The organism is uncultured Jatrophihabitans sp. (genome assembly GCF_964244045.1).
Lineage (GTDB): Bacteria > Actinomycetota > Actinomycetes > Mycobacteriales > Jatrophihabitantaceae > Jatrophihabitans.
In genome coordinates, this window is sequence record NZ_CAXTHK010000004.1 from 186,240 (window position 1) to 240,786 (window position 54,547).

Annotated in this window: 53 protein-coding genes, 1 tRNA gene, 1 other RNA gene and 3 pseudogenes (1 of these 58 running past the window's edge); 28 read left to right on the forward strand and 30 right to left on the reverse strand. The window is 69.5% G+C overall.

What is annotated here, in order from left to right:
* Positions 1-389 carry the beginning of a CocE/NonD family hydrolase gene (locus tag ACFFC4_RS05330; RefSeq protein ID WP_375498511.1) on the reverse strand. The gene continues 1,210 nt to the left of window position 1, outside the view, so the window shows 389 of its 1,599 coding nt (coding positions 1-389); the start codon lies at positions 387-389; its stop codon lies beyond the left edge, outside the window.
* 86 nt (positions 390-475) lie between these two features.
* Between ACFFC4_RS05330 and ACFFC4_RS05335 the strand changes: the two genes are divergently transcribed.
* Both ACFFC4_RS05335 and panB read left to right on the forward strand, forming a co-directional pair.
* Positions 476-2,194, forward strand: coding sequence for an NAD+ synthase (locus tag ACFFC4_RS05335; protein ID WP_375498513.1), 1,719 nt, complete (start codon positions 476-478; stop codon positions 2,192-2,194).
* 125 nt (positions 2,195-2,319) lie between these two features.
* Positions 2,320-3,153 carry a 3-methyl-2-oxobutanoate hydroxymethyltransferase gene (gene panB, locus ACFFC4_RS05340; RefSeq protein ID WP_375498515.1) on the forward strand — a complete coding sequence of 278 codons (834 nt, stop codon included), beginning with the start codon at positions 2,320-2,322 and terminating at the stop codon, positions 3,151-3,153.
* A gap of 130 nt (positions 3,154-3,283) precedes the next feature.
* Here the strand turns inward: panB and ACFFC4_RS05345 are convergent, their stop codons facing one another.
* On the reverse strand, positions 3,284-4,645 hold the full coding sequence (locus ACFFC4_RS05345) for an RNB domain-containing ribonuclease (protein ID WP_375498517.1): 1,362 nt from the start codon (positions 4,643-4,645) through the stop codon (positions 3,284-3,286).
* A 50-nt stretch (positions 4,646-4,695) separates the two neighbouring features.
* Entirely contained in the window at positions 4,696-5,412 is a 717-nt protein-coding gene (locus ACFFC4_RS05350) for a histone H1-like repetitive region-containing protein (RefSeq protein WP_375498519.1), read from the reverse strand.
* Positions 5,413-5,493: 81 nt separating this feature from the next.
* Here ACFFC4_RS05350 and ACFFC4_RS05355 point away from each other — a divergent pair, with 81 nt between their 5' ends.
* Positions 5,494-5,790, forward strand: coding sequence for a putative quinol monooxygenase (locus tag ACFFC4_RS05355; protein WP_375498521.1), 297 nt, complete (start codon positions 5,494-5,496; stop codon positions 5,788-5,790).
* A 24-nt stretch (positions 5,791-5,814) separates the two neighbouring features.
* Here ACFFC4_RS05355 and ACFFC4_RS05360 read toward each other — a convergent pair whose 3' ends face one another.
* The 4 genes from ACFFC4_RS05360 to rnpB form a co-directional block, all read right to left on the reverse strand.
* A complete protein-coding gene (locus ACFFC4_RS05360; protein ID WP_375498523.1) occupies positions 5,815-6,735 on the reverse strand; it encodes a LysR family transcriptional regulator in 921 nt (306 codons plus the stop codon).
* A 13-nt stretch (positions 6,736-6,748) separates the two neighbouring features.
* Positions 6,749-7,072 carry an STAS domain-containing protein gene (locus ACFFC4_RS05365; protein ID WP_375498525.1) on the reverse strand — a complete coding sequence of 108 codons (324 nt, stop codon included), beginning with the start codon at positions 7,070-7,072 and terminating at the stop codon, positions 6,749-6,751.
* Between the two features lie 24 nt (positions 7,073-7,096).
* A complete protein-coding gene (locus tag ACFFC4_RS05370) occupies positions 7,097-8,392 on the reverse strand; it encodes a saccharopine dehydrogenase family protein (RefSeq protein WP_375498527.1) in 1,296 nt (431 codons plus the stop codon).
* Positions 8,393-8,425: 33 nt separating this feature from the next.
* An RNA gene (gene rnpB / locus ACFFC4_RS05375) (RNase P RNA component class A) lies at positions 8,426-8,823 on the reverse strand.
* Between the two features lie 42 nt (positions 8,824-8,865).
* On the opposite strand from rnpB, the gene ACFFC4_RS05380 reads away from it, so the two are divergent.
* Positions 8,866-9,381: a VOC family protein gene (locus tag ACFFC4_RS05380; protein WP_375498529.1), complete on the forward strand. Its 516-nt coding sequence runs from the start codon at positions 8,866-8,868 to the stop codon at positions 9,379-9,381.
* A gap of 31 nt (positions 9,382-9,412) precedes the next feature.
* Positions 9,413-10,651 (forward strand): SLC13 family permease, encoded by a 1,239-nt coding sequence (locus tag ACFFC4_RS05385; RefSeq protein ID WP_375498531.1) that lies wholly within the window; start codon positions 9,413-9,415, stop codon positions 10,649-10,651.
* A gap of 3 nt (positions 10,652-10,654) precedes the next feature.
* Here the strand turns inward: ACFFC4_RS05385 and ACFFC4_RS05390 are convergent, their stop codons facing one another.
* From ACFFC4_RS05390 to ACFFC4_RS05400, 3 genes are read right to left on the reverse strand one after another with little or no spacing between them, the layout of a single operon-like run.
* Positions 10,655-11,725 carry a histidine phosphatase family protein gene (locus ACFFC4_RS05390; protein WP_375498627.1) on the reverse strand — a complete coding sequence of 357 codons (1,071 nt, stop codon included), beginning with the start codon at positions 11,723-11,725 and terminating at the stop codon, positions 10,655-10,657.
* The gene (locus ACFFC4_RS05395; RefSeq protein WP_375498533.1) at positions 11,722-12,459 is read right to left on the reverse strand and encodes a zinc ribbon domain-containing protein; all 738 of its coding nucleotides are present in this window, start codon (positions 12,457-12,459) and stop codon (positions 11,722-11,724) included. Before ACFFC4_RS05395 ends, ACFFC4_RS05390 begins: the two co-directional genes overlap by 4 nt.
* Before the next feature lie 30 nt (positions 12,460-12,489).
* Positions 12,490-13,653 carry a Nif3-like dinuclear metal center hexameric protein gene (locus ACFFC4_RS05400; RefSeq protein ID WP_375498535.1) on the reverse strand — a complete coding sequence of 388 codons (1,164 nt, stop codon included), beginning with the start codon at positions 13,651-13,653 and terminating at the stop codon, positions 12,490-12,492.
* A 114-nt stretch (positions 13,654-13,767) separates the two neighbouring features.
* On the opposite strand from ACFFC4_RS05400, the gene ACFFC4_RS05405 reads away from it, so the two are divergent.
* Positions 13,768-14,103: a PLD nuclease N-terminal domain-containing protein gene (locus ACFFC4_RS05405; protein WP_375498537.1), complete on the forward strand. Its 336-nt coding sequence runs from the start codon at positions 13,768-13,770 to the stop codon at positions 14,101-14,103.
* Positions 14,104-14,110: 7 nt separating this feature from the next.
* On the opposite strand, the gene ACFFC4_RS05410 is transcribed toward ACFFC4_RS05405, so the two are convergent.
* The 4 genes from ACFFC4_RS05410 to ACFFC4_RS05425 all read right to left on the reverse strand — a co-directional run bounded on the left by ACFFC4_RS05410 (position 14,111) and on the right by ACFFC4_RS05425 (position 17,183).
* Entirely contained in the window at positions 14,111-14,602 is a 492-nt protein-coding gene (locus tag ACFFC4_RS05410) for a MaoC family dehydratase (RefSeq protein WP_375498539.1), read from the reverse strand.
* Positions 14,603-14,697: 95 nt separating this feature from the next.
* Positions 14,698-15,435 carry a transglycosylase family protein gene (locus ACFFC4_RS05415; RefSeq protein WP_375498541.1) on the reverse strand — a complete coding sequence of 246 codons (738 nt, stop codon included), beginning with the start codon at positions 15,433-15,435 and terminating at the stop codon, positions 14,698-14,700.
* Positions 15,436-15,799: 364 nt separating this feature from the next.
* A tRNA-Val gene (locus ACFFC4_RS05420) sits at positions 15,800-15,871 on the reverse strand.
* Between the two features lie 61 nt (positions 15,872-15,932).
* Positions 15,933-17,183 carry an SURF1 family protein gene (locus tag ACFFC4_RS05425; protein ID WP_375498543.1) on the reverse strand — a complete coding sequence of 417 codons (1,251 nt, stop codon included), beginning with the start codon at positions 17,181-17,183 and terminating at the stop codon, positions 15,933-15,935.
* A 32-nt stretch (positions 17,184-17,215) separates the two neighbouring features.
* Between ACFFC4_RS05425 and ACFFC4_RS05430 the strand changes: the two genes are divergently transcribed.
* Positions 17,216-17,821 carry a class I SAM-dependent methyltransferase gene (locus tag ACFFC4_RS05430; RefSeq protein WP_375498545.1) on the forward strand — a complete coding sequence of 202 codons (606 nt, stop codon included), beginning with the start codon at positions 17,216-17,218 and terminating at the stop codon, positions 17,819-17,821.
* A 10-nt stretch (positions 17,822-17,831) separates the two neighbouring features.
* Here the strand turns inward: ACFFC4_RS05430 and ACFFC4_RS05435 are convergent, their stop codons facing one another.
* On the reverse strand, positions 17,832-18,293 hold the full coding sequence (locus tag ACFFC4_RS05435; protein ID WP_375498547.1) for a peroxiredoxin: 462 nt from the start codon (positions 18,291-18,293) through the stop codon (positions 17,832-17,834).
* Positions 18,294-18,306: 13 nt separating this feature from the next.
* Positions 18,307-18,741: a DUF3052 domain-containing protein gene (locus tag ACFFC4_RS05440; protein WP_375498549.1), complete on the reverse strand. Its 435-nt coding sequence runs from the start codon at positions 18,739-18,741 to the stop codon at positions 18,307-18,309.
* A gap of 170 nt (positions 18,742-18,911) precedes the next feature.
* Here ACFFC4_RS05440 and aceE point away from each other — a divergent pair, with 170 nt between their 5' ends.
* Entirely contained in the window at positions 18,912-21,665 is a 2,754-nt protein-coding gene (gene aceE / locus ACFFC4_RS05445) for a pyruvate dehydrogenase (acetyl-transferring), homodimeric type (RefSeq protein WP_375498551.1), read from the forward strand.
* A 100-nt stretch (positions 21,666-21,765) separates the two neighbouring features.
* Here the strand turns inward: aceE and ACFFC4_RS05450 are convergent, their stop codons facing one another.
* Entirely contained in the window at positions 21,766-22,626 is an 861-nt protein-coding gene (locus tag ACFFC4_RS05450; protein ID WP_375498553.1) for a hypothetical protein, read from the reverse strand.
* 447 nt (positions 22,627-23,073) lie between these two features.
* Between ACFFC4_RS05450 and ACFFC4_RS05455 the strand changes: the two genes are divergently transcribed.
* Positions 23,074-23,394 carry an antibiotic biosynthesis monooxygenase family protein gene (locus ACFFC4_RS05455; protein WP_375498555.1) on the forward strand — a complete coding sequence of 107 codons (321 nt, stop codon included), beginning with the start codon at positions 23,074-23,076 and terminating at the stop codon, positions 23,392-23,394.
* Between the two features lie 8 nt (positions 23,395-23,402).
* Here ACFFC4_RS05455 and ACFFC4_RS05460 read toward each other — a convergent pair whose 3' ends face one another.
* From ACFFC4_RS05460 to ACFFC4_RS05475, 4 genes and pseudogenes are all read right to left on the reverse strand, one after another.
* A complete protein-coding gene (locus tag ACFFC4_RS05460; RefSeq protein ID WP_375498557.1) occupies positions 23,403-24,629 on the reverse strand; it encodes an FAD-binding domain-containing protein in 1,227 nt (408 codons plus the stop codon).
* Positions 24,629-25,582, reverse strand: coding sequence for an aldo/keto reductase (locus ACFFC4_RS05465; protein WP_375498629.1), 954 nt, complete (start codon positions 25,580-25,582; stop codon positions 24,629-24,631). Before ACFFC4_RS05465 ends, ACFFC4_RS05460 begins: the two co-directional genes overlap by 1 nt.
* Before the next feature lie 135 nt (positions 25,583-25,717).
* Positions 25,718-26,044: pseudogene (locus tag ACFFC4_RS05470) on the reverse strand (pirin family protein); the annotation flags it as partial.
* Positions 26,041-27,123, reverse strand: coding sequence for a PHP domain-containing protein (locus ACFFC4_RS05475; protein ID WP_375498559.1), 1,083 nt, complete (start codon positions 27,121-27,123; stop codon positions 26,041-26,043). The pseudogene ACFFC4_RS05470 and the gene ACFFC4_RS05475, both read right to left, overlap by 4 nt.
* Before the next feature lie 35 nt (positions 27,124-27,158).
* Between ACFFC4_RS05475 and ACFFC4_RS05480 the strand changes: the two genes are divergently transcribed.
* The 6 genes from ACFFC4_RS05480 to ACFFC4_RS05505 all read left to right on the forward strand — a co-directional run bounded on the left by ACFFC4_RS05480 (position 27,159) and on the right by ACFFC4_RS05505 (position 33,656).
* Positions 27,159-28,367 carry a PucR family transcriptional regulator gene (locus tag ACFFC4_RS05480; RefSeq protein WP_375498561.1) on the forward strand — a complete coding sequence of 403 codons (1,209 nt, stop codon included), beginning with the start codon at positions 27,159-27,161 and terminating at the stop codon, positions 28,365-28,367.
* 162 nt (positions 28,368-28,529) lie between these two features.
* Positions 28,530-29,723 carry an acyltransferase domain-containing protein gene (locus ACFFC4_RS05485; protein ID WP_375498563.1) on the forward strand — a complete coding sequence of 398 codons (1,194 nt, stop codon included), beginning with the start codon at positions 28,530-28,532 and terminating at the stop codon, positions 29,721-29,723.
* Positions 29,720-30,685: a beta-ketoacyl-ACP synthase III gene (locus tag ACFFC4_RS05490; RefSeq protein WP_375498565.1), complete on the forward strand. Its 966-nt coding sequence runs from the start codon at positions 29,720-29,722 to the stop codon at positions 30,683-30,685. Before ACFFC4_RS05485 ends, ACFFC4_RS05490 begins: the two co-directional genes overlap by 4 nt.
* 63 nt (positions 30,686-30,748) lie before the next feature.
* A complete protein-coding gene (locus tag ACFFC4_RS05495) occupies positions 30,749-30,991 on the forward strand; it encodes an acyl carrier protein (protein ID WP_375498567.1) in 243 nt (80 codons plus the stop codon).
* 2 nt (positions 30,992-30,993) lie between these two features.
* Complete coding sequence (locus ACFFC4_RS05500) at positions 30,994-32,223, forward strand: beta-ketoacyl-[acyl-carrier-protein] synthase family protein (RefSeq protein WP_375498569.1); 1,230 nt, start codon at positions 30,994-30,996, stop codon at positions 32,221-32,223.
* Positions 32,224-32,240: 17 nt separating this feature from the next.
* A complete protein-coding gene (locus tag ACFFC4_RS05505; RefSeq protein WP_375498571.1) occupies positions 32,241-33,656 on the forward strand; it encodes an acyl-CoA carboxylase subunit beta in 1,416 nt (471 codons plus the stop codon).
* Positions 33,657-33,722: 66 nt separating this feature from the next.
* On the opposite strand, the gene ACFFC4_RS05510 is transcribed toward ACFFC4_RS05505, so the two are convergent.
* Together ACFFC4_RS05510 and ACFFC4_RS05515 are read right to left on the reverse strand one after the other, a co-directional pair.
* Positions 33,723-34,232: a DUF3145 family protein gene (locus ACFFC4_RS05510; RefSeq protein ID WP_375498631.1), complete on the reverse strand. Its 510-nt coding sequence runs from the start codon at positions 34,230-34,232 to the stop codon at positions 33,723-33,725.
* Between the two features lie 152 nt (positions 34,233-34,384).
* Complete coding sequence (locus ACFFC4_RS05515) at positions 34,385-34,996, reverse strand: LysE family translocator (RefSeq protein ID WP_375498573.1); 612 nt, start codon at positions 34,994-34,996, stop codon at positions 34,385-34,387.
* A gap of 73 nt (positions 34,997-35,069) precedes the next feature.
* On the opposite strand from ACFFC4_RS05515, the gene ACFFC4_RS05520 reads away from it, so the two are divergent.
* A complete protein-coding gene (locus ACFFC4_RS05520) occupies positions 35,070-35,573 on the forward strand; it encodes a SigE family RNA polymerase sigma factor (RefSeq protein WP_375498575.1) in 504 nt (167 codons plus the stop codon).
* Entirely contained in the window at positions 35,570-36,805 is a 1,236-nt protein-coding gene (locus ACFFC4_RS05525; RefSeq protein WP_375498577.1) for a YncE family protein, read from the forward strand. Before ACFFC4_RS05520 ends, ACFFC4_RS05525 begins: the two co-directional genes overlap by 4 nt.
* Here ACFFC4_RS05525 and ACFFC4_RS05530 read toward each other — a convergent pair.
* Together ACFFC4_RS05530 and ACFFC4_RS05535 are read right to left on the reverse strand one after the other, a co-directional pair.
* Positions 36,798-37,637, reverse strand: coding sequence for an NAD-dependent protein deacetylase (locus tag ACFFC4_RS05530; protein ID WP_375498579.1), 840 nt, complete (start codon positions 37,635-37,637; stop codon positions 36,798-36,800). The genes ACFFC4_RS05525 and ACFFC4_RS05530 overlap by 8 nt on opposite strands.
* A 28-nt stretch (positions 37,638-37,665) precedes the next feature.
* Positions 37,666-38,694, reverse strand: a complete 1,029-nt coding sequence (locus ACFFC4_RS05535) for a cation diffusion facilitator family transporter (protein ID WP_375498581.1) — start codon at positions 38,692-38,694, stop codon at positions 37,666-37,668.
* A 134-nt stretch (positions 38,695-38,828) separates the two neighbouring features.
* Here ACFFC4_RS05535 and cysD point away from each other — a divergent pair, with 134 nt between their 5' ends.
* The 7 genes from cysD to ACFFC4_RS05570 all read left to right on the forward strand — a co-directional run bounded on the left by cysD (position 38,829) and on the right by ACFFC4_RS05570 (position 46,325).
* Complete coding sequence (gene cysD / locus ACFFC4_RS05540; protein WP_375498583.1) at positions 38,829-39,740, forward strand: sulfate adenylyltransferase subunit CysD; 912 nt, start codon at positions 38,829-38,831, stop codon at positions 39,738-39,740.
* A 2-nt stretch (positions 39,741-39,742) separates the two neighbouring features.
* Positions 39,743-41,596, forward strand: coding sequence for a sulfate adenylyltransferase subunit CysN (cysN, locus tag ACFFC4_RS05545; protein WP_375498585.1), 1,854 nt, complete (start codon positions 39,743-39,745; stop codon positions 41,594-41,596).
* 76 nt (positions 41,597-41,672) lie between these two features.
* Positions 41,673-42,452, forward strand: a complete 780-nt coding sequence (locus tag ACFFC4_RS05550; protein ID WP_375498587.1) for a 3'(2'),5'-bisphosphate nucleotidase CysQ — start codon at positions 41,673-41,675, stop codon at positions 42,450-42,452.
* A gap of 109 nt (positions 42,453-42,561) precedes the next feature.
* Entirely contained in the window at positions 42,562-43,008 is a 447-nt protein-coding gene (locus ACFFC4_RS05555; protein WP_375498589.1) for an STAS domain-containing protein, read from the forward strand.
* Between the two features lie 245 nt (positions 43,009-43,253).
* A complete protein-coding gene (locus ACFFC4_RS05560) occupies positions 43,254-43,589 on the forward strand; it encodes a hypothetical protein (RefSeq protein ID WP_375498591.1) in 336 nt (111 codons plus the stop codon).
* Between the two features lie 78 nt (positions 43,590-43,667).
* Complete coding sequence (locus tag ACFFC4_RS05565; protein ID WP_375498593.1) at positions 43,668-44,342, forward strand: hypothetical protein; 675 nt, start codon at positions 43,668-43,670, stop codon at positions 44,340-44,342.
* A 75-nt stretch (positions 44,343-44,417) separates the two neighbouring features.
* On the forward strand, positions 44,418-46,325 hold the full coding sequence (locus ACFFC4_RS05570; RefSeq protein WP_375498633.1) for a potassium transporter Kup: 1,908 nt from the start codon (positions 44,418-44,420) through the stop codon (positions 46,323-46,325).
* Between the two features lie 18 nt (positions 46,326-46,343).
* Here the strand turns inward: ACFFC4_RS05570 and ACFFC4_RS05575 are convergent, their stop codons facing one another.
* The 3 genes from ACFFC4_RS05575 to ACFFC4_RS05585 are packed head-to-tail and all read right to left on the reverse strand — an operon-like array spanning position 46,344 to position 49,262.
* Positions 46,344-47,840, reverse strand: coding sequence for a CoA-acylating methylmalonate-semialdehyde dehydrogenase (locus tag ACFFC4_RS05575; protein WP_375498595.1), 1,497 nt, complete (start codon positions 47,838-47,840; stop codon positions 46,344-46,346).
* A 46-nt stretch (positions 47,841-47,886) separates the two neighbouring features.
* Complete coding sequence (locus ACFFC4_RS05580; RefSeq protein WP_375498597.1) at positions 47,887-48,141, reverse strand: Smr/MutS family protein; 255 nt, start codon at positions 48,139-48,141, stop codon at positions 47,887-47,889.
* 20 nt (positions 48,142-48,161) lie between these two features.
* Complete coding sequence (locus ACFFC4_RS05585; protein WP_375498599.1) at positions 48,162-49,262, reverse strand: DNA topoisomerase IB; 1,101 nt, start codon at positions 49,260-49,262, stop codon at positions 48,162-48,164.
* A 111-nt stretch (positions 49,263-49,373) separates the two neighbouring features.
* Between ACFFC4_RS05585 and ACFFC4_RS05590 the strand changes: the two genes are divergently transcribed.
* Positions 49,374-49,886, forward strand: coding sequence for an SRPBCC family protein (locus ACFFC4_RS05590; protein ID WP_375498601.1), 513 nt, complete (start codon positions 49,374-49,376; stop codon positions 49,884-49,886).
* Positions 49,886-50,926: an LLM class flavin-dependent oxidoreductase gene (locus ACFFC4_RS05595; protein WP_375498603.1), complete on the forward strand. Its 1,041-nt coding sequence runs from the start codon at positions 49,886-49,888 to the stop codon at positions 50,924-50,926. The genes ACFFC4_RS05590 and ACFFC4_RS05595 overlap by 1 nt, the downstream gene beginning before the upstream one ends.
* Here the strand turns inward: ACFFC4_RS05595 and phoU are convergent, their stop codons facing one another.
* Entirely contained in the window at positions 50,927-51,580 is a 654-nt protein-coding gene (phoU, locus tag ACFFC4_RS05600) for a phosphate signaling complex protein PhoU (protein ID WP_375498605.1), read from the reverse strand.
* Between the two features lie 177 nt (positions 51,581-51,757).
* Here phoU and ACFFC4_RS05605 point away from each other — a divergent pair.
* Positions 51,758-52,328, forward strand: a pseudogene (locus tag ACFFC4_RS05605) (VOC family protein).
* Between the two features lie 523 nt (positions 52,329-52,851).
* The gene (locus ACFFC4_RS05610) at positions 52,852-53,898 is read left to right on the forward strand and encodes an EAL domain-containing protein (protein WP_375498607.1); all 1,047 of its coding nucleotides are present in this window, start codon (positions 52,852-52,854) and stop codon (positions 53,896-53,898) included.
* 431 nt (positions 53,899-54,329) lie between these two features.
* On the opposite strand, the pseudogene ACFFC4_RS05615 reads toward ACFFC4_RS05610, so the two are convergent.
* Positions 54,330-54,547 (reverse strand): annotated as a pseudogene (locus tag ACFFC4_RS05615) (hypothetical protein); the annotation flags it as partial.

Genomic DNA, 54,547 nt, shown 5'->3' on the forward strand with positions numbered 1-54,547 from the left:
GGATCATCCAGGGTGATCTTGCAGCCCGAGCCGCCGAAACCGAGGCCGCCGTAGGACAGCACCGCATAACCCTTGGTCGCCTCTTGCTCGGCGAACGGCGCCTGGTCAGCGGCCGAGCCACCGAAGCCGTTGGTGGTCAGGATGGCCGGCACGCGGTGGCTGGCCGACGCCGTCGCCGGCAGGTACAGGTCGCCGACGATGTCGCAGGCCTGGCTGCGGGTCGGGCCCACGGTTACCGCGAAGTGCAGTGCGGTCACGGAGTACCCCGGGCCGGCCGCGCCGGCAGCAGGTGCCCCGGCCAGCGAGCCGGTGAGCGACCCGGCGACGGCCAGGGCGGCGAGCGACAGGGCCGCGAGGGATGTGGTCGGCGAGCGACGGTGCAGCGACATGACTCTCCCCATTGAGTGCGTTGCTGGTCACAACGAGCTAAGCGGCGAGGGGTTACCCATCGGGACAGGTGCGCCACACTGGACGCGTGATCGCGCTGCGCCTCGCCCTGGCCCAGGTCAACTACACCGTCGGCGATCTGAGCGGCAACGCCGAGACCGTCGTCGCCCGCACCGCCGAGGCGGCAGCCGCCGGGGCGCACATCGTGCTGTTCCCCGAGATGATGCTGACCGGCTACCCGGTCGAGGATCTTGTGCTGCGCCCCGGGTTCCGGGCCGCGTCGCGCGCTGCGGTCGAGAAGCTGGCCATCACGCTCGGCGATACCGGGTTGGGCGAAACGGCCGTGGTGGTCGGCTTCGTCGACGACGACGGCGCCCCGCGCAACGCGTCGGCGTTCCTGCTCGGCGGAGAGGTGGTGGCCCGTTACTACAAGCATCACCTGCCCAACTACGGAGTGTTCGACGAACGCCGCTACTTCGTCCCCGGCACCTCGCTGACGGTGGTGCGGCACCTGGGCGTCGACATCGCGCTCACCATCTGCGAAGACGTCTGGCAGGACGGCGGCCCGTTCACGGTGGCCGGCCGGGCCGGCATCGGCCTCGTGTTAAACATCAATTCCTCGCCCTACGAGCGCAACAAGGACGACGTCCGGCTGCCGCTGCTGCAGCGTCGCGCGGCCGAGGCCGGCGCCCCCATTGCCTACGTCAACGCCGTGGCCGGGCAGGACGAACTCGTCTTCGACGGTGATTCGATGGTGGTCGCTCCGGACGGCACCCTCGTCACCCGCGTCCAGCAGTTCGTAGAAGGCGTCTTCGTCGTCGACGTGCCCGTGGCGGAGGCATCCGACTCCCCCGCCGAGGTCGTCGGCGAATCGCTGACCGTCACGCGCGTCGCGACGTCGGTCGCGCCCGCCCCTGCCCATGAGGCCGAGCCGGCGCCCGTGGCTCCGCGGTTGTCCGACGAGGCCGAGGTCTGGAACGCGCTCGTCGTCGGGTTGCGCGACTACGTGCGCAAGAACGGGTTCAGCTCGGTGGTGCTCGGCGTCTCGGGCGGGATCGACTCGGCTGTCGTCGCCGCGATCGCCGCCGACGCGATCGGCGGCGAGAACGTGCACGGCGTCTCGATGCCGAGCGCGTACTCGACCGAGCACTCCAAGAGCGACGCCGAGGACCTGATGACCCGGCTGGGCGCGCACTTCCGGTCGGTGCCCATGAAGACCGTCATCGACGACTTCGTCGGGATGCTGTCGTTGACCGGCGTCGCCGAGGAGAACGTGCAGGCCCGGGTCCGCGGCACCACGCTGATGGCGCTGTCCAACACCGAGGGTCACCTGGTGCTCGCCACCGGCAACAAGAGTGAGCTCGCGGTCGGCTACGCGACGATCTACGACGCCGGGTCGATCGGCGGCTTCTCCCCGCTGAAGGACGTTCCCAAGACGTTCGTGTGGGCGCTGGCCCGATGGCGCAACGCGCAGGCGGAGGCCGTAGGTGCGACGCCGCCCATCCCGCCGAACTCGATCACCAAGCCGCCGTCGGCCGAGCTGCGCCCCGACCAGCTCGACAGCGACTCGTTGCCGGACTACGAGGTGCTCGACGCGATCCTGGCCCGCTACGTCGACGGCGACCGTGGCGTTCGGGAGATCATCGCTGACGGCTTCGACCCCGACCTCGTGCGCAAGATCTCGCGCATGGTCGACACCGCGGAGTGGAAGCGTCGTCAATATCCGCCGGGCACCAAGATCAGTTACAAGGCCTTCGGCCGCGACCGCCGGCTGCCAATTACGAACCGGTGGCGCGAGAACGGCTGATCACAATTGTGCGTCGCGTGTCACTAGGCCGAGACTTACCGACAAGTACGTTGCACCATTGTTTCGTCCGCATGACAAACCCGGGGACCGCTGCGACGGCCTCGAGGAAGAAGATGAGGCGAACCATGGCTGAGACTGCCCTCTACGGCGGCATCACCTCCCGACGGATCACGATCCGCGACCTGCAGGCGGCCAAGCAGCGTGGTGAGCGCTGGCCAATGCTGACGGCGTACGACTACTCCACCGCCCGGGTCTTCGACGAGGCCGGCATCCCCGTCCTGCTTGTCGGCGACTCGGCCGCCAACGTGGTCTACGGCTACGACACGACCGTGCCAGTGAGCGTCGACGAGCTGTTGCCGTTGGTTCGCGGTGTCGTCCGCGGCACCTCGCGCGCGCTGGTTGTCGCCGACCTGCCCTTCGGCTCCTACCAGGCCTCGCGCACCCAAGCGCTCGAGACCGCCGCCCGCTTCATGAAGGAGGGCGGGGCGCAGGCCGTGAAGCTCGAGGGCGGCCAGCGCGTCGCCCGCCAGGTCGAGGCGCTGGTCTCGGCCGGCATCCCGGTGATGGCGCACATCGGCCTTACCCCGCAGTCGGTCAACGCCTTCGGCGGTTACCGGGTGCAGGGTCGCGGCGACGAGGGTGCCCACCGCCTGCTGCAGGACGCCAAGGCGCTGCAGCACGCCGGCGCGTTCGCGGTCGTCATGGAGGTCGTGCCCTCCGAGGTAGCCGCGCAGGTCACGGCCACCCTCGACATCCCGACGATCGGCATCGGCGCGGGACCGTCGTGCGACGCGCAGGTGCTCGTGTGGCAGGACATGGCCGGGCTGCGCACCGGCAAGCCGCCCAAGTTCGTCAAGGAGTTCGCGAACGTCGGGGGGGTGCTGCACGACGCGGCCAGCTCCTTCGCCGCCGAGGTTCGTGGCGGCAGCTACCCCGCGCCGGAGCACGAGTACAACTGACCAGCGGCGCGCATTGTTCTGCCATCGCAGGTGATGGCAGCCTGATGTGGCTGTGCCACTGCAGTCGGTGGCAGAACGCGACGCGCGCACATCGGTCCTGTGCCGGGGTCGAGCTCGGACTGCTCGTGCGCTACGGGTGCGACCCATCCACTCTCTCGAACCGGACGGTGCGCGCGGTCACGTCTGCGCTGGTCAACCGCACCCGGACCCGCTCCCCTACCGGGAGATTCGCGCCGACGCAGCGTGCGCGCACTGCTAGGTCGTCGAGGACGACGGTGCCGGCCTTGCCGTCAGCGGCGATGACCACGGCCTCGAACACGCTGCCTACCTGATCACGCAGCACGAAGGCCTCGGTGGCATCGACGACCGCACGGTCGATCTCGTGGGCGCGCCGGTCGGCCCCAGCCATCTCGGCGGGCAGCGTCGGCAACGCGGAGCGCACCCACGCAGGCACCGGCGTACCTGCGTGCAGGTGTAGACAGATCTCCGCTGCGTAGCGATCGACCAGGCGGCGCAGCGGCGCGGTCACGTGCGTGTACGCGGCGCCGATGCCACTGTGCAGCGGCTGCGCGGGCGGCGGGCCATCGAAGACCGTGTAGGCCGCGCCGCGCAGCAGCGACACCGCGTGCTCGATCACCGCGGCTTGATGCGGGTCCGTGCGGTCGACGGTGGCCAGGACGTCACCGGGAGCGGCGCCGTCCGGCCAGTCGACTCCGAGCGCAGCCGCGGCGCGACGCAGGTCGGCGACGGCCCCTTCCTCAGGTGGCGGCACCGTGCGCAGGATCCCGTAGCCGCCGTCGATCATGATCCTCGCCGCGCACATGCCGGTGAGCAACGAGATCTCGGCGTTGTACCGCTCGACGTCGAGATCGGCGCGCAGGCTGAGCGTCCAGCCCAGCGGACCCCCGGGTGCGACGACCTGTTCGGGAAGGTCGAGGTTGATCGAGTGCCGGGCGCGGGCGAGCGCCAGCCGCGCCTGACCTACGGCGGGCAGGGCGGCGATCGGCCCGGGCAGCCGGCCGGCCTCGAGCGCGGCCTGAACGCCGGGGTAGTCGAGCTGAGCGATGCTGCGCACCTTCGCCCGGACGACGTCGACCGCGCGCACCGCGCCGTCGGCGCCCAGGGTCATCGTCCAGAGCACGGCCGGACGGATCTGACCGGGCAGCAGGCTCGCGGCGCCCTCGCTCAGCAGCGGTGGGTGCAGAGGCACACGGGCATCGGGGAAGTAGAGGGTTTCCCCACGGCGGTGCGTTTCGGCGTCCAACGCGCCGCCCGGACGGACGAAGGACCCGACGTCGGCGATCGCGTAGCGGACCACGAAGCCGTCACCGTCCGGCGTGAGGTGCACCGCCTGGTCAAGATCGGTACTGCCCGGCGGGTCGACGGTGACGAACGGGATGTCTGTTGCGTCGACGCCGGTCAGCTGCGGATGGCTCGCGCTCTGCTGCGCCTCGGCCAGGACGTCCGACGCGAAGTCGCTGGGTACCCCCAACTCCGACCGCAGAGCGGCGAAGTCGAGGGGTACACCGGCGACGCGTTGGATTAGCTGGTCGCTTTCCTGGCCGGCGCCTTGCGGGCCGGCGCCTTCTTGGCCGCGGTCTTGGTGGCCGCGGTCTTGGTGGCCACCTTCTTCGCCGGCGCCGTCTTGGCTGCCGTCTTGGCCGGCGTCTTCTTGGCGACCGTCTTCTTGACTGGCGCCTTCTTGGCCGGCGCCTTGGCCACTGTCTTCTTCGCCGCGACGGACTTCTTCGCGATTGCCTTCTTGGCCGGCGCCTTGGCCACTGTCTTCTTCACCGCCACGGTCTTCTTCGCAACCGCCTTGCTCGCGGGCGCCTTCTTCGCGGGCGACTTCTTCGCAGGCGCCGTCTTGGCCACCGTCTTCTTCGCGATCGACGTCGCCTTGCGAGCAACGGTCTTGGTGGCAGCTGCGGCCTTCTTGGCCGGAGCCTTCTTGGCTGCGGCCTTCTTCGCCGGTGCCTTCTTGGCTGCGGTCATGCGGTGTGCCTCCTCGGCAACGTTCGTTGACGTGCTTCGTTGTTGCGACCAAGTGGACGATGACCAGACGTCGTCGTCAACACGGCGCGCCGTCTGTTTGCGACGCACCGTGCGCACCACAAACAATGCGCCCGTCGTCGCGGAGAGCAGGACGAGACCAAATCCCTTGCGCAGCAGGGCTTTCACCCTCGCGATGATGTCGGACGCGGCAAAGCCGGGCAAGCGGTACGCCACCGGATATTTCTCGACGCCAAGAACATACATCAAGGTATGTAGACGTGTGGACGCGCAGGGAGCATCGTTCGCAGGGGGTCGATCGTCGGTCCCTTTCGGAAAGGATCATCGATGTCTGAGCTGCCCGTCGTTGCCGTCATCACCGCGAAGGAGGGTTCGGCCGACTTGGTCCGCGATGCGCTGAGTGCGCTGGTCCCGCCGACCCGTGCCGAGGAGGGTTGTCTGTCCTACGAGCTGTACGAGTCGAACACGACGCCTGGAGTGTTCGTCACCGTGGAGTCGTGGCGCGGGCAGGACGACCTCGACGCGCACATGAAGTCCGAGCACATTGCCCAGACGTTCGCCGTGGCCGGCGACGGGTTGGCCGGTGCTCCGGTGATCCACGCGCTCACCCGAATCGACACCTGACCGATCGACACCTGACCGATCGACTCAGGCCCCGGCCATAGCAGCCGACGCCGCCGTGCGCAGCAGGTCGAGCACCACGCGCACCGCCGGCGTCGGTTCGTTGCGTGAGCGGCGATAGACCACCCCGATGCGGCGGGCGCCGAGCCCGGGCACGGACACGATGCGGACGTCGGCCGGCGCGGACGCCGCGACCGCGAGCCCCGGGATCAACGCTCCGGCCAGCCCGGCCGCGACCATGGCCAGCGCCGCGGTGAACTCACGGCACAGATGCGGCGCCGGCAGAGCCAGTCCGGTGGTCGCACGGACGCGGGCCATCGCCTGGCCGGTGGCGCTGTCGGCAGGGCCGTCGATCCATTGCCGATCAGCGACCGCTTCGAGGTCGTCGAACTCGGGCCAGCCGACCGGTACGGCGACGCGGAACGGATCGTCGGCGAGCGCCTCGTAATGCAGGCCACGGGGGGCGATGCGTCGACGTTGGGCGTCATCCTCGACGAGCGCGAGATCGACGCGGCCTGCCTGTACGTCGTCGACGGCCGTCCGGTCGTCGATGTTGGACACCCGCGGCTGCAGTGCCGGGTACGTCCGGCCAAGTTCGACGAGCGCAGTGCCGGCGAACCCACGCAGCACGGTGAAGAACGCCGCGATGCGCACCTCACCGGTGATGTCGTCGGCCAACGACCCCAGTTCGGCTTCCGCGTTCTCGAGCACCTGTACGAGCTCGTAGGCGTGCGCCACGAGACGTCGACCAGCAGGGGTGAACTCGAGTGGACGCTGACCACCGCGGCGCGAGCGATCGACGAGCACGAAGCCGGATTCGCGTTCGAGCATGGCCAACTGCTGCGAGACGGCCGACGGGGAGACGTGCAACGCCGCGGCGGCCCCGACCACGCCACCGTGCCGGTCGATCGCGCGCAGGACAACGAGCCGGCGCGGGTCGAGGTCCATAGGCGGACGAACCTCAGGAGTCGGTGGACGGCGCCCAGACGTCGGTGAGGCCGACGAGTTCGACGAGCCGCTGCACGCGCGGCGACGGGTTGCGGATCGCGAAGCTGGCCTCGCGGTCCTCGGCGTCGCGGGACAACTCGACGAAGGCCCCGATGCCGGTCGAGTCCATGAACGTGACGCCGGCGAGGTCGAGGATCAAGCCGTCGACGTCGTCACGGCCGAGCGATTCACGCCCGGCGGCCAGGAGCTTCTCGCGGCTGTCGAGGTCGATGGAGCCAGAGATCAGCAATACGGCACGCTCGTCGACGTCGGCGTCCTCGATGATGTCCAGGTCCATAGCTGGCGAGGGTACTGGTCACCCTCACTCGGCCGCGCGGGCGGGCGGGTCGGGCGTGGTCACCACCGACCGGCTACGGGTGGGCAGGCGCTCGACCGACAGCACGAAACCCTGGCGACGCAGCCGGTCGGGCAACGTCGCGCCGACAGCCACCGCCGGGGTCAGCACCCCGCCCGGCGCACTCGGTGCGTCCACGGCCAGGGCCAGCGCGCTCTGGGCGAACATGACAGCCGTCGCCGCGTAACCCGGGTCGCCGTGGGCCGACACGACGGCCAGGTACTCGGCGCCGGTGGTCGTGCGCGCTGTGATCTCCATGCGGAAGAACCCTCGGCGCTGCGTGCGGGCCGAGGGACCTTGGCCGGGGCCAGGCAGCAGCGGGCTGACGAGCGCACGGGGCAGCGGCGAGGACAGCACGGCCCTGGCGGCGCTCAGCCCGGCAGCGAGGCCGGTCGCGAGCAGCGGAGCGACCGGGGTGGTGCTGGCGCCGAGGTACTCGTGGTAGTCGAAGCCCTGCCCGTACCCGTGCTCGTCGCCGTCGACTGCGTCGAGCAGGGTGGCGCTGCGGCGCACGATGCGTTCGTTGAACGGCCCGAACAGCGACGGCGCGACCCAACGGCCGGTCAGCGCATCCCGAGTGGGCCACACGTTGTCCGTGCGTGCCGGCCGTTGCGCGCCGGGCTGCGTCGACAACGCCCACGGGTCGTCGGCGATGGCCCGCATTGCCGGATCGGACCTGGCCGCGGCGCGATCGCCGAGCAGCGAGTCGAGCGTGCCGCGGCTGATGCCGCCCCACGCCGAAGTCAGCACGTTGATGGTGCGGGTCAGCGTGCCTTCCCCGTCCGCGGTGACACGCTGGTGCAGCAGCAGGACGGCAAGATCCGAGGGCACCGAGTCGAAGCCGCAGGCGTGCGTGATGCGCGCGCCGGTGTCGGCGGCCTGCTGGTGCGCCGCCGCGATGCTCGAGTGCACGAACAGCGTTTCGCCGGACAGGTCGCAGTAGGACGTGCCCGCCCGGGCGCACGCCAGGACGAGCGGCAGCCCGCGCCGCAGGTAGGGGCCGACCGTCGTGGCCACCACCGCCGTCGACGCGGCGAGCTTGGCGAGTTGCCGCTCATCGGTCGCGTCGCCGACGATCAAGGGCCAGTCGACGTCCAGCTCGTCTGCCAGCGCTTGCAACCGCGCCTGGGACCGGCCGGCCAGCGCTATCCGCGCCCGCCCACCCTGCTCGGCTCGCAGCTGATCAGCCAGGTGCCGTGCGATCAGCCGGCCGACGAACCCCGTCGCGCCCCACAGCACGAGGTCGTACCGGCGGTCGTCCACAGGCCGAGCGTAGGCGGTGCGACGGACAGGCGGCGGACGAGTCGACCTGTAAGCCGGATCCTGTGCCGCCGCCCGAGGGCGACGGTGACGGCCATCCATCTAGGCCTGCCGTTGCCGGCAGGCTCGAGCGGTCTACCCGCAGGCTCGGGCGGGCCGCCCTCGAACGCCTGCGCCGGCCGGCGAACCGGCCGTTCTTGACCTTGCTCCGGGTGGGGTTTACCAAGCCGCTCCGGTCACCCGGAACGCTGGTGGTCTCTTACACCGCCGTTTCACCCTTACCGGCGACTGGCGAACCAGCACGCCGGCGGTCTGTTTTCTGTGGCACTGTCCCGCGGGTCGCCCCGGGTTGCTGTTGGCAACCACCCTGCCCTGTGGAGTCCGGACTTTCCTCGGCTGCCCGTCAGGGCAGACGCGGCCGTCCGGTCGGCTCGTCCGCCGCGCCGACGACACTACCTGCGAACTACGCTCGGCTCATGCCCGAACCCACCGGAGACGAGCTGACGGCGGTGCGCGAGCGGCGCCGTCAATTGCGCTCGAGCTACCTGCGCCCGCTCGGCGAGCGACCGGCACCCACCACGCGCGGCATCCACCACGCGGCGTTCGTCTGCCGCGACGTCGAGGAGACCATCCGCTTCTACCAGGAGTTCCTCGGGTTCCCGCTCGTCGAGCTGGTCGAGAACCGCGACTACGCCGGATCGAGTCACTTCTTCTTCGACCTCGGCAACCACACCCTGCTCGGCTTCTTCGACTTCCCCGGCCTCGAGCAGGAGCCGTACAAGGAGACGATCGGCGCCCTGCAGCACCTGGCGCTCTCGGTGTCGGCCGAGCAGTTCGACACGGCGTTGGCCAAGCTCGATGCCTCGGGGATCGACTACGTCGGGCCCGACCGCGGCGCCGACGACAGCCTCTACATCCGCGACCCGAACGGCATGGGCATCGAGCTCTACCGCGAGGAGCTCGGCCGCTTCGACGGTCTCGAGCTGCTCTGACCGCCGGACAGCGGTGACCTAGGCTCGCGCCGTGCATGGCGTCGCAGCGGAGGTCGTGGCGCTGCTGCTGCTGGCCGCTGCGCTGGCCTTCGCTGTACTGCGGCCGCGTGGACTCAGCGAGGCCGTCGTCGCGGTGCCCGCCGCCGTCCTCGTCGTGGCCCTTCGCATCGTGCCGTGGTCGGCCGCCACGCATGCGCTGCGCGAGATCGGCCCGACCGTTGCGTTCCTCGCCGCCATCCTGGTCTTCGGCCACCTGTGCGCCGAGGACGGCGTCTTCGCCTACCTCGGTGCGATCGCTGCGTCCGCGTCGCGAGGTAGTCCGCGCCGGCTGCTCAGGCTGGTGGTGCTGCTGGCCGCCGGCGTCACGGCCACGCTGACCCTGGACGCCACCGTGGTGCTGCTGACACCGGTCGTACTGACCACGACGTCCCGGCTCGGTGTGCCGGCCAGGCCGCACGTCTATGCCTGCACGCGGTTGGCCAACAGCGGCTCGCTGCTGCTGCCGGTCTCGAACCTGACCAATCTGCTCGCGTTCACCGCGTCCGGACTGTCGTTCGGGCGATTCACCGCATTGATGGTGCTGCCCTGGGTGCTGGTCTGCGTCGCCGAATGGGGCGGGCTGCGCGCGTTCTTCCGCGACGACCTGCGCGGGGCTGGTGCACAAGCGCCGCCGGCACCCGCGCCGCCGCGCTACGCCCTGACCGTCCTGCTGATCACCGTCGCCCTGTTCGTGGCGACGTCGTCGATCGACGTCGCGCCGGCCTGGGCCGCCCTCGCCGGTTGCGTGGCGCTGCTCGTCCCACGGTGGCGGACGATCCGTCCATTGCCGCTCGTGTGGGCAGCGTCGCCGGGGTTCTGCGCGTTCGTCCTCGCGCTGGCGGTCGTTGTCGACGGCGTGACCCGGCACGGGCTGTCGAACGCGCTGGAGCACCTCGTGCCGTCGAGTACCTCCTGGCTTGCGCTGCTCGGGCTCGCCGCAGTCGCCGCGGTGCTGGCCAACCTGGTGAACAATCTGCCGGCCACCCTCGCGCTGATCCCGATCGTCAGCGGCAACCCGGCGTGGGTGCTGGCCGTGCTGCTCGGCGTGAACATCGGACCGAATGCGACCTACCCGGGTTCGTTGGCGACGCTGCTCTGGCGCCGGCTGCTGCCCGCGGCCGAGAAACCGAACGCGTCCCAGTTCCATCGCCTCGGCCTGCTAAGCGTCCCGCTGCTCGTCGTGCTCGCCACCACCGCGCTGTGGGTCGGCGTCCGGACGATCGGCGTGTGACGCTCAGGACGGTAGGTGACTCGTGTCGTTGAACAGTCGCAGCGACGCGGCATCGCCGGTGTAGTCGATCCGCGAGACCGATGCGGTGTCGAGGTGCGTGCGGAACAGCGCCGACGGCGGGGCGTCAAGGGCCAGCCGAACGAGGGTCTTGATCGGCGTGACGTGGGAGACGAGGACGATCGTGCGGCCGGCGTGCTCGGCCACGATGGCATCGCGGGCCCGGCGCACCCGACGGGCGAGCGCGGCGAAGGACTCGCCGCCCGGTGGGGCGACGTCGACCGAAGCCAGCCACGCCGCGGCGGCGTCGGGATGCGCCGCCTTGGCCTCGGTCATGGTCAGGCCTTCGAAGGCGCCGAAGTCGACCTCGGCCAGGTCGTCGACGAATTGGACGTCCAACCCGCGCGGCCCGGCGATCGCCTCAGCAGTCTCGCGCGCCCGGCGCAGCGGCGAGCTGACGATCGCGTCGACGGCGCCGAAGTCGCGGCCGGCGAGCGCGGCGGCCTGCCCGAGGCCGACGTCGTTGAGCGGCAGGTCGTTGCGCCCGGACAGCCGCCGCTCGGCCGAGTGGGCGGTCGAGCCGTGCCGCACGATCAGCAGCCGGGTGGCCGGGCCGGTGGGCGGTGTCCACGATCCAGTCGTCGGCCGGGCCGGTCGGGGTTCGACGCCGGCGGCGCGGTCCATGGCCTCGTTGGCCAACCGGTCAGCGTGGCTGTTGAGCGCGCGCGGGATCCACTCGAAGGTGACGGCGTCGAAGGCCCGACGTAACTCGCCGGCCTCGCGGTGCAGAGGACGCATGGCCGGGTGCTTTACCTGCCAGCGTCCCGACATCTGTTCGACGACGAGCTTGGAGTCCATTCGCACCACGACATGCATCGCCCCGAGCTCACGCGCCGCCTGCAGGCCCGCAATCAGACCGCGGTACTCAGCCACATTGTTCGTCTCGGTGCCGATCGACTCGGCGCGCTCGGCCAGGACGGCGTGGGTGGCGGCGTCGAACACGACGGCGCCGTAGCCGGCCGGGCCCGGGTTACCGCGCGAGCCGCCGTCGGCCTCGACGACGACGGAGGCGCTCAGAGCCCCGACTCCGTGGTGCGCACGAGGATTGCGCGGCAGTTCTCGCAGCGGACCACGGCGTCGGGTGCGGCCGAGCGCAGCGCCGACACCTCGCTGCCGGACAGCTCGATGCGGCATCCCTCGCACCGCCGTTGACGCAGCATTGCCGCACCGTGGCCGCCGGCCGCGCGGGACTTCTCGTACAGGGCCAGCAGGTCGCCGGGCAGGGCCGTGGCGATCGCGGCTCGCTGCGGCTCGCGCTGACCGACGGTGTTGTCGATCTCGGCGAACGAGGCGTCCCGGCGGGTTTCCAGCTCGCTGATCTCCGAGCGCACGGATTCCTCGTGCGTACGCGCCGCCGCGAGATCGGATTCGGCCTGCTCGCCGCGCTCCATGACCTCGAGCAGGTCGTCCTCGAGTGACGACTGGCGGCGCGCAAGGCTGACGATCTCGTGTTGCAGGCCCTCGAGCTCGCGGGCCGGCAGGCCACCGGCCTGCAGGCGGGACTCGTCCTTCGCCGCGCGGGTGCGCACGGTGTCGACGTCGTTCTCGAGCCGGCGTTGCTCGAGCTCGATGTCGGCAACGAGGGTCTGCGCGTCGATCAACCGGTTCGTCGCCTCGGCCGCTGTCGTCGCGCGCGCGGTCAGCTCGGCGAGTTCGGGCAGCGTGCGCCGCTTGTGCGTCAGTTGCGCGAGCGCGGTGTCGACCGCCTGCAGGTCGAGCAGGCGGAGCTGGTCGGCGGGATCGGCGTTCACGTGCGGTTCGGGCTCCTTGCGAGGTCGTTGTCAGCGGGCGCGGACGGACGGCGCGTGCACCGTCCAGGGATCGGTGACGAGCTGCGACACCCGGACCTCCACCGTAGTGCCGAAGAACGTGCGCAGCGCGGCCGCCAGGGCGTCGAGCCAGGGTGCCTCGGTTGCCCAGTGGGCGGCGTCGATCAGCGCCATGGCCCCCGGCCCGAGTTCGGTGACGCCCTCGACGGCCGGGTGATGGCGCAGGTCGGCGGTCACGTAGGCATCGGCGCCTCGGCGACGTGCCTCGTCGGCCAGCGAGCCGCCCGCGCCGCCGCAGACCGCCACCGTGCGGACCGGCCGGTCCGGGTCGCCCGCTGCGCGCACCCCCCACACGGTTGCCGGCAGGACGGCGGCGACGTGGCGGGTGAACGCGGCCAGGCTGGTGGTTGCGGCCAGTTCGCCGATGCGTCCCGTACCGCGACGCGAGGGCAGCGGCGCCTGGGCGAGCAGGTCGAACGCCGGTTCCTCGTACGGGTGGACGGTGCGTAGTGCGGCCACGACGTCGGCACGTGCGGGTCGGGGCACGACCATCTCGACGCGCGTCTCGGGCACCCGCTCGAGTTCGCCAACCAATCCGATCGCCGGGTGCGCGCCGGGCTGCGGGCGGAAGCGGCCCTCGCCCGACGTCGTCCATGCGCAGTGGTCGTAGTCGCCCAGCCGCCCGGCGCCGGCAGCAGCAAGCGCCGCGATCAACGCCTCGGCGTCGGCATGTGGCACGAAGACGACGAGCTTGTCGAGCACCTCACCGTCCTGGGCGTCCAGCGGCCGCAGGTCGGTGAGGCCGAGCCGCTCGGCCAGCGCGTCCGAGACGCCGGGGTCGGCGACGTCGGCGTTGGTGTGCGCGACCAGGTGGGCGACGCCGCCGCGGATCATCCGGTGCACCAGCGCGCCCTTGGGCTCGTCGACCGGGATGCCGTGCACCCCGGTCAGCAGCAGCGGGTGGTGGGTGATCAGCAATTGCGCGCCGAACTCGAGCGCCTCGGCCACGGTCGCCGCCACGGCATCGACGGCGAGCACAATGCGTCGCACGGGCTCGTCGGGGTCGCCGCACACGAGACCGACGGCGTCCCAGGGCTCGGCCCAGCGCGGGTCGAACCAGCCGTCCAGCGCGGCCCGGACGTCGTCTAGGGTCGGTGCGCTGCCGGGATCGGACACGACGGCGAACCTACTCCGGGCCGCGCCGCAGCTCGATCGCGATCAGCCGCTCAGAACTGATCCTGTGATTCGTCGCGTAACGTCGCGAACGTCCGGCGTGACGGGAGGTCGCTCATGGTGCTGTTCGACGGGATCCTCGGCGTCGTCGCGTTCGGGCTGTGGATGTTCTGCATCATCGACGTCATCACCACCGGCCGGGATCAGGTGCGCAACCTGCCCAAGCTGGGGTGGCTGGCCATCGTCATCCTCTTCGCTGCGATCGGCGCCGTTGCCTGGCTCGTGTTCGGTCGGCCCTGGGTGCGGGAGCCCGCGCTCGTCGGCGCTGCCCGGCCCAAGACCGTGCGGGCCAGCTCGCCCGACGACGACGACGAGTTCCTGGCCGCGTTGGACGCGCACGTGCAGGAGCAGCGCCGGGCCCGTGACCGCGACGAGCGCCCGGACGACACCTGACGCGCGGTCAGTCCTCGAAGTAGATCCGCGCCACGGTCTCGGCGACGCACGCCGGCTTGCCGGCGCCGTCGATCGCCACGCTGATCTGCGTGACGACCTGCGCCGACGCGGCGTCCAGACGCTTGACCGACAGCACAGAGCTGGTGGCTCGCAGCCGACTGCCCACCGGCACGGGCGCGGGAAAGCGCACCTTGTTCAAGCCGTAGTTCACCGCCATCCGGACGTTCTGCAGCTCGCGGAGCTCGTTACCGAAGTAGGGCAGCAGGGACAGGGTCAGGAACCCGTGAGCGATCGTGGTGCCGAAGGGCCCGTCCTTCGCCCGTTCGACGTCGAGGTGGATCCACTGATGGTCATCGGTGGCGTCGGCGAAGCCGTTCACGCGCTCCTGCGTCACCTCCAGCCACTCGCCGGGGCCGGTCTCGACGCCGATCGCCGCTTCCAGGTCCTCGATGCTGCGGTACGTCGCGAGTGCCACGGTGCTCCTCTCGTCCGGGCCCATCGTTGGGTCGGATCTCGACCGTAGCGCTGACGAGCAACGGCCCGGGCGGAAGGCCCGGGCCGTTGTGCGTGGCGCTGAGTGCGTCCTGCTGCTCGTTAAGGCAGGACCAACTTCTGGCCGACGTGCAGCACGTTGGGGTTGTGCAGGCGCTTCTTATTGGCCCGGTAGAGCGTGTGCCAGCCGCCGTGCACGTGGTGCTTGCTGGCCAGCCCACTGAGCGTGTCGCCGCGGTGCACGGTGATGGTGGCGCCATGGGTGGTGCGCGACTTGGCCTTCGTCGTCGCAGCCTTGGCAGCCTTAGCAGCCTTAGCAGCCTTGTGCTTGGTCACCTTGCTCTTCGTGGCCTGGTGCTTGACCGCGCTGACCGGGCCGGCGGTCATGCCGTCACCGGCATCCGTGGGCAGGGCGTCGCTGGTGGCGTGACCGCTGGACTTGGACAGCCCGGCGCGGGCACCGCATGTCGGCCAGGCCCCGGCGCCCTGCTTGTTCAGGACGCGGCGGGCCACCTGGATCTGCTCGGCGCGGGTCGCCTTGTCGGCACGGCTCGCATACTTCCCGCCGTTATAGGCGTGCCAGGTGCCCGAGTCGAACTGCAGGCCGCCGTAGTAACCGTTGCCGGTGTTGATGTCCCAGTTCTGGGTGCTCTCGCAATGGGCGACGCGGTCCCAGACCGTGTCGTGGCCGGACTTCGCCTCGGCGGTGCCGGCGAATGTGGTGCTGGCCACCGCCGCGACCCCTACGGACGCCGCGAGCACCGTGGCCGAACGGCGAACTGCACCGCTGGACGGCTCCGGGATGACGGCGTGCCGGGGCACATAAGAACGTGATGCCATGTGTGTCGTTGCCTTTCCCGACGGCGCTGCCGTCACTTCGGATCGTTCCCCCGTCGCCGTGGGGCCCTGGGTCGTCTGACGACCGAGCCGGCCAGTGGCGAGCAGTCGCCGTACCCTGCGGGTTGTCGTGGCGACCTGTGTTCAGCTATCGGGGATCCCGGGTCGGCCCCGCCTCGGCGTCCCGCGCGGGACACCGGCACGTCGCACCATCCCTGCCCGGTGCGGCGAATGCCCCGACTGGGGCGGTTTCGCGGCCTCGGGAGACGGTGACATATCGACAACGATTAAACAAACACCGTTGTCGGTTGCTGTGGACGGGTGTAAGGGACCTTTGGCTCTGGGTTCGACAGCAACCTCACACCGGTGGGCGTTACTGGGATCGAACCAGTGACCGCTCGGGTGTAAACCGAGTGCTCTCCCGCTGAGCTAAACGCCCGTATACACGGCTCTGGCGATGCTGCCGCGCCCGCCGAGGGTACAGGCCGCAGCCGATCGCCTCACCGATCGCGCTCGCAGCGATCGGCACCCTCGGCAGCGTCGATCGAACCGTCCGTGTTGTGCTCCGTGGGGTCCGTCACACGGTGGACGGGGGTGTCCGGGACAACCTCGGGAAGATTGCCGTCGGCCATGGCCAGCGACCACAGGTAATCGTTGTAGGTGCCGTGGTAGCTGTCGCTGCTGCGGTGCGGGGCGTGCGCGCTGTCCGGGCCGGCCGGCTCGCGGAGGGCGGGAGCGCGGCGTAGCGCTGGGTTGGCGTCCGGTCGTGGGCCGAGTGAGCGGCCGTAGCGGTCGGCGAGACGCTCCGCCGCTTGCCACCGGACATCGGCTCCTGCGCGGGCCAGCTCGGCGCTCGCCCGCACCGCGGGCGCGAGATCGTGTGCGTCGTCGCCCGCGTCGAGAGCGGCCACCGGCCGACGGGCCGCGAGATCGAATTCGACGTCATCGTCATCCAGCCCCAGGAAGCGGCGCCGCGCCTCTCTCGCGTCGGCCCGGGCAAAGGCGAACGGCGCGAGTAGCGCCAGCAGGGCGAAGACATACCACTGCACCACGTAGGACAGCAGCTGCAGCTCGCCCGCTCCCCCGGTCGGGTTGTCGAGGCTGGGGCCAGGCAGCGCGTCGAGCCCGAGTGTGCCGGACTGGTAGGCCTCGAGCGCAGCGTAGGCCTGGTAGACCGGCAGGCCGAGCCGGGCGGCCTGCCGCGTCGCGTTGACGGCGGTGATTTCCTCGTCCGGCAGCTGCCCGGAACCGTCGTTGCTGCTCGACGTGGGGTACAGCCGGCCGCGGACCGTGACGGTGCCCAACGGCGGCGCCGGCGCGTCCTTCGGCCTTGCTCCGCTCGAGGTGGCGGCCAAGAAGCCGCGCGCGACGAGCAGGGTCCCGGTCGAGGTCCGCAGCGGGGTGAGCACGATGAAACCCTGTTCGTCGCCCCGGGACTCGTTGCCGAGGTACTGCTGCCCGCTCGCGTCCCACGATCCGCGGGCGGTGACCGTACGCCAGCGGATGGCCAGCGTGTCGGGTGCCGCGCCGGCTCCGGTGAGCGGCACCAGGTCGGTCGTCAGCGGCACCGCCGCGGAGTGGTAGTTGGCCTTGAGGGCACGGTTGTCGTGGCGCTTCTCGTGGAAGCGGTGCAACTCGAACGTCCCCGCTCCCACACACCCGACGGCGAGTAACACCATGATCGCGGCCAACGTCGCGTACCGCGGCTGACGCAGCGTCCAGACCCACCCGGATCTAGCGGCGCGCAGCACGAGATCAGCGTACGTCCGGGTAGCGTCGCGGCATGTCCAACGGGTGGGACGCCGACGAGTGGGACGCCCGCTACGCCGCGTCGACAAGCGTGTGGGGCGGCGCACCGAACCGTTGGGTCGAACAGGAGGTCCGCGACCTGCCACCGGCACGCGCCTTGGACCTCGCGTGCGGCGAGGGACGCAACGCGATCTGGCTTGCAACGCGGGGGTGGCACGTAGTCGCCGTGGACTTCTCGGCAGTCGCCCTCGACAAGGGCCGGGCCGCCGAGCCGCCCGATGCGGGTATCGAGTGGATCTCAGCCGACGCCACGACCTACGAGGTCGACCAACCTGTCGATCTCGCGCTGCTGTGCTACCTGCAGCTGCCCGCTCCGCTCCGCGCCGCGGCGGTGCAGCACGCGGCGCGGGCGCTGGACCCGGGTGGCGTGCTGCTCGTCATCGCGCACGACTCGCGCAACCTTGTCGACGGCACGGGCGGCCCGCAGGACCCGGCGGTGCTCTACACCGCTGCGGAGGTCATGAACGACCTGGCGGGTACGGATCTCGAGCTCGAGAAGGCCGAGGAGGTACTCCGGCCGGTCGAGAACGCGGAACGGCCGGCGATCGACGCGCTGCTGCGCGTCCGCCGGCCGTCCTAAGCTGTGCTGGCTACAGAGCTTTGATGGCCGCCTGCCAGGCCGATGCGTCGCGTCCCTCGCCTGGGCCGTTGAGCTCGCGGAAGCGGATGACGCCCTCCTTGTCGACGAGGAACGTGCCGCGGATGGCCATCCCACCGCCGTCGTGGAACGAGCCGTAGGCCTGCGCGACGGCGCCGTGCGGCCAGAAGTCCGACAGCAGCGGGAACTCGAAGCCCTCGCGCTCGCTGAAGACCTTGTGCGTGTACGCAGAGTCGACGCTGATGGTCAGCACCTGGACGTCGTCGTTCTGGAAGGTGTCGAGCTCGTCGCGGACGCGGGTGAGTTCGCCGGTGCAGATGCCGGTGAATGCGAACGGGTAGAAGACGATCAGCACGGCCTTGTCGCCGCGGAACGACGAGAGCGTCACCTCCTCGTTGTTCTGGTCCTTCAGCGTGAAGTCGGGGGCTTCGTCGCCGATGTCGGGAGCAGTCATTTTTTTCCTCCGGTCATTTCTTCGAACTCGGGGACTTGCGTCCGACCAGCCGGGCGGCGGACCAGCCGTCGCCCACGGTGGCGATGGACGTCTGCGAGAGGCCGGCGATGGACGCAGCCTCGGCGATGTCGGACGGCTCGACGTAGTTGTCGCGGCCGCGCTTGGGGGTGAGCAGCCAGATGTAGCCATCGTCGGCGAGTGGGGAGATCGAATCGACGAGTACGTCGGTCAGATCGTCGTCACCGTCGCGGTACCAGAGCAGCACGACGTCGACGACCTCGTCGGTGCCCTCGTCCTCCATGTCAGCGCCGATCAGCTCGGCGATGCTGTCTCGGACGTCCTCGTCGACGTCGTCGTCGTAGCCGGATTCCATAACGATCATGCCGGGCTTGAGTCCCAGGTGCTCGGCGATTCCCGGTCCGTTGCCGGACGGGGCGGTCGGGCTCACAACGACGTCCTCCTCGAGTACGTGGATGGCGGTGCTCGGTGCACTACCTACGAGTAACTCCCTAGCCGACCCTAGCGGCTCGGGAAGGTGTTGACTGGAAGGCGACCGCAATGCACTCGGCGTACCCCGCCGACCGTGCACTGCGCGCCCGAGACGTGAGGAGAACGCGCGTGACCCGCGACCGTTTCAGCATCATCACCGATGGCTTACCCAACCAGCTACCGGACATAGACCGCGAAGAAACGCGGGAATGGCTCGAGTCGCTCGACGCCGCAATCGACTCCGACGGCCCACAGCGCGCCCGCTACCTGATGCTGAAACTGCTGGAGCGTGCGCGTGAGCGGCAGGTCGGCGTGCCCGGCCTGCGCAGTACGGACTACATCAACTCGATCCCGCCCGAGCGCGAACCCTGGTTCCCCGGTGACGAGGACATCGAACGGCGCATTCGGGCCTACATCCGCTGGAACGCCGCTATTGCGGTGACGCGCGCGAACAAGACCGTCGGGGTGGGCGGGCACATCGCCACGTACGCCTCAGCCGCGTCGCTCTACGAGGTCGGTTTCAACCACTTCTTCCGTGGCAAGGACCTCGCCTCCGGCATGGGCGACCAGGTCTACTTCCAGGGCCACGCCGCACCTGGCATCTACGCCCGCGCCTACCTCGAGGGACGCCTCACCGAGCAGCACCTCGACGGCTTCCGCCAGGAGGTCTCGGCCGCGCCGTACGGCCTGTCCTCCTACCCGCACCCGCGGTTGATGTCGGAGTTCTGGGAGTTCCCTACCGTGTCGATGGGCCTGGGGCCGATCGGGGCGATCTACCAGGCACGGTTCAACCGCTACCTGCACGCCCGCAGCCTCGCGGACACGTCCAACTCGCACGTCTGGGCGTTCCTCGGCGACGGCGAGATGGACGAGGTCGAGTCGATCGGCGCGATCGGCGTCGCGGCCCGCGAGGAGCTCGACAACCTCACGTTCGTCATCAACTGCAACCTGCAACGTCTCGACGGCCCGGTGCGCGGCAACGGCAAGATCATCCAGGAATTGGAGACGTACTTCCGCGGCGCCGGTTGGAACGTCCTGAAGGTGGTGTGGGGCCGCGACTGGGACCCGCTGCTCGCGCGCGACGGCGACGGCGCGCTCGTCAACCAGATGAATCAGACGCCGGATGGGCAGTTCCAGACCTACACGGTCGAGAGCGGCGCGTACATCCGCGAGCATTTCTTCGGCACCGACCCGCGGCTGCGCAGGATGGTCGAGAGCATGTCCGACGACGAGCTGCGCAAGCTGTCGCGCGGCGGGCACGACTACCGCAAGGTCTACGCCGCCTTCGAGGCCGCGCGGGCGCACACCGGTCAGCCGACGGTGATCCTGGCGCACACGGTGAAGGGTTGGACGCTCGAATCGTTCGAGGGCCGCAACGCTACGCACCAGATGAAGAAGCTGACCGCCGCCGACCTGAAGGCCTTCCGCGACCGGCTGTACCTGCCGATTTCCGACAAGGAGCTCGAGGCCGACCTGCCGCCGTACTACCACCCGGGCGAAAAGTCCGACGAGATCCAGTACATGAAGGAGCGACGTGCCGCGCTGGGTGGCGCCCTGCCCAAGCGCGTCGTGCGGGCGAAGCCACTCACGCTGCCCGGTGAGAAGGTCTACTCCGAGTTCCGCGGCGGGTCGGGCAAGCAGCAGGTGGCGACGACGATGGCCACCGTCCGGCTCTTCAAAGACTTGATGAAGGACAAGGAGATCGGCTCGCGCTTCGTGCCGATCATCCCGGACGAGGCGCGCACGTTCGGTCTCGACGCGATCTTCCCGACGGCCAAGATCTACTCGCCGCACGGCCAGGAGTACGAGGCCGTCGACCGCGACATGCTGCTGTCCTACAAGGAGTCCACCACCGGGCAGATCCTGCACGAGGGCATCTCCGAGGCCGGCTCGATGGCCTCGCTGATCGCGGCGTCGACGTCCTACGCCACGCACGCCACGCCGATGATCCCGTTCTACATCTTCTATTCGATGTTCGGCTTCCAGCGCACCGGCGACCAGTTCTGGCAGCTGGCCGATCAGCTCGGTCGCGGGTTCGTGCTCGGTGCCACGGCGGGTCGCACGACGCTGACCGGCGAGGGGCTGCAGCACGCCGACGGGCACTCGCCGTTGCTGGCGTCGTCCAACCCGGCGTGCGTCGCCTACGACCCGGCCTTCGCCTTCGAGATCGCGCACATCATCCGGGCCGGCCTGGCCCGCATGTACGGCGTCGGCGCGTTCTCCTCCGCCGAGGTGAGCGAGCACGACATCTTCTACTACCTGACGATCTACAACGAGCCGATCATCCAGCCGGCCGAGCCGGAGGATCTCGACGTGTCCGCGCTGCTCAAGGGCATGTACCTGTTCTCCCGCGGACTCACCGACACCGGCCGGCCGAGGGCGCAGCTGCTCGCGTCGGGCGTCGCCGCGCCGTGGGCCCTCGAGGCGCAGCGGATGCTCGGCGAGGAGTGGGGCGTCGACGCCGACGTCTGGTCGGTGACGTCGTGGAACGAGCTGCGCCGCGACGCGGTCTCCTGCGAGCAGGAAGCGCTGATGAACCCGGGCGAGGAGGCCCCGGTGCCGTTCGTGACCTCGTCCTTGGCCGACTCCGCTGGACCGGTGGTCGCGGTGTCGGACTTCATGCGGGCGGTGCCGGACCAGATCTCGCGGTGGGTGCCGGGTGATTACACGTCGTTGGGCACGGACGGTTTCGGCTTCGCCGACACCCGCGGCGCGGCCCGCCGGTTCTTCCACGTCGACGCCCAATCGATCGTGATGGCCACCCTCGAGCAGCTCGCCCGCCGCGGCGAGGTCAAGCGCGAGGCCCCCCGCGAGGCGTTCGACAAGTATCAGCTGGGTTCGGTGACGGCGGCAGGCCCCGGCAACACCGAAGGCGCCGCCTAGGAATCTCGATTCCCCTTGCCGCTTCACGCCTGCTGTGGTCACGGATCGTGCGGCTGCAACGACCACAGCAGGCGCCAAGACGTCGCCCCGGCCACCCGCTTCACGCCTGCAGTGGCCACCGGCCCGGTTCGTCCAGCGGCCACAACAGGCGCCAAGGCGTTCGGGGTGGGAGCGGTCCGAGTCGTTGCAGGGCCCGCCACAACCGGTCACTCGTCATCGGCCAGCTGGTCGTCACGTCACCCCAGATGACGCGCTCCATCCACCAACCAGGCCGTCGGACTGCCTGCTCGCGCAATTTCTCCTGCCACAGCGCATCGTCGGAGGACGCGTCGGTCGGGGTGCGGTACTTGACCCGTCCGTCTGCTTCGATCAACAGGCGGTGGTCGGGCAGCGCGAGATCGATTCGTCGACCGCCTATGTAGTACTGCAGTTGCGGCTCGGGAAAGTCGTCGTCGTACATGGCGAGGCGGGTGATGGACTCGAGCGGGGATTCGGCCAGGGACGACGCAAGCGCCAACACCGCGCGAGCCTGTCGAACGCCCGGCCATCCTCGCGACCGGGCGAGCGACTCCTCGATCTGCTGGACGTCGATGAGCTCCTGCCACAGCGCTGCGTCGGCGGCCATGATCCCGTCCCGACGATTGTGTCGCGCAAGATCCACGATCGTTCGCTCGACGGTCGCAAGCGGCACTCCGAACCACGTTGCGACCTCAGCGTCGACGATCGACGCAGAAAAGACGTGGCTGCTGTTGCGACGGCCATTGCCCGAGGGGTTACGGGCGGTCAGCTCCGGTCGGGGCGGCACGGCGAGGGTCGGCAAACCATGCAGGATCGCGGCGCTACGGCCGCTCACCACGTGATCGGGACGGAGCCGCGCGGCCGCTGCCGCGGCGAGCGCATGGCGCCGCCGCGCGAGTACGAAGTCGTCTTGCGACTCTTCTGGGTCGCAGACCGAAACCATGCCAACTACGCCTCGGCCCGCGGCGGTGAGACGACCGGTCCGCACGGCGTAGCGCGCAGCGGATCTGGTCACGCCGGCCGCCGGTAGCTGTCCTGTGGCAAGGACAAATCCTTGGCCGCGGGCCACCGGGTCAACCTCGCGAGAGAGCCACCACCCGCGCCACTGGGCGGCCGGTCCAACGTCACGCGGCGAAGGCGGGACGGGCGGGTTCCACGGATCGATCGACATGAACGGAAATCATGCGATGCCGCCGCCCACACTGCTCGAGTTGTCCACAACCTCCGCCGCTTCACGCCTGCTGTGGTCACTACGAACGACGATCCTGTAGCCACTGCAGGCGTGAAGCGCAGTCCGGGCGTCTGCGCTTGGTGCCTGTTCTGGTCGCTGGAACGCACAAGCCAACGACCACTGCAGGCGCCAAGCGAGGGTGGGGGGAGGATGTAGGGCGTGACCATCATCAAGATCAACGCCATTACCGTCGAGTCCGGCAGCGGCGACGAGCTCGCCCACCGGTTCGCCGCACGCGCCGGAGCGGTCGACGACCAGGACGGCTTCGAAGGCTTCGAACTGCTCAAGCCCTCCGACGAGCGCACCACCTGGTTGGTGCTCACCCGCTGGCGCGACGAGGAGGCGTTCCAGACCTGGGTCAAGTCGTCGGCGTTCGCGCACGGCCACCGCTCGCAGCAGGAACGCGACGGCGGAGACGCGCCGAAGCCGGTCGGGGTGCACAGCGAGGTCTGGAACTACGAGATCGCCGTCACCAACTAGACCGTCAGCTACACCTTCAGCGCGCGACGCCAGGACGAGTAGGAACCCACCGGCCCGCTACCGGGGACGACCAGCCACGGCCACGGATGCACCTCGACCGGGCGGAGATGCCGCGCCCGGATGGCCCACCCCGGCACCGGCGTCCACGTCGCGGCGAGCTCCAAGCCGGCGAGCTCGTCGACGACCCGACCCAATCGGATTTCGAGCGGACGCACGGCCGCGAGCTCGCCGAGTGTCTCGGCCAAGAACACCAGCCGCTTGCCGGACAGTCGCAGCTGGGCCAGGAGCGGTTCGTCGAACACGAAGACAGCTGCCCGGTCGGGGTCGGCTGCAAGAGCCGGATCAGTGCCTCCTAGCGATTCGGCGGTCAGCCACACCGTGGTGCCGCCCGCGCCCTCGACCGCAGCCGGTCCCGACGGGGTGGCCCCACGCCCGAGGTCGGGACCGTCGACCGCCGGCCCGGCATCGGCGTCGGGCCACTGCTCGATCGGACACGCGTGGGACAGCGCGCACTCACGACACAGCTGCGGCGCCCGCTTGCGCACCTGCCACCGGCTGAACCCATAGGGTTTGCCGCTGCCGGTACCTACCGTCCACTGCCAGCCGAGCCGGTTCGCTGCGCGGGAACCGTCGAGCAGGTGCACGAAGAACTCGTCCTCGCCGGTCCGCCAATCGGCACCGGCCCGCACTGCCCACTGCGAGGCCAGCCACATGCGGGTCTGGTTCACCAGCCAACCCTCGTCGTGCAACTCGCCGACGACGTGCTCCATGCAGCGCATCTCCGGCGGCCACGGCTCGCCTTCCCATGCGCCGGACCGCGGTTGCTCACGACGCAGCGCCGAACCGTTCGCCGCACCGACCCGCGCGTACAGGTGCCGTGCGTACTCCTGCCACAGCAGCTCGTCGCGATAACGGCGCCGGTCGTCGGCGGGCGCATCGGCCACGGCGTCCCAGACCTCGCGCAGGGTGAGCAGGCCGTGCCGGATGTAGGGCGACATCCGCGATGCTCCGCGCCGCGACTCGGGCAGCACCTCGTTGCGGCGTCGGGCGTACCCCGAGACGTCGAGGGCGTTCAGCGCTGCGTCGGCGGCGGACTGCCCACCGACGAAACCCCCGGGACGAACGCCGTCAGGCCCCTCGAAGGTCAGGTAGCCGAGATGCTCGGCAACCCACCGCACCACATCGTCGCGGGTCGAACCGTCGGCGAGGGACGGCGGCGCAGGCAGGACGCCCATCAGTAGCGGGCGCCGACCACCTTGTCGGCCAACCCGTCCAGCTCGCTGAGGTCATCAGCAGTCAGTTCGACGTCCAGCGCAGCGACGTTCTGCTCGAGCCACTTCGTCCGTTTGGTACCCGGAATCGGCACGACCGGGACGCCGAGCGTGCCCGCGCGCTGCGACACCCACGCCAACGCGATCTGCGCCGGGGCCACGTCGTGCCGACGGGCGACCTCGGCCACTGCGTCGGCGATCTGCTGGTTCGCCGCAGCCGCCTCGCCCACGAAGCGTGGGTTGCGGGCGCGGAAGTCCTTCTCGCCGAACGTCGACGGGTCAAGGGTGCCGGTGAGGAAGCCGCGGCCCAGCGGCGAGAACGGGACGAGCCCGACGCCCAGCTCACGCAATGCCGCGAGCACCGTCGTCTCGGGGTCGCGGGTCCACAGCGAGTACTCGCTCTGCACAGCGGCAATCGGGTGGACGGCGTGGGCGCGGCGCAGCAGGCCGTCGTCGACCTCGGACAGCCCGAGGAAGCGCACCTTGCCCTGCTCGACCAGCGCCGCCATGGCGCCGACCGTCTCCTCGATCTCGGCGTCCTGCGGCGGGCGGTGCAGGTAGTACAGGTCGATGTGCTCGACGCCGAGGCGGGTCAGCGAGTCCTCGCAGGCCTGCTGCACGTAACCGGCGGTGCCGTGGATCGTCCGGTTGTCCCAACCCATGGTGTTGTCGATGCCGAACTTGGTGGCCAGCTCGACCTGGTCGCGCCGGTCGTGCAGCGCGCGCCCGACCAGCACCTCGTTGTGCCCCGTGCCGTAGACGTTGGCCGTATCGATCATCGTGACGCCGAGCTCGATGGCCCGATGAATCACCGAGATCGACTCGTCCCAGTCGCCCTGCCCGTAGCTCTGACTCATGCCCATGCAGCCGAGGCCCTGTGCCGAGGTGGTGAGTCCGCCGAGTTCGATGCGTTCCATGCCATCCACAGTAGGAGCCAACGACACGACAAGCTCGCCCAGCTCGACGTCGAGCACAACATTGGCCACCGAAGCCGGTGGGGCCGTCGACCGCACGCCAACCGGCCCATCGCCCAAGATGGTCACCTGGACGAATCGCAGCGGCTCGATGTCGGAGGCGTTGGTCTCGCGATGACGGATGCCGTCGCCGGTGCACTGGACGAGCAGCTCACCAGGGACAACGAGCCGAAGCGAGCCATTCGAGTCCTCATGCCGCAACGTACCTTCGAGTATCCAGGTGGCGATATGTACGCCTCGGTGTGCGTGCCAGGCGAAGCCGGCACCCGGCTCGACCAGGTGCTCGTCCAGCCCGACGACCGGTCCGTACGAGAGGTGATCCGGGTCGTAATGCGCGCCGGCCGAGTAGGTATGCCACGTCTCAATACCAGACTGCACGGTATGGAAGCGGCGCTCTGCCTTCATGAGGGGCGCGACTCGTGATCCGCCGTCCACGCCAGCAGGTCCTCGGCAGGCCAGCTGTTGACGATCGACGCGACCGGCACATCGCAACGCACCGCCCGCTCGCAGCCGTTGCTCTGCCAATCGAGTTGTCCTGGCGCATGAGCGTCGGTGTCGATGGTGAACAGGCAGCCGGCTTCAACGGCCAGCCGCAGCAGGCGCGTAGGCGGGTCGAGCCGCTCGGGGCGGGAATTGATCTCGACGGCCACCCCGAACGCCTCGCAGGCCGCGAACACGATGTCGGCGTCGAATTCGGACTCCGGGCGGGTGCCTCGACCGCCGGTGATCAGCCGGCCGGTGCAGTGGCCCAGGACGTCGGTGTTCGGGTTGGCGATCGCCGCCACCATGCGCGGCGTCATTTCCTCCGATGGCATCCGCAGCTTGCCGTGCAGGCTGGCCACGACGAGGTCGAGCCGGGCCAGCAGCGACGGCTTCTGGTCGAGAGTGCCGTCGTCGTTGATGTTCACCTCGATGCCGGTGAGGATGCGGAACGGCGGGCCGCCGTCGGTCGCGTAGACCTCGTTGAGCGAAGCGATCACGTCAAGCTGCTGCTCGAGCCGTTCGACCGACAGGCCGTTGGCGACGGTCAGCGACGGCGAGTGGTCGGTGAGAACCATGTACTCGTGCCCGAGACGGCGGGCAGCGTCGGCCATGTCAGGGATCGGCGAGCCGCCGTCGGACCAGTCCGAGTGCAGGTGGCAGTCCCCGCGCAACGCGCGGCGGATCGCCGTTGTCGCGTCGTCTGCCGGCTCGTCCTCTGCCGCCTGCAGTTTCGCCAGGTAGGCCGGCAGCTCGCCACGGACGGATTCGGCAACGACCGCCGCCGTCGTCTTGCCGATGCCCTTGACCTCGCCGATCGTACCGGCCTCGACCCGCGCGGCGACCTCGTCCGGCCCGAGACCCTCAAGTGTGCTCGCCGCGTTGCGAAAGGCTTTGACCCGATAGGTCGGTTGACGCGACCGTTCGAGCAGGTAGGCGATCTGCTTGAGGTCCTCGACGGGGTCGCGACTCGCGCCACCCTTCGTTCCGCAAGCGTCGCTCATTCCTCGACCGTAGTGCGGCGTGGCAGGGTGGGCGGGTGCCCCGCCAGCAGGTGACCAATGCGCGGGTGACGCGCGCCGGGCTCGAGGACGAGACCGTGCGCCGCATCGAGCAGGCGATCGGCCGGCTCTCGACGCAGAGCGTCGCCCGGATGGACGAGAAGCTTCCGTGGTTCCGTGAGCTGCCGCCCGACCAGCGCTCGTGGGTCATGCTCGTGGCGCAGGCCGGCCTGCAGTCGTTCGTCGAGTGGCTGCGCACGCCCGATGACGTGCTGCGCCTGACCGGCGAGGTGTTCGCCACGGCGCCACCGGACATGGCCAGCAACGTCACCCTCGCGCAGACCGTCGAGCTGGTGCGCGAGGCCATCGCTGTGGCCGAGGAGCACGTACCCGACCTGGCCGGCCGGACGGACGACGCCGCGGTGCGTGACGAACTGCTGCGTTTCAGCCGCGAGATCGCCTTCGCGGCGGCGCGCGTCTACGCCACGGCCGCGGAGAACCGTGGCTCGTGGGATCGCCGCCTCGAGGCGCTGGTGATCGACAACCTGGTGAGCGGATCGTTGGTCGGTGATCCGCTGCCCAGTCAGCTGGCCGCCCTGGGCTGGACGGGGTCCGGGCCCATCGTCAGCATCGTCGGGCCGGCACCGAGCGGCCCGGCCGACAGCGCGCTGGCCGCCGTGCACACCCGGGCAGCACGACGCGGGCTCGACGCGATGGCCGGCCTGCACGCCGATCGGCTCGTCGTCGTGATCGGCAGCGTCTCCGACGGCACGCCCGGGGCGCAGCGCATCGCCAGCAAGCTGCTGCCCGTCTTCGGCACGGGACCCGTGGTGATCAGCCCCGTCGCCCCCGATCTGTCCGCCGCCGGCCGGGTGACGCGTGCCGCGCTCAGCGCACTGCGCGCCGTCGCGGCGTGGCCGGGCGCACCGCGACCTGTCGAGGCCGACGCCCTGCTGCCCGAGCGCGCGCTGGCCGGCGAGGTCGATGCCCGCGAGCAGCTCGTCACCGACGTCTACCGGCCGCTGGTCGAGGCCGGCGGCGGGCTGGCCGACACGGTTGCGGCGTTCCTCGACGCCGGTGGCGCTCTCGAGGCAACCGCCCGAGTGCTGTTCGTGCACGCCAATACCGTCCGCTACCGCCTGCGGCGGGTGGCCGAGATCTGCGGGGAGTCGCCGACCGACGCACGGGGAGCACTGACGCTGCGGGTCGCGCTCGTCCTGGGCCGGTTGGCCGACGCCGGCATGTGACGTTATGTCGCAGGCACAGAAATGTTGAGTTAATCGACAACGAACACCGGCCACATGCTGGCAATATTGCGTACTCACTTGTAGATGTCCTACAACCCTGGTGCACCAACCCTGTGAGTGTCACGGTCGCGCGCGGAGGCCGATCCGCGGGAGGCTAGACGGGTGCTAGCCGTATTCGCTCCCGGACAGGGCGCGCAGTCCCCGGGCATGTTCAGTCCCTGGCTCGAACTCAACGGCGTTGCCGAACAGGTCGCCGCGTTCTCCGAGGCAACCGGGCTCGATCTCGCCCGGCTCGGCACCACGGCCGACGCCGACGAGATCAAGGACACCGCCGTCACCCAGCCGCTGCTCGTCGCACTCGGCGTCATCGCCGCCGGCCAGCTCGGCCTGGACGCAGCGGACGAAAGAGTCGTCGCTGGGCACAGTGTCGGCGAGTTGACCGCCGCCGCCGTGTCGGGCGCCCTCACCCCGAAAGATGCCGTCGCCTTCGCCGGTCGCCGCGGCGCCGAGATGGCCGCCGCCTGCGCGCTGGTGCCGACCGGCATGTCGGTGGTGCTCGGCGGCGGAGACCCCGATGCCGTCGCAGCCGCCATCGAGGCCGCGGGCCTTACCGCGGCCAACCGCAACGGCGCCGGGCAGATCGTCGCCGCCGGGTCGCTCGACGCGCTCGAGGCGTTCGCCGCCAACCCTCCCGAGGGACTGCGGGCGGTCCGTCCGCTGGCCGTGGCCGGCGCGTTCCACACGCACTACATGGCACCGGCCGAGCAGGCACTGCGCGCCTACGCCGATTCGGTTGCCATCGCCGACCCGCACCCGATCCTGCTGTCGAACGCCGACGGCTCGGCCGTCACGACCGGCTCCGAGCTGCTGGCCCGCCTCGTCCGGCAGGTCACCCTGCCGGTGCGCTGGGATCTGTGCCTGGCCACGTGCGCTGCCCTGGGCGTGACCGCTGCGCTCGAGCTCGCGCCCGGTGGCGTGCTCACCGGAATTGCGAAGCGTGAGCTGAAGGGCGTCGAACTGGTCGCTGTGAAGACCCCCGACGACCTCGACAAGGCCCGCGCCCTGGTGGCCAGCAGCCCGCAGCACGGTCAGGGCGAGCACACCCCCGAGTTCCGCGTCGTGGTGATGCCGGCGAAGGGCGTGTTCACCCGCGCCGACACCGTCGCCGAAGGCCAGCCCGTCGCCCGCGGTGCGCAGATCGGCACCGTGCGCACCAACCGCGACGAGCAGGCCATCGTGGCCGGTGCGTCCGGCGTACTCGACGAGTGGCTGCGCCATGACGGCGACATCGTTCCCGCCGGGTTGCCGGTCGCGCGGCTGTCAGCCGAAACCTCCCAGTCCGGCGGCCTGACATGACCCTCTCGCTCACCACCGGCCCGGCCGGCACCCGCATCCTCGGGCTCGGGCACTACCGACCGAGCAACATCGTCACCAACCACGACCTCATCGCCCGCGGCGTCGACACGGATGACGAGTGGATCAAGACCCGGGTCGGTATCGCCGAGCGACGCTGGGCCGACCCCGACGAGACCGTGGTCGACATGGCCGAGCAGGCCGGCAGCAAGGCGCTGGCCGCCAGCGGCGTCGCTGCCGCGGACGTCGACCTCGTCATCGTGGCCACCTGCACTATGCCGACCCCCGTGCCCGGCGCCGCGCCCAACGTCGCCACCCGTCTCGGGATCGATTCGCCCGGCGCGTACGACCTGAACTCCGGGTGCTCCGGCTTCGTCTACGCGTTGAATGCGGCATCGGCCGCGGTACTGACCGGACAGGCGCGCAACGTCCTGGTGGTCGCCTCCGAGCGCTTCTCGGGCTGGTTGGACCTGACCGACCGCTCCACCAGCATCATCCTCGCCGACGGCGCGGGAGCCGCGATCGTCGGACCCTCGGACTCCCCCGGCTTCGGTCCGGTGGCCTGGGGCAGCGACGGTTCGCAGGCCGACGCGATCGCCATCGATGAGCGAAGCCGGATGTTCCGCCAGGAGGGTCAGGCCGTCTACCGCTGGGCCACGGGCGCAATGGCCCCGGTGGCGATCGAAGCCTGCGAGAAGGCCGGCGTACCGCTTGAGGACATTGTCGCGTTCGTGCCGCACCAGGCCAACCTGCGCATCATCGACGCGCTCGCCCGCCGCATCGGGCTGCCGAACGCGATCGTCGCCCGCGATATCACCACCTCGGGCAACACCTCCGCGGCGACGATCCCGCTTGCGCTCTCGCGCATGGTCGAAGGCGGCGAGATCCCTTCCGGCGCACCGGTCCTGGTGCTGGGCTTCGGTGCAGGGCTGGCCTTCGCCGCCCAGGTCCTGCTCGCCCCCTGACGTCCGGTCGGGCCCCTGCCCGACGACACCCACCGCACGATCACACAGAGAGAGGTTCCACCAGTGCCCAGTGCCGACGAGATCCGCGCAGGACTCGCGTCCATCCTCAACGACGTCGCCGATGTCGACGCCGCAGACGTGAGCGACGAGAAGAGCTTCGTCGACGACCTGGACGTCGACTCGCTGTCGATGGTCGAGGTCGCGATGGCCGCCGAGGAGCAGTTCGGCGTCAAGATCCCCGATGACGAGCTGCCGAAGCTCAAGACAGTCGGCGACGCCGTCAAGTACATCGAGTCGAACGCCTGATTATGACCTCGCAGGAAGTCGTCGTCACCGGGCTCGGCGCGACCACGCCGCTCGGTGGCGACGTCGCCAGCTACTGGTCCGCACTGCTCGAGGGACGCTCGGGAGTGCGCGCGCTCGAGGGCGAGTGGTCTGCCGACCTCAGCGTGCGCATCGCGGCCCCGATGGCCGTCGACCCGGCCGAGGTGCTGCCGCGCAAGCAGGCGCGGCGCCTCGACCGCAGTGAGCAGGCCGCGCTGGTCGCTGCGCACGAGGCATGGGCCGACGCCGGCTTCGAGGGCACGGCGCGCGAGGTCGGTCTCGATCCGACCCGCGTCGCGGTCGTCATCGGCACCGGAATCGGCGGCGTCACCAGCCTGCTGAGCCAGTACGACATCATGCTGGACAAGGGGCCCGGCCGGGTCTCACCCCTGCTCATCCCGATGAACATGCCGAACGGTCCCGCGGCGTACGTCGGCCTCGAGATCGGCGCGCAGGCCGGCGTGCACACCTGCGTCAGCGCGTGCGCGTCGGGCTCCGAGGCGGTGGCCTACGGCCTGGACCTGCTGAACCTCGACCGCGCCGACGTGGTCCTGGTCGGCGGCACCGAGGCGTGTATCCACCCGCTGAACATCGCCGGCTTCGCGCAGATGCGGGCGATGTCCACCCGCAATGACGAGCCCGAACGCGCGTCCCGTCCCTGGGACAAGGGCCGTGACGGTTTCGTCCTGGGCGAGGGCGCGGGCGTGCTCGTGCTCGAGCGCGCGTCAGGCGCAGCGGCCCGCGGTCGCCGGCCGTACGCGGTGCTGGCCGGTGCGGGGATCACGTCCGATGCCTACGACATCGTCCAGCCCGACAAGGCGGGTCAGGCGCGAGCGCTCGAGCTGGCCGTGCGCCGCTCGGGTCTCGGCTTCGACGACATCGTGCACGTCAACGCGCACGCCACGTCGACGCCGGTCGGCGACATGGGCGAGGCCGGCGTCGTCGCCGACCTGCTAGGCGAGGACACCGTCGTCACGGCCACCAAGTCCATGACGGGGCATCTGCTCGGCGCGGCCGGTGCCATCGAGTCCGTGGCCACGGTGCTGTCGATCTTCCACGACATCGTGCCGCCGACGATCAACCTCGACGAGCCCGATGACGAGCTCAAGCTCGACGTCCCACGCGAGGCGCGTTCGATGCCCGTCACCGCCGCCGTCAACGACTCCTTCGGATTCGGTGGGCACAACGTGTCGCTCGTCTTCCGGAAGGCCTAGCAGTTGAGGAGACATCGATGACCGCGCTTGCCACTGTCCCCACCACCGAGGAGCGCGACCCGCGCGACCCGGTGCTGCGTCTGGAGCAGCTGTTCGACCCCGCCACCGTCGAGCTGCTCGCCGCTCGCGACGACAGCGGCGTGGTCGCCGCGCGCGGGCGCATCAATGGCAACCCGGCTATCTCGTTCTGCACCGACGCCACCGTCATGGGCGGCGCCATGGGCGAGGCCGGCTGCCGGCACATCGTCGATGCGATCGACACCGCCCTGCGCGAGCGGGTGCCGGTCATCGGACTGTGGCACTCTGGCGGCGCCCGGCTGGCCGAAGGCGTCCTGGCCCTGCACGCGGTGGGTCTCGTTTTCCAGGCGATGATCCGGGCGTCCGGCCGCGTGCCGCAGATCTCGGTCGTGCTCGGTCCGGCCGCCGGCGGCGCGGCGTACGGTCCCGCTCTCACCGACGTCGTGATCATGTCGACGGGCGGCCGGGTCTTCGTCACCGGACCCGACGTCGTGCGCTCGGTGACCGGTGAGAACGTCGACATGGAATCGCTGGGCGGCCCAGACACCCATGGGCGACGAAGCGGCGTCGTGCACGTCGTCACCGACGACGAACAAGCCGCGTACGCCGCGGCGCAATCGCTCACGTCCCTGCTTGCCCGGCAGGGCAGCTTCGACGTCGCCCAGCTCGGTCCCGACTACGACATCAAGTCACTGCTGCCGGCCAATCCCAAGCGGGCCTACGACGTACACCCGATCGTGACCGCGCTCCTCGACGAGGGCGGCTTCCTGGAGCTGCACGAGAAGTGGGCGCCGAACATTGTCACGGGCTTCGGTCGGCTGACCGGCCGCACGGTCGGCGTCATTGCGAACAACCCGCTGCGTCTCGGTGGCTGCCTCGACTCACCGTCGGCCGAGAAGGCCGCACGCTTCGTGCGGATGTGCGACGCGTTCGGCGTGCCCCTCGTAGTGCTCGTCGACGTCCCCGGCTACCTGCCCGGTGTCGGCCAGGAATGGGACGGGATCGTGCGGCGTGGCGCGAAGTTGCTGCACGCGTTCGGCGAATCGGTCGTACCCCGGGTCACGCTCGTGACCCGCAAGACCTACGGCGGGGCCTACATCGCCATGAACTCCCGCTCCCTGGGCGCAACGAAGGTGTTCGCGTGGCCCGAGGCCGAGGTCGCGGTCATGGGCGCGTCGGCCGCGGTCGGCATCCTGCACCGCAAGAAGCTGGCCGCCGCCCCGCCCGGCGAGCGCGAGGCGCTGCACGCGGCTCTGGCCGAGGAGCACGCGCGCATCGCCGGCGGCGTTGGACGCGCCCTGGACATCGGTGTGGTCGACGAGCTCATCGAGCCGAAGCACACCCGCGCCGCGCTGGCGCATGCTCTGGCCGAGGCCCCCAGCGGTCGCGGCGCGCACGGCAACATCCCGCTCTAACCGCCTCCGCGCCTGCGGTGGTCACTCAGAGGTGATGATCCGTAACCACACCAGGCGTGAAGCGGGTCAGACGGCGGAGTGCAGCAGGGTGACGGGGGCGCCGTCGCCGCCCTGGCGGTAGGGCTCGAGTTCGGCGTCCCAGGCGGTGCCGAGCAGGTCGGCCATGCCGTGCTGGTACTCCTCGACGGTGCGGGCGCGGGTGAGCAGCCCGCGCAGGCGTTCCTCCCCGACGAGGACGTCACCGCTCACCGACACCAGGCTGCGGTGAAACCCGCGGCCAGGGACGTAGGCGAGACGCTCGCCGTCGCTGGCCGACGTCGCGTCCTCGGTGACTTCGAAGACGAGCATGGGCCAGGCACGCAGCGCAGCGCACAGCGCGGCTGCGGTCCCGATCGGGCCCGTCCAGGCCGCTTCGGCTCGTAGATGCGACGGCGCGGCCGGCTGGCCGGTCCACTGCAGGCGGGCCGGGCGGTCGAGCACGCCGGCGAGCGCCCACTCCACGTGCGGCGCAAGCGCTGACGGGCAGCAGTGCATGAAGACCACACCGCGGGTCGACGGAACCCCACGGCTGTTCATTCCTCTACCCGAAACAGATCCCGTGCGGGGATCGGACATCGCACACCTCCCTGGCTCGACGGCGACGCCTTCCCCAGCGATCCGTCCTGTCAGGTGGTGTGAAGTCATTGTGGCCTATGAGACGCGTGTTGCGCCAGTGACCTGCCCGAATGTCAGTTCTCCGTAGCCAGCCGGATGCCGAATCCGATGAGCACTGCGCCAGTTATGCGCTCGAGCCGGCGACGGACCACCTGGCGCGACATCAGCGCCGTCACCTTCGTAGCAAGCAGGACGAGCGGCACCTGATAGGAGGCGTTCAACGCGATGAACAGCGCGCCGAAGAGCAATGACGTCGCGCCCACCGGGTAGTCGTGCGGGATGAATCCGGGCAGGAAGGTCACAAAGAACACGCCGACCTTCGGATTGAGCAGGTTCGACAGCAGCCCGCCGCGAAAGCCGGTGCCGAGCAAGCCACCACGTGGTGCCGCTGACGGGTCGTCGGTGCCGCGCGAGCGCCAGGACTGCACCCCGAGCCAGACGAGGTACACCGCGCCCGCGACGCGCAGGACGTCGAAGGCGATCTCGCTGGCCTTCAGCAACGCGGCCAGCCCGAGCGCGGCGGCCGTGACCCATACGAGCAGGCCGCACTGGATCCCGACCACCGCGGCCACGCCACGCCGCCGTCCGCCGGCCATGATGCTGCGCACGATGACGAGGGTGTCCGGCCCGGGCAGCAGCACGATGACGGCCGCGGCGAGCAGGTAGGCGACCAGCGAGACAAGCACGTGGCACAGGATCGCGTAAACCGATCCGGGCGTCCAACGACTTGAGTGGATGAGAGCCAGGAAGGAGGCGGCCGTGGACGAGCCGGACGGTTTCGGTGCGTTCGTGCGCGCCAGCGGTCCGTCGCTGCTCCGCGCCGGCTGGCTGCTCACCGGCAATTGGGCAAGCGCTGAGGATCTCGTGCAGACCGCTCTCGCCAGTGCCTGGCAACGCTGGGATCGGGCGTCGCGGTCACCCGAGGGATACGTGCGGGCGATCATGACCACGACGTACCTGAGCTGGCGCAGGCGGCGATGGATCGGCGAACATCCGACCGTTGATCTCCCGGACCGGCCTGGAGTCGACACGTACGAGCACATCGACGAGCGGCACGCCTTGCAGGACGTGTTGGCCAAGCTGTCGTCCCAGCAGCGGGCCGCCATCGTGCTGCGCTACTTCGCCGACCTGAGCGAGGCCGACACTGCCGCCGCCATGGGTTGTTCCCCCGGCGCTGTGAAGAGCCACACGTCGCGGGCGCTTGCACGGTTGCGCAGCCAGCCCGGAGTGGCCGAAATCCTGCGTGGAGAGGTGACGTCGTGACCACCGAGGAACAGCGGCTGTCGGAGTGGCTCCATGAGCAGACCCCGCAGCCACCCCGCGCCATTTCATTGAATCGGATCGCAGCACTTGCCGGGAGCCCTTCGCCGGAGATGCCGCAGCGCCGCCGAGCGCGGGCCGGACGGTGGGCCGCGGTTCTTGCCGCCGCCGCGGTCGTCGCATTCGTCGCCACGTTGCTGACGACCCTGCAGGGACGCGACCATGATCCGTCCCCTGCGACGCCGTCACCGACTCCGACCCGGATTAGCAGCAACCCGACTCCAGCGCCAACCGCGCCGCCCGCATTGAGTTTCCAACCGTGGAACGCCCGGCTGATCACCAGTGCTACCTACAATCTGCTTACCCCGATCGGTTCTTCGCTTTACGCGTTCGTCGACGGCGGACTTGTCCGACTGCGGCCGTCAACCGGTCAAATCCTGGCCCGACAGGCGGTGCCGGCCGATGCGTCGACACGACCCGTCTTCTCCGGAGGGCGGGTGTGGATCGCCGCACAGACCGACTCCCGTTCGGTAGTCCTCATCGCTTACGACCCATTCAGCCTGCGGCAGATTGCTCACTACAAATACCCGGTCATCGGACACGAAGTAAACGGACCGGCGGTCGCGCCGAGCGGTGCTGCCACCCTTTATCTCGGCGCAGGCAGTCGGGTCTACGTGGTGGATGCGCATTCAGGACGGCGTGAGCAAACCTTCCGAGTCGCGGACGGCATGAGTTCGCTGTCAGTCAGCCCAGACCGGACCCGGCTTGAAGTTGCGACCGGGCGGCAAGGGCAATTCGTCGAGCAGCTCGACGCCAGGACCGGGAAGGTGACGGAGCGCGGACCGGTCTTGAACTTCGGCTGTTCCGACCTGCAGTCGACCTCGGCAGGATATTTCGTGACGTGCGGCTCGGGCCACGTGGACGGAGTGGTCTTCTACCCATTCGACCGGTCGGCGCCTGTCGACGGAAGCCAAGGGGGTGGCGGCATTGGCTCGAGCGTTCTGGTGTCCGGGTCCGTTGCCTGGCTCGGCGGCGACCAGATTATCGCGTGCGCGGATCCGCGGACCGGACACATCAGGGCGAGTGAAGTGGTCAATCTCGGTTCACGAGCGGCGGGGATCACCGAGTTCAGCGTTGTTGACGGACGGCTCTACGGCTACTACCAGGGCTTCAATGAGACCACTGGTCAAGGCCTCGTAGAGCTCATGCCGCCGAAGGCCTGCGGGCTCAAGTGAGTGCGGCCACCGTCTCGGTCAGCGCAACCCCAAGCGGCACCTCGAGCTTGAGGTCGGCGAGCGGGTCGCCGCGGGTCGGACCCTGGTTGACAATGGTGACGTCGATGCCCAGCTTGGCGGCGCGACGCACGAACCGCAGCCCACTCATGACGGTCAGCGACGAGCCGAGGACGAGCAGGCAGCGGGCATTCTCGACGAGCGCGTAGCAGGCCTCGACGCGTGGCTTCGGGACGTTCTCACCGAAGAAGACGACATCGGGTTTGACGAGGTCGGAGTCGCAGTGCCGGCAGCGCGCCATCACGAAGCCGTCGAGCTGGTCGTCGGTGATCTCGGCGTCGCCGTCGGGGTTGACCCGCGTCGCCCGCGCGTGGAAGTCCGGGTTGAGCTCGCGTAGGCGGACGTCGAGCGACGGTCGCGATTCCCGTTTGCCGCACGTCAGGCAGACGACGAGGTCGAGGCCACCGTGTAGCTCGATGACGTTGTGGGCACCGGCCGCCTGATGCAGCCCGTCGACGTTCTGCGTAATGATCCCGTCGAGCAGCCCGAGCCCCTGCAGCTGAGCAACGGCGACGTGACCCGCGTTCGGCCGCGCCTGCGCCATCTGCGCCCAGCCGAGAAAGCTGCGCGCCCAGTAGCGGTGCCGTCCCGCCGACGACGACACGAAGTCCTGGTAGGTCATCGGGGTGTTGGTGCGCAGCGCGCCGGTCGGGCCGCGGTAGTCGGGGATCCCCGACTCGGTCGATAGGCCCGCGCCGCTGAGCACGACCACGCCACCGTGGCGCACCCTCGTAACCAGCTGATCCAGCTGTGTCGAGGAACCGGTGGTCGTCACCTCGTCATGGTGCCCGAGAGACGCCGTGTCACTCCTCGGCGAGGGCCCGGCCGTACCGTTGCTCGACCCGCTCGCGCATCCCGGCGTGCTTACGCGGCGCGGGTTGGAGGAAGATCTCGTCCAGCGACGGCCACTTCTCGCGCAGCTCCAGGTCGAGTCGTACGCAGGCCTGTTCCAGGTCGTCGCCGCTCGCCTCGTCGATGAAGTCCACCCGGGCGCACAGCAGGATGCTGTCGGTGCCGGTGAGCATGGTGAGCAGATCGACGACGTCGTCGACCTCGGGTTGCTCCTCCAGCCACGCCTCGATCTCTCGAACGAAGCGCGGGTCGGCCTGCACGCCGATCAGCAGGTTCTTACACGCCCGGGCCAGCGTGCCCGAGACTGTGAGCAGCAGTAGCCCGATGGCGATCGAGGCCGCGCCGTCGTAGACGGCCGAACCGGTGAGCTGGTGCAGGCCGACCCCGATCCCGGCGAACAGCAGGCCGATGATCGCGGCGGAGTCCTCGAGCAGCACGCTCTCGACCGTGGGGTCGCGCGGGGTACGCAGGTACTGCACGACCGTCTGACGCAACCGCTTCGTCTCGCCATGCATCTGCTTGGCGGCCTGCCGCAGCGAGATGCCCTCCAGCACAGCCGCGAGCAGCAGGACGGGGTAGTTGATCCAGATCATCGTCGACTCTTCGCCGTCGATGATCGTCGTGACGCCCTGGTAGAAGGAGAACGCGGCGCCCGAGACGAAGATCGCCACGGCTGCCAACATCGACCAGAAATAGCGCTCCTTGCCGTACCCGAAGGGATGGGTGCGGTCCGCTGGGCGCTGCGAGCGCTTCTGCGCCACCAGCAGGAACACCTCGGTGGTGCAGTCGCCGGCCGAGTGCGCTGCCTCGGACAGCAGCGCGGCCGAGCCGGTGATCAGGCCGGCCGCGAGCTTGAGCAGACCGACGCCGAGGTTGGCAGCCAGGGCAAGCAGCACAGTGAGACTGCTCTCACCCTCGCCGGCGCTGATGGGAGCCACCGGCGTCTGCAAAGCCGGGGCCTGCTGGTCTGCGGACGTCACGGGTGCAGCGTGCCCAGCGCCCCGTTCCACGAACCGGTCGCGTGACGGACCGGGCACCAAGCTGGAGGCAATACGATCGCGGCTCCGGACGTTGGCCCGAGATTGGCATCGCACGACTTGGAGATCCCGCGCAGATGACTGTGTCCTACGAGCTGTCGCACCTCGACAGGCTCGAGTCGGAGGCCGTGCACATCTTCCGCGAGGTGGCGGCCACGATCGAGAAGCCGGCACTGCTGTTCTCCGGCGGCAAGGACTCGGTCGTCATGCTGCACCTGGCGCTCAAGGCGTTCTGGCCCGCGCCGCTGCCGTTCCCGGTGATGCACATCGACACCGGTGAGAACTTCGACGAGGTCATTGCGTTCCGCGACCGCACGGTCGAGGAGTACGGGCTGCGACTGATCGTGGCCAGCGTGCAGGACGACATCGACGCCGGCCGCTCCGTCGAGGACACCGGCCCGCGAGCGACCCGTAACCGGCTGCAGACGGTCACGCTGCTGCGCGGCATCATCGAGAACCAGTTCGGGGCTGTGTTCGGGGGCGCTCGGCGCGACGAGGAGAAGGCTCGCGCCAAGGAGCGGGTGTTCAGCTTCCGCGACGAGTTCGGGCAATGGGATCCACGCAACCAGCGCCCCGAGCTGTGGAGCCTGTACAACGGCCGGCACCGCAAGGGCGAGAACATCCGGGTGTTCCCGCTGTCGAATTGGACCGAGCTCGACATCTGGTCCTACATCGAGGCCGAGCACATCGACCTGCCCGAGTTGTACTACGCCCATCAACGTCAGGTGGTCGAGCGCGACGGCATGCTGCTGGCCGTCAACCGCTTCATCACTCCAGAAATGGGCGAGACGCCGTACGAGGCGACGGTGCGGTTCCGCACGATCGGTGATGCCACCTGCACCGGCTGCGTCGAGTCGAGCGCAGCCGATGCCGCCGCCGTGGTGCTCGAGGTCGCCGCCGCCCGGCTGACCGAGCGGGGCGCCACCCGCGCCGACGACCGGATCAGCGAGGCCGGCATGGAAGACCGCAAGAAAGAGGGGTACTTCTAGCCATGAGTCAGCTCCTGCGCCTTGCCACGGCCGGCAGCGTTGACGATGGCAAGTCCACGCTCATCGGCCGGCTGCTGTACGACTCCAAGGCGATCTTCGAGGACCAGCTCTCGGCTGTCGAGAAGACCAGCCTGTCTCGGGGTAATGAAGCACCCGACCTTGCGCTGCTCACCGACGGCCTGCGGGCGGAACGCGAGCAGGGCATCACCATCGACGTCGCCTACCGCTACTTCGCCACTCCCAAGCGCAAGTTCATCATCGCCGACACCCCCGGCCACATCCAGTACACGCGCAACATGGTCACCGGCGCCTCGACGGCCGACGTCGCGCTGATCCTGATCGACGCCCGCAACGGCGTGCTCGAGCAGTCCCGACGGCACGCGTTCCTCGCCGCGCTGCTGGGCATCCCGCACCTGATCGTCTGCATCAACAAGATGGACCTCGTCGACTTCTCGCAGGAGCGCTACGAGGAGATCCGCGGCGAGTTCCGTCGCTTCGCCACGAAGCTCGAGGTGAACGACCTCACCTTCATCCCGATGTCGGCCCTCACTGGTGACAACGTCGTCGAGCGCAGCCAAGCGATGCCCTGGTACGAAGGCGCCTCGCTGCTGCACGTTCTCGAGGACGTGCACATCGCCTCGGACCGCAACCTGATCGACGTGCGACTGCCGGTGCAGTACGTCATCCGCCCGCACCAGTCCACCAGCGCCGAACTGCACGATTTTCGTGGGTACGCCGGCACCATGGCCAGCGGCGTCATCCGCGCCGGGGACGAGGTCACCGTGCTGCCCTCGGGCTTCACCACCATGATCAAGACGGTGTGGCGGCCGGGCGGCGTGGCCGTCGAGGAGGCGTTCGCCGGCCAGGCCGTGACCGTCGAACTTGCCGACGACATCGACATCGCCCGCGGCGATCTGATCTGCCGACCGCACAACCGACCGCACGTGGGTCAGGACATCGACGCCATGGTGTCGTGGATGACGTCGGACTCCGAGCTGACCCCCGGCGCCCGCTACACGATCCAGCACACGACCCGTTCGACGCGGGCGGTCGTCCGCGAGCTGGACTACCGCCTGAACATCAACACCCTGCACCGCGACGAGACGGCCACCGGACTGGCCCTGAACGAGATCGGCCGGGTACGGCTGCGCACCCAGCAGCCGCTGCTGTTCGACGCCTACCGGCGCAGTCGCGAGACCGGCAGCTTCATCCTCGTCGACGAGGCCACGAACAGCACGGTCGCGGCGGGCATGATCACCGGACCCAGCCAGCAGGACTCGCAGGTCGTCTGGCACGCGGGTTCGGTGCAGCGCCACGAGCGGGCGACGCAGGGCATGACCGTGTGGCTGACCGGACTGTCCGGCTCGGGCAAGTCCAGCGTCGCGGCAGAGCTCGAGCGCCGGCTCGTCGCCTCCGGACGCCCCGCCTACCTGCTCGACGGCGACAACCTGCGCCACGGGCTGAACAACAATCTCGGGTTCTCCCCCGAGGACCGCACCGAGAACGTGCGCCGCGTCGCCGAGGTGGCCAAGCTGCTCGCCGACGCCGGTGTGGTCGCCATCGTCTCACTCGTCAGCCCCTACGCCGCCGACCGCGAGCGAGCCCGCGCCGGGCACGCGGAATCCGGTCTGCCCTTTGCCGAGATCTTCGTGGACACCCCGCTGGCCGTGTGCGAGGCACGCGACCCGAAGGGCATGTACGCCAAGGCCCGCGCCGGCGAGATCACGCACTTCACCGGCATCGACGACCCCTACGAAGCGCCGGAGTCACCGCACCTGCGGCTGCGCCCCGAGGACGGCGACGCCGCCTCGCAGGCCACGCTCGTGCTCGACCTGGTCGAGCGGATCACCGAATGACTCCCCCACTCGTGATCAACAGCGCCGAACCGTCGTGGAACGACGGTTCGGCGCTGTTGATCACCGGGGGGTGGCGGTGACCGAGTCCGACGCCCGGCTGGCGGCGCGGCTGGCCGAACGCGCCGGGGAGCTGTTGCTCGACCTCCAACGCACGAGCGACCTGACCGGCAAGGAACTGGGCAAGGCCGGCGACCGCGAGTCGAACGAGTGGCTGCTGCGCGAGCTGTCGCTCGCCCGTCCCGGCGACGCGGTGCTGTCGGAGGAGTCGGCGGACTCCCCCGCCCGGCTTGCTGCCGACCGGGTGTGGATCATCGACCCGCTCGATGGCACCCGCGAGTACGGCATGCCCGGCCGGCCGGACTGGGCGGTACACGTCGCGCTGTGGCAGCGTGGCGACGGCACCGGCGGCAGCATCACCGACGCCGCCGTGGCCCAGCCCGCCCTCGACGCGGTGTACGCCAGCGACACGATGCACTCCCGCGACATGCTCGCCACCTCATTCGCGAACACCCCGCTGCAATTCCTGGTCAGCGACAGCCGTCCGCCGGCCTGGGCGACGGCGGTCGCCGTCGAGCTCGACGGCGAACTGGTGCCTATGGGCTCGGCGGGCGCCAAAGCTATGACCGTGCTGCGCGGCGACGCCGACGCCTATCTGCACGACGGCGGCCAGTGGGAGTGGGACTCGGCCGCGCCGGTCGGCGTCGTCCAGGCCGCCGGCTTGCACGCGTCCCGCATCGACGGTAGTCCGCTGCGTTACAACCTCGCGCACCCGTATCTACCCGATCTGGTGATTTGTCGCAACGATCTTGCGGAGGCGATCGTCGTGGCGATCGCCCGCGCCGTCAGACCCGGCTAAGCGCGCATCGGGCGGGAGAACGTACTCCATGGTATTTGTTCAGCCAGGCGGGGTACGGTGTCGGCGTCAGCATGTCGAGGACGCCCAGGCGTCCGGGGAGCGAGGTCGAGTGCCGGCACTGACGCCGCAATCACCGCTACCGGTACGTACGGCCGCGTCCTCGGTGCCCAACCGGGACTGGTTCGATCACCGCTCTCGCGAGACCACGCTTTCGGTCGAGACCGTGGCGCTCGACTTCCAGGGCGCCACGGTGCAGGTCGGCGGTGAACTCGACCTCGGCACCGCCCCGCCACTGTGGGCGGTACTTCGCTCCCACCTGCTCGCGGGGCGGCGCTTCCTGCGCCTGGACGTCACGTCCCTCACCTTCGTCGATGCCAGTGCACTCGCGGGCCTGCGCGCAATCCACGATGAGGCGCTGGCCGCCCGCGGGACGCTCGTCGTCACCGGCGTGCGTGCGCTGGTAGCTCGAGTGCTGCACCTGACCGGGTTCGATGAGGTGCTCTTCCTCGGGGGTTCGCGCGCCGAGCACGAGCTGCCGCCACTGCAGGTGAGCTGAGACGGTGCTCGCATGAGCGCACCAAACACACGCCGACCGCGTTCCAGGCCACCGTACGGCGCAGCCCGCACACCATTGCCCTGAGCACACCGGACGGCTCGGTGCGCTTGACCTGGCGGCAGTACGACCGTCGCGTGCGAGCGCTGGCCGCCGGGCTCGCGGCATCGGGGTGCGCCCCGGCGACACGGTCGCGATCATGTTGACGAACCGCGTCGAGTTCCACCTCCTCGATACCGCCGCCCTGCATGCGGCGCGTTGCCGTTCTCGATCTACGACACGCTGGCGGCCGAGCAGATCGCCCACCTGTTCGAGAACGCCGGCAACGGGTCGTCATCTGCGAGAAGCAGTTCTTCGAGCCGATCCGAGCCGCCGCCGCGTTCGACCGAACGGCAATCGAGACGGTCGTCTGCGTCGACGCGGACGCGCCGGGGACGGTGCGCCCGAGCGATGTCGAGGCCACGCCGGCACCGGGCTTCGACGTCGACGCCACCTGGCAGGCGGTGCAGCCCGGTGACGTCCTGACGATCATCTACACGTCGGGGACGACCGGCCCGTCGACACGACCGAGCACGACTCGGTGATCTCGTACCTCCCGGACGCCCACATCGCCAATCGCTGGGGCGCGCACTACACGAGCATGTTCACGCGAGATGTGGGGCATGTCCGAGCTGACCTGCGCGGTCACCATCAACCCGCCCGACGCGATCCGCATCGGCACCGTCGGCACAGCCGTGGACGCCGCCGAACTGCGCCTGGCCGAGGACGGCGAGCTGCTCGCCCGTGGACCGCTCGTCATGAAGGGTTACCGCGGCGAACCGGAGAAGCCGGCTGAGGGCATCGACCCCGACGGTTGGTTGCACACCGGCGATATCGCCACTATCGACGCCGACGGCTACGTGCGGATCGTCGACCGCAAGAAGAAACTGATGATCAACGCGGCCGGCAAGAACATGTCGCCGGCCAACATCGAGGGCACGATCAAGGTGGCCTGTCCGCTCGTCGGGTCGGCGGTGGCGATCGGTGACGACCGTCCCTACGTCGTCGCGCTGTTGACGTTGGATCCCGACGCCGGGGCCGCGTTCGCCCATACGCACGAGTTGACCGACTCCTCCCCCGCCGCGCTGGCGAGCAACCCGGCCGTGCGAGACGCCGTCCAGGCCGGTGTCTCCGACGCCAACCGCCGGCTGGCTCGCGTCGAGCAGGTCAAGCGCTTCGAGATCCTGCCCGTCGTGTGGGAGCCCGGTGGCGACAAGATCACTCCGACGATGAAGATCAGGCGCAGGCCTATTGCCGGCAAGTACGCGGCTGAGATCAACGCGCTGTACGCGCGTTGATGGTTGGTAGTCCACACTGACCGGGTGACCGAAGCCCACCCCGCTGTCGACAACGCTTCTGCCGACCCGGGGGCGATGGGATCGGGTGGGCACCCCGCGGCGCGCAGCGCCGGCGTGTTCGGACTCGCCCTCGGCGCGCTAGGCGTGGTGTTCGGCGACATCGGCACCAGCCCGCTGTACGCGATCCAGACCGTGTTCTCGATCGACAACAAGGCGGTCAAGCCCACGACGGGCGACGTGTACGGCGTCATCTCGATCGTCTTCTGGTCGCTGACACTGATCGTCTCGATCAAGTACGTCGTCTTCATCCTGCGCGCCGACAACGACGGCGAGGGCGGCGTGATGGCGCTGGCCGCGCTCGCGCGCCGCTTCACCCGCGGGCGCCGCAAGCTGGTCGCCGCGGCGTTGCTGCTCGGGGTGCTCGGCGCGTCGCTGTTCTACGGCGACAGCGTGATCACCCCGGCGATCTCGGTGCTGTCGGCCGTCGAGGGCCTCGAGGTGGCGTCACCGGGTCTGAAGGACGCAGTGCTGCCGATCGGGATCGCAATCCTGGCCGCGCTGTTCCTGGTGCAGCGCTTCGGCACCCACATCGTCGGCAGGTTCTTCGGCCCGGTGATGGTCCTGTGGTTCACAGTGCTGGCCGTCATGGGTGTGCCGGAGATCGTTCGCCACCCGCAGATCCTCAAGGCGCTGTCGCCGTACTACGTCGGCACGTTCGCCACCGATCACCCGTTCACCAGCTTCATCGCGCTGAGCGCCATCGTCCTGGCCATCACCGGTGCCGAGGCGCTGTATGCCGACATGGGCCACTTCGGCCGCGCGCCGATCCGGCGGGCCTGGTTCTTCGTGGCCCTGCCCGCGCTGGTGCTCAACTACCTGGGTCAGGGCGCGCTCGTGCTGTCGCACCCGCGCAAGATCGACAACCCGTTCTACCTGCTGGCCCCGAGCTGGGCGCGCATCCCGCTCGTCGTGCTCGCGACCGCAGCGACGGTGATCGCCTCGCAAGCCGTGATCTCCGGTGCGTACTCGGTGTCCCGGCAGGCCGCGCGGCTCGGGTACCTGCCCAACCTCACGATCCGGCACACCTCGACGTTGGAGAGCGGGCAGATCTACGTCCCGGTGGTGAACTGGCTGCTGTTCGGCAGCGTGCTCGTGCTGATGCTGGCGTTCCGCTCGTCGAGCAAGCTGGCGAGCGCCTACGGGCTCGCCGTCACCGGCACGTTCCTGATCACCACCACCCTGTTCCTCATCGTCGCCGCTACGGTGTGGAAGTGGGCGAAGTGGAAGCTGATCACCATCGGCATCGTCTTCGGCAGCGTCGAGATCGCCTACTTCGGCGCCAACGCCACCAAGGTCGCCAGTGGCGGCTGGCTGCCGCTGGTCATCGCGGCGATCGTGGTCACCACGATGACGGTGTGGCAGTCCGGCCGCGGGATCGTCACGCGCCGCCGGCGCGAGATGGAGGGTCCGCTGCAGGACTTCGTCGACGAGGTGCAAACTCAGAAGCTGACGCGGGTGCCCGGCACCGCGGTGTTCCCGCACCCGTCGAAGGACACCACGCCCCTGGCGCTGCGCGCTAACGTCGAGTTCAACCACGTGCTGCATGAGCACGTCGTGCTGGTGTCGGTGATCTCCGAGGACGTGCCGCACGTGCCGCAGGAGGAGCGCATCACCGTCGACCCGCTCAAGCACACCGACGACGGCATCGTGCACGTCGAGATCCGCTACGGCTTCCAGGACGAGCGTGACATCCCGGCCGAGTTGGCCCGCGCCGAAGGCACCGACGTCGAGCTCGACTTCGATGCCGCGAATGCGACCTACTACCTATCGCGCCTGTCGATCACCCGGGGCGATGGCCGGGAGATGCAGACGTGGCGCAAGCGGATCTTCATCGGCATGTCGCACAACGCGGCGAACCCGGCCGACAGCTTCTGCCTGCCGGTCGACCGCACCATCGTCATGGGCGCGAACCTGGAGCTGTGACGCCGGGCAGCCCGACGGTCAGCTCATGGTCGGGAACTGCAGGCTGGCGCCGCTGGGCATCTCGACGTGCGGCCAGCGCGACGTGACGACCTTGGCCCGGGTGTAGAACGAGACTCCCTCAGGCCCGTGGACGTGTTTGTCGCCGAACAGCGAGTCCTTCCACCCGCCGAAGGAGTAGTACGCCATCGGGACGGGGATCGGGACGTTGATACCGATCATGCCCACGTGCACACCGCGCTGGAAGGTCCGCGCCGTCTCGCCGCTACTGGTGAAGATCGCGGTGCCGTTGCCGTAAGGGTTCGAGTTGATCAAAGCGATGGCCTCGGCCACGGTGTCGGCGCGGACGACGGTCAACACCGGACCGAAGATCTCCTCGGTGTAGACGTCCATCGACGGCTGCACGTGGTCAATCACGGTCGGGCCGACCCAGAAGCCGTCCTCGTGCTCGGGCACAACGAGCCCGCGGCCGTCGACGGCAAGAGTGCCGCCCTGGTCGGCGCCGGACTGGATGAGACCCACGATGCGGTCACGCGACGCAGCCGTGATCACCGGGCCCATGTCGCTGGTGCCGGCGTTGCCCGGCCCCACCCGCACGGCATTGGCCTGCGCAACGACCTCCGTCAGCAGGGCATCTCCGGCCGCACCCACCGCGACGGCCGTGGAGATCGCCATGCATCGCTCGCCGGCCGAGCCGAACGCGGCCGCGGCGAGATGCTCGGCCGCGAACGACGGGTCGGCGTCGGGCATGACGATGGCGTGGTTCTTGGCGCCACCCAGCGCCTGCACCCGCTTGCCATTGGCGGACGCACGCTCGTGGATGTAGCGCGCGATCGGCGTCGAACCGACGAACGACACCGCGGCGACGTCCGGGTGGTCGAGCAGCGCATCGACGGCCTCGACGTCGCCGTTGACGACGTTGAACACGCCGTCGGGCAGGCCGGCCTCCTGCCACAGCCGGGCGATGAGCTGCGAGCCGGACGGGTCGCGCTCGCTGGGCTTGAGGACGAACGTGTTGCCGCAGGCGATGGCGATCGGGTGCATCCACATCGGCACCATCACCGGGAAGTTGAACGGTGTGATGCCGGCGACGACGCCGAGCGGCTCGCGGAAGGAGAACACGTCGACGCCGGCTGACGCCTGGTCGGAGTAGTCGCCCTTGAGCAGCTGCGGAATGCCGCACGCGAACTCGACGACCTCGAGACCGCGCTGCACCTCGCCCCTGGCGTCGGACAGCACCTTCCCGTGCTCGGCCGTGATGTGCTCGGCGAGCTCGCCGAGATGGCTGTTGACGAGCTCACGGAAGGCGAACAGCACCTTGGTACGGGCGGTCAGCGAGGCCTGCGACCACCCGACGAACGCCTCGCGCGCTGCGGCGACTGCGTCGTCGACGTCGGCCTTGCTCGCCAGCAGGACCTCGCCGCTCTGCTGCCCGGTCGCCGGGTTGAAGACGGGGGCGTTGCGCGTTGAGCCCAGTGCGGTGGGCTTGCCGGCGATCCAGTGTTCGATGGTTGGCATGACGATCTCCTTCGTGACGATCGAACCAGCATGCCAGGCGGCCTGGTCACTTCCAGCGGAAGTGCACGAACACCCGGCCGAAGTTGTCGGAGTCCTTCTCGACGCGGTGGTACTGCGCCTTGACGTCCGTGCGCTCGAGGAAACGCAGCACCCGTTTCTTCAGCTGACCGGAGCCCTTGCCAGGGATGATCTCGACCAGCGGGGCCTTCTTGGCTACGGCCTCGGCCATGATCGCGGTGAGCGCGCGTTCGATCTCGTCCCCACGGTTGTAGATGTCGTGCAGGTCCAGCTTCAGCTTCACGAACCCAGTGTGCGCCCGGGTCAAGCCACCGCGAGTTCACCGGCTCGCGAGTCAAGGGTCTCGGACAGGAACGCGAGCAGCAACCGCTCGTCGGCCGACAGCCACTTGCTGTTGCGCATGCGCTTGCCCTGCAGGAACTCGGCCAGCTGCCCGGAGGTGTAACCGTCGACGACATCCGGATGCACGTAGTGCGAGCGGCAGACAGTCCGGGTATTGTTGAGCAGCTCGGCAGCGGCGTCAATCGCGGCCAGCACGGCGCTCTCCGGGGACTCCGCGTCAGGTGCGGCGCGTCCGTCGAGATGCTTTCGCAGACAGGCGAACGCGATCGACGAGCCCTTCCAGGTTCGAAAGTCCTTCGCCGTGAAGTGTGCGCCGGTGAGTTCGGCCAGGCGGTGGTTGATCTCGTCCGAGCCGATGACCTGCCCGTCGACGGTGAACAACCGGCGGCTGCGTTGGGCGAGCAGCCGCTCGATCACCCGCGCGACGCCCTCGTCGTCGATCGCGGTGTCGGCCTGCTTGCCGGACTTGGCCGGGAAATTGAACTCGACGGTCGTGCCGACCACGCGCACGTGGCTGCGGGTGAGGGTGCTGAGCCCATAGCTGTCGTTCTCCTCGGCGTACACCTCGTTGCCCACCCGCAGCCCGGCCTTGTCCATGATGCGCAGCATCGCCGCGAGGACCCGGTCGGAGTCGATGACGTCGCGGCGCAGCTGCACGTCGACGTCGGCCCGGATCTTGGGCATCGCCTCGCCGAAGCCGATGAGCCGGTAGAAGTTCAACTGGTCGCGGATCGAGCGCCAGCGCTCGTGGTAGATGTACTGCCTGCGGCCCTTGTCGTCCTCGCCGACGGCGAGCAGGTGCGCGTCCGGCCAGGTGGCGATCCACACCTTGCGCCAGGCCGGCGGGATCGCGAGCTTGCGCAGCCGGTCGCGCAGCTCGACATCGACGACGGTGTTGCCGGTGGCGTCGCGATAGGTGAAGCCCTTGCCCCTGCGCAGCCGGGTCAGGCCCGGGTCGCCAGGGCTGACGTAACGCAACTTGGCCACCTGGGCGCACTGCGCAGGGTCGTCGTAGAGCGCCGCCACGAGCGCCGCAGCGCTGGGCTTATCGACCGTAGTCACGTCGGGAGGTGTACCCACGATCGTGGCCTGCCCCGCCGCCGTTGACACTCCCGACCTGGCTACGCAATGGTGAGGTCAGCCTGCCCCGACGAGCGAGGGAGAGAGACCGCGATGGAGTTGACCGGCGCGCGGTACGCCGACCGGCCGACGGTGCAGGTGCAGACCCGTATCTCGGCGCCCCCTGACCAGGTCTGGCCGCTGGTATGCGACCCGCTGCTCATGGCCACGTTCAGCGACGAGGTGCAGACCGTCGAATGGGTCGACGGCTCAGGTCCAGCCACGGTCGGGACACGCTTTCGCGGCCACAACAAGCACCGCTCCATCGGCGAGTGGACGACCACGTCCACCGTGATCGAGTGCGAGCCGCCGCGCGTCTTCGCCTGGGCCGTCGAGGATCCCGCCGAGCCGACGGCCACCTGGCGCTTCATCCTCGAGCCCGACGGCGACGCCACCGTGCTGACCCAGTGGGTGCAGATGGGGCCGGCGCGGTCCGGGCTCAGCCTGGCCATCGACGCCATGCCCGACAAGGAGCAGAAGATCGTCTTCGGCCGGCTGCGCGAGTTCGAGTTGGGCATGCAGGCCAACCTGGCCGCGATCAAGCAGCGCGTCGAGTCGACCGCCTGATGCGCACTGCCACCACCGTCGAGGGGTCGCAGGATCTCGGCGGCACGAACGACTTCGTCGTGGAGGCCGAACGGCTCGGCCTGGACGTCTGCTGGGTGGCCGAGGCGTGGGGCGCCGACGCACCGAGCCTGCTCGGCTACCTCGCCGCCCGGACGCAGCGCCTGCTGCTCGGCTCGGGCATCATCCAGCTCGGAATCCGCACCCCCGTGGCGATCGCCCAGGCCGCCATCACGCTGTCGAACCTGACCGGCGGACGGTTCCTGCTCGGGCTCGGGCCCTCCGGGCCACAGGTGATCGAGGGCCTGCACGGGGTGCCGTTCGCCCGTCCCCTGACGCGCATGCGCGAGACCGTCGAGATCGTCCGGGCTGCCGCTACGGGCGAGAAGATCAATTACTCCGGGCGCGAGTTCACGATCCCGCTGGCCGGCAGCGACACCCGGCCGATGCGATTGTCGATCCGCGCCGAGCAGGCGATCCCGGTCTACCTCGCCGCGCTGTCACCGAAGCTGCTGCAGCTCACCGGCGAGGTCGCCGACGGCTGGCTGGGGACGAGTTTCGTGCCCGAGGGCGCCGACGCCGCCTACTTCACTCATCTCGACGCCGGGCTGGCGGCCGGCGGGCGGACCCGAGGCGACCTCGACGTCTGCCAGGGCGCCGAGATCGCCGTGTTCGACGACGAGGACGCGCTGCAGGCACACATCGGGTCACGCAAGATAGAGCTGGCGTTCAGCCTGGGCGGGATGGGTTCGGAATCGACCAACTTCTACAACCAGGCCTACAGCCGGCAGGGCTGGGCTGAGGTGGCCGGTCAGGTGCGCGAACGTTGGCTGGCGGGCGAACGCGACGCCGCGGCGGAGTTGATCACCGACGAGATGGTGCTGGCCACGACCCTCATCGGCACCGAGGCGATGGTGCGCGAGCGGTTAGCGGTATGGAGCCGCGCCGGCGTCACCACCGTGCGGCTGTACCCGGCCGGCGACGACATGGCTGCGCGGCTCGACAACCTGGCCCGGGGCATCGAGTACGCCCGGGCCGTCTGATCAACGGTCGGCGCCGGCCCCGGTGATGACGAAGCGGATGCGGCGGGCCACGCTGACGGCCTGGTCGCAGAAACGTTCGTAGTAGCGGCCCAGCAACGCCGCGTCGACCGCGGCAGGGACGCCGTGCGGCCAGTCCGGCGCCAGCAGCTGGGTGAACAGCTGCCGATGCAGCGCGTCCATGCCTTCGTCGGACGCCGTGACCTCGGCCGCGAGCTCCGGGTCGCGCTGCTGGATGGCCAGCGTCAGCGTGCCGGCGATGGACGTCGCCGCGGCGCCGATCTCGGTCATGGTGTGCCGCACCTTGTCGGCCACGGCGGACTCCGGCGCGCGCAGTCGGGTTGTCTTGGCGACGTGCTCGGCCAGCCCACCCATGCGCTGCAACGCGGTCGACGCCGGCAGAGTGGCGAGCACCAGGCGCAGGTCGGTTGCGACCGGCTGCTGCTGGGCGAGCAGCAGCATGGCGCGGTTCTCGAGGTCGCCCTGCAGCTGCTCGGTGACGGCCTGCTCGGTGATGACGAGCTCAGCCAACTGCCGGTTCGCGTCGAGCAGGGCCGATGACGCCCGCTCGATGGCGACCACCTGCAATTCAGCGAGGTCGGCCATCCGCGTCCACAGCCCCTCGAGCTGCTCGCGGAACGCTGATCTCGTCGGCATTGCCCCATTCGATCACAATCCCGTGCCGAGGCGGCGGACGCGACGCAACCGCCGGCCCAAGGACGCACGCCCGCCATCCACGCGAGCGATGCAGTCAGTGCGTAATCGGCTCGCCCGAGGTGTAGAGCATCGTCAGGCTGACCTTCGCGAACCGCCACCCGTCGTGGGTGCGGCGCAATTGACAGTCGTACCAACCGGCGCCGTCCGACCTCACGACTGATCAGCCACCTGCGCCACGTCGACCTCGCGGTACCGGACTTCGACAAGCAACGCGACTTCTTCACCGGCCTCTGGGGACTCACCGAGGTCCATGGTGAGGACGGCATCTCCTACCTGGCCGCCGAGGGCTCGCCCGAGCAGTACATCGTGCGGCTGCGCCGCGACACCGACAAGCGCCCGGACCTGGTCAGCTTCGGCGCGCACACCCCGGCGGACGTCGACGCGCTTGCCGCCCAGCTCGGCCACGAGGGTGTCCCGCTCGTCTCCGAGCCCGACTCGCTGCAGACGCCGGGTGGCGGTTACGGCTTCCGGTTCTTCGACGTCGACGGTCGCACCGTCGAGCTACTTCCTCGACCCGCATGGCAACACCGTCGAGTACACCACCGAGCTGGAGACGATCTACGAGGACACCTGGCACCCGCACCTGTACGACTTCACCGAGGACAGGGTGTCCGACCAGTGGGGCACCGCGAATGCCATGAACGAGTTCGTGGCCCGTCAGTCGCGCCGCGGATCGCGCCCTTGCTGAAACCGGCCATGTCGGCGCGGAACTCCGGGCTGGAGATGTACCTACGGTCGACCTCCTCCGGGTCGTCGCCCTCGGCGTAGGACACGAGCGCCACCGGCTGGTGCTCGTCGCCGTCTACCCGCCGCCAGATCGCGTGCGTCGTGACGCCGAACCCGGCCAGGCTCGGGATGTGCCGGGGCCAGTGCACGTCGGCGTACTCGTCAGGGCGACCTGGGTGGCCAGGGTGTACGTGCGCAGTTGCGTCCTCGCGGTCTCTTTCGGCCGCGGTCGAGCTCCGGTTGGTCAACTCGAACGTAGCGACGCGGGAACCCGTGCCGCACTCCTGAGCAGCGATGTCGCTCAGGATCGCACGGTGCCGGCCGATAGAACGATCATGCGCGGACGTATGCCCGTCATGCACTCGAAGGGAAACGTCATGCTGGAGGTTGACCCCGGTTCACTGCAGCACGGTGCACACTCGCCACAGCCCAGTGCTCAGAAGACGTCGTCCTGTATCGGCTGCTCGTGTACCAACGTCGCGAACGTGGTCGGGAACCGCATGGTGTTCGCCACGCGGGTGAGCCACAGCCTGACCACTCTTCGATCGGTGCTGAAGGGCGCGGGTGCATCGGTCACCCAGCGCGCTCCAGGGTTGCTGGAGGTCGACACCACTGACCCGGCAGCGCTGCTGACGGTTGCCCGTCAGACCTTGTCGAGCGTCGAAGCCAATGAGATCCGCGCAATGGTGGTGGTGGACGAACACCCCGACGCACTGCTTGCGGCCGCACTCACCGCGCCGACGTTGGCGCAATCCAGCGCGCGGATCGAGCATGCCGATCTGTTGCCGCTCCTGGACGACGAGTTGAACGCGTTTCATTCGGTGTATCAGCCGATCGTGTCGCTGCACGCCGACGCCACTGGTCATGACGTGGTCGGCTACGAGGCACTTCTGAGGGCCACCTCCCCGGACGGTCCGGTGATGCCCGATGAGATGTTCGCGGCCGCGGCCCAGGCGGGATGGTTGGCCGTCCTCGATCGAGTGGGCCGGACCTCGGCGTTGCGCGGCGCCTCGGGTTGGCTCGGCGACCGGCTGCTGTTCGTCAACTTCGTACCGACCGCTATCTACCGGCCTCAGGTGTGCCTTCGCACGACCGAACAAGCGGTCGTACAAGCAGGGCTGCGCTTGGACCAACTCGTGTTCGAGGTCACCGAGAGCGAGCAGATCGCTGACATCGGCCACCTGTCCGACGTCTTCGACTACTACCGCGAGCGCGGCTGCAGGGTCGCTCTGGACGATCTGGGCTCGGGCTTCTCGTCGCTGAACAAACTCGTGCTGCTGCGACCCGACGTGGTCAAGCTGGACAAGGAACTCGTCCAGGCGCTGCCCGACCCCGTCAGCCGGGCCGTCATCCATGCAATCGTTGAGATGACGCACAGCTACGGCGGGCTCGTGCTGGCCGAGTGCGTCGAGACCGAGGAACAGGCGCAGGTTGCGATGGATCTGGGCGTGGATCTGGGTCAGGGCTGGCTTTTCGGTCGGCCGGAACCACGCTCGGTCCGCTGCAACGACTCTGCTGCAGTGGGAATCTAGCGGTCGTATCCAGCCTTTGTCGGCGCCATCCCGCTGAGAAGAATCAGAAGGCGTGTGCCGCGCCGACGTGACCATCGTGGGCGACGTGGTCCCGGCAGTAATGCCCTCCGCACTCCGGGCACGTGGCGCGAGCTTCCGAACGACACAGGCTCAACTCGCAGTCGCCGTAGTCGGCGGTGGGCCCGTATTTGGGTGACGGGTAGGTCGGCGAGGAGCGCGGCGCTGAAGTGGACATCACGTCGAACGCTACGCCACGCCCCTACGTGGCCTTCTGTTGCCACTCCTCCGCGCGCGACATCACGGTTGATGACGGAGAAGCAATCCGTCGGTTACGAGTCGGTTGTCACCGCGAAATCGCGCTAAATCGTGTCGCTGAGGCGCGATTTCGGAGTGCCGAGCCGAGCGAAAGAGTCGGCGACAAGGCTTGGGCGTCAGCTGAAGATGGTGAATGCGCAGCGGGGCCCCGCCGCAGTCGCGAGCCGCTGGTCTGCCGTCAACGGAGGGCAGTCGAGCTGTTCGGCCAGAGCGACGTAGACCGAAACGTAGGTGCTGACGGTCGAACGCAGCTCATACACCCGCTCCAGCAGCGGCAGCGCGGGTCGTGCCCCGGGGAGTGGTGTAAATCGTTCGCGTACAGCTCTGCGTTGTT

Bases quoted from the DNA above. Each gene is read 5' to 3' on its own strand.
- panB (WP_375498515.1), top strand. From the start codon at position 2,320: ATGGCTGAGACTGCCCTCTACGGCGGCATCACCTCCCGACGGATCACG.
- ACFFC4_RS05350 (WP_375498519.1), bottom strand. From the start codon at position 5,412: ATGTATGTTCTTGGCGTCGAGAAATATCCGGTGGCGTACCGCTTGCCC.
- ACFFC4_RS05355 (WP_375498521.1), top strand. From the start codon at position 5,494: ATGTCTGAGCTGCCCGTCGTTGCCGTCATCACCGCGAAGGAGGGTTCG.
- ACFFC4_RS05360 (WP_375498523.1), bottom strand. From the start codon at position 6,735: ATGGACCTCGACCCGCGCCGGCTCGTTGTCCTGCGCGCGATCGACCGG.
- ACFFC4_RS05365 (WP_375498525.1), bottom strand. From the start codon at position 7,072: ATGGACCTGGACATCATCGAGGACGCCGACGTCGACGAGCGTGCCGTA.
- ACFFC4_RS05380 (WP_375498529.1), top strand. From the start codon at position 8,866: ATGCCCGAACCCACCGGAGACGAGCTGACGGCGGTGCGCGAGCGGCGC.
- ACFFC4_RS05405 (WP_375498537.1), top strand. From the start codon at position 13,768: ATGGTGCTGTTCGACGGGATCCTCGGCGTCGTCGCGTTCGGGCTGTGG.
- ACFFC4_RS05410 (WP_375498539.1), bottom strand. From the start codon at position 14,602: ATGGGCCCGGACGAGAGGAGCACCGTGGCACTCGCGACGTACCGCAGC.
- ACFFC4_RS05415 (WP_375498541.1), bottom strand. From the start codon at position 15,435: ATGGCATCACGTTCTTATGTGCCCCGGCACGCCGTCATCCCGGAGCCG.
- ACFFC4_RS05430 (WP_375498545.1), top strand. From the start codon at position 17,216: ATGTCCAACGGGTGGGACGCCGACGAGTGGGACGCCCGCTACGCCGCG.
- ACFFC4_RS05435 (WP_375498547.1), bottom strand. From the start codon at position 18,293: ATGACTGCTCCCGACATCGGCGACGAAGCCCCCGACTTCACGCTGAAG.
- ACFFC4_RS05450 (WP_375498553.1), bottom strand. From the start codon at position 22,626: ATGGTTTCGGTCTGCGACCCAGAAGAGTCGCAAGACGACTTCGTACTC.
- ACFFC4_RS05460 (WP_375498557.1), bottom strand. From the start codon at position 24,629: ATGGGCGTCCTGCCTGCGCCGCCGTCCCTCGCCGACGGTTCGACCCGC.
- ACFFC4_RS05465 (WP_375498629.1), bottom strand. From the start codon at position 25,582: ATGGAACGCATCGAACTCGGCGGACTCACCACCTCGGCACAGGGCCTC.
- ACFFC4_RS05475 (WP_375498559.1), bottom strand. From the start codon at position 27,123: ATGAGCGACGCTTGCGGAACGAAGGGTGGCGCGAGTCGCGACCCCGTC.
- ACFFC4_RS05490 (WP_375498565.1), top strand. From the start codon at position 29,720: ATGACCCTCTCGCTCACCACCGGCCCGGCCGGCACCCGCATCCTCGGG.
- ACFFC4_RS05500 (WP_375498569.1), top strand. From the start codon at position 30,994: ATGACCTCGCAGGAAGTCGTCGTCACCGGGCTCGGCGCGACCACGCCG.
- ACFFC4_RS05505 (WP_375498571.1), top strand. From the start codon at position 32,241: ATGACCGCGCTTGCCACTGTCCCCACCACCGAGGAGCGCGACCCGCGC.
- ACFFC4_RS05510 (WP_375498631.1), bottom strand. From the start codon at position 34,232: ATGAACAGCCGTGGGGTTCCGTCGACCCGCGGTGTGGTCTTCATGCAC.
- cysD (WP_375498583.1), top strand. From the start codon at position 38,829: ATGACTGTGTCCTACGAGCTGTCGCACCTCGACAGGCTCGAGTCGGAG.
- cysN (WP_375498585.1), top strand. From the start codon at position 39,743: ATGAGTCAGCTCCTGCGCCTTGCCACGGCCGGCAGCGTTGACGATGGC.
- ACFFC4_RS05560 (WP_375498591.1), top strand. From the start codon at position 43,254: ATGCGGCGCGTTGCCGTTCTCGATCTACGACACGCTGGCGGCCGAGCA.
- ACFFC4_RS05565 (WP_375498593.1), top strand. From the start codon at position 43,668: ATGTCCGAGCTGACCTGCGCGGTCACCATCAACCCGCCCGACGCGATC.
- ACFFC4_RS05570 (WP_375498633.1), top strand. From the start codon at position 44,418: ATGGGATCGGGTGGGCACCCCGCGGCGCGCAGCGCCGGCGTGTTCGGA.
- ACFFC4_RS05575 (WP_375498595.1), bottom strand. From the start codon at position 47,840: ATGCCAACCATCGAACACTGGATCGCCGGCAAGCCCACCGCACTGGGC.
- ACFFC4_RS05590 (WP_375498601.1), top strand. From the start codon at position 49,374: ATGGAGTTGACCGGCGCGCGGTACGCCGACCGGCCGACGGTGCAGGTG.
- ACFFC4_RS05595 (WP_375498603.1), top strand. From the start codon at position 49,886: ATGCGCACTGCCACCACCGTCGAGGGGTCGCAGGATCTCGGCGGCACG.
- phoU (WP_375498605.1), bottom strand. From the start codon at position 51,580: ATGCCGACGAGATCAGCGTTCCGCGAGCAGCTCGAGGGGCTGTGGACG.